The following is a 56,178-nucleotide window of genomic DNA, read 5'->3' on the forward strand; positions in this document are numbered from 1 at the left end:
CCGAACTCCGCGTGCAATGTGAGGACATCTTCGATGTCCGCGTCTCCGACGAGGACTTCGTACCCGAGAACTTCCGTACCATCGCCGCCCTCGCCGCGCTCATCCGGCGCCTGCAGGGCGGCGGGACGTGAACCACGCGGGCCTGACCGCCGCGTCGCCGTCCCACAGCCTGCACCTGGATCACTACGGTGGCAGCCGGCTTCCGTTCGTCTCGGTCGGCGGCCGGGGCGTGCGGCTGCGGCTGGCCGAGCGCGGCGGCGCCGGGGAGCCGTTCGAGGTCATCGACGCCTCCGGCGGGTACGCCAGCGCCTGCCTCGGGGCCGGGCACCCGGCCGTGCTGGGCGCGTTGACGCGCGCGGCGACGGATCTCGGGTACGCGACGGACGAGATCGAGGTCGCCGAACGCACCCGCCTCCTCGCCGCGACGCTCGGCCCCGGTGGGCTGTGGCGCGACCACTTCCCACCGGGCGAATACCACGCGGCCGGCCGCAACTCCGGCTCCGAGGGCATGGAACTGGCCGTGCGGCTGGTCCTGGAGTCGAGATACGACCATCGACGGACGCGGCCCGACCCGGAGCGGGGCGGCCGCGATCTCGTGCTCGCCTTCCAGGGCGCGTGGCACGGATGGACGGGCGCGCTCACGCCGCTGCTCAACCGGCGCCACTTCCGCGCCGGGCTCCCGGGGATGGCCGCCGACGGCCAGTACGGGCTGACGGTGGAGCACCTTCCGTTCGGTGTCCCGGAGCCGTTACGCGAGTTCTTCGACCGCCACGGAGAGCGCCTGCTGGCCGTGGTCGTCGAGCCGGTCCAGGGTGACGCGGGCCTGCTGGTCCCCCCGCCCGGCTACCTGCGGACCCTGGCCGGGCTCGCCGCCGAGCATGGGGTGTTGCTGGTGGCCGACGAGGTCCTCACGTTCGCCAAGACCGGCCGGTTCTTCGCCATGGCGGACGAGGACGGCCCGATTCCCACCGATATCACCGTCATCGGCAAGAGCCTCGGCATGGGCGTGCTGTCCACCTCGATGGTGATCGCCAGGCGGTCGCTGTCCGTACGGCCGTCCGGTGCCGTGGCCACCTCCGACCTGCGTCCGCTGACCTGCGCGGTGATCCACGACGGCCTGCGGCTGATCGAGGAGGAGAAGCTGCTCGAACGCTCGGCCGAGCTCGGCGCGCGGCTGACCGCGCTCCTCGGCCGGGAGGTGCTCGACCGCTTCCCCGAGACCTATCGCGGGCTGCGGGGTACGGGGCTGCTGCAAGGGCTGGAGCTCACGGAGGACGCCGCGGACCGGCTGCGCGAGCTGCGGTCGCATATCATCAGGGCGGGCTGCTACATCGAGTTCATGGCCGGGGCGGGGCGCCGCTCCCACGGCCTGCCGTACGTCTTCCCCACCATGCGCGTGGCGCCGCCCCTGGTCACCAGCCCAGCCGAGGTGGAGGAGCTGGTCGCCGCGATTCGGCGGGGAACGGCGACGTTCCTCGGTGCGGCGGCTCGGTGAGCGGGCCGACGAGCGGGCCGGTGAGTGGGCCGCGGCCGCTTCGCCGCCGTGTCGAGCACGTGGACACCGACGCCGCGGGGGTGGTCCACTTCACCCGCTACGCCTCGCTCATCGAGACCGCGCTGCTGGAGGACCTGGAGGCGATGGGCGTCGGCACCCGCCTGATGAGCGAGCACCAGCTGCAGCCGGCCGTGACCGAACTACGCATGCGCTACGGAGCCGCCGCCCGTTTCCCCGACCGGATCGAGGTACGCGCCGACGTCGACCATGTGGGCGGGGCCTCATGGCGGGTCTCCGGCACGGTACGCCGCCTGCCCGATCCTCCGGACGACGGGGCCGGGCCGCTGCTCGCCTCGGGCACGCTCGTGCTGTGCCTGGTCAACGCGGCCGACGGCAGTCCGGCACCGCTGCCCGCCGCCTTACGCGCCGCGCTGCGCGCCCAGCTGAGCGAAGAGAGGGCCGATGGCCGAGACGGGTGAGTCGACCCTGGGATTCACGGAGATCAAGCAGTGGCTGCGGCACCGCCACCCCATGATCTACATCGACCGGGTGCTCGACTACGCGCCGGGAGAGTACCTGCGCAGCATGCTGTCGGTGTCCGGCAGCATGGACGCCATCGCCGGGCACTTCCCCGAGCGGGGCATCTACCCCGGCAGCCACCTGGTCCAGGCCATCGCCCAGTCGGGCATCATCCTCTACCAGATGAGCACGTCGAAGCTGGCCGACGACGAACTCACGCTCATCGGCTCGGCGCACAGCCGCTTCCACCGCATCGTGGTGGTCGGAGACCAGGTGATCTTCGACGTGCGCAGCGACAGGATCATCGGCAACACCTTCCACTTCTCCTGCCGGGCGACCGTGGAGGGCGAACGGGTGGCGGCCTTCCGCGGCTCCCTCATCCGGGTCACGGTCGAGCAGCTCGGGCGGCGGCTGTGGTGAACGTCTGGGTCACCGGCATGGCCTGGTCCACCGCCCTGGGCGACAGCCTGGCCGGGGTGTGGCAGCGGCTGCTCGACGGGGACGACGGGTTCCGGGAGGTACCGTCGGAGCACCGGCTGCGCAACCCGCTCGCCGCGACCCTGGCCGACCCGTCGCCGGAGCTGAAGCCGTCATCACGGCAGCGGGCCCTGGCGGAGAGCACACTGTCGCGCGCACTCGCCGATGCCGGGCTCACGCCCCGCTCGTTGGACGTCGGCGGGCCGTCCGGGGTCGTCCCTGGCGCGGTGGTGGACCCGTACCCCGTGCTGGGCACCAGTTTCGGGGCGCACCTGGACGATGAGGACGGGGATCTGTACCAGTGGGCGGTCGACGTCGCCGCCGCCGTGGGGCTGCGGCTGCCGCCCGTCGCCGTCAGTACGGCCTGTTCGTCCGGGTCCGACGCGATCGCGGTGGGCGCCGAGGTGGTCCGGTCGGGAGCCGCCGAGGTGAGCGTGTGCGGCGCGGCCGACGTGGTCACCCCGGCCAAGCGGCTCGCGCACACCGTACTGGGCACGATGTCGCCCACTCGGCTGCGCGCGTTCGATCGCCGGGCCGACGGGACGCTGCTGGGGGAGGGCGCGGGATTCGTCGTACTCGAACGCGAGGAGTCCGCCCGCGCCCGAGGCGCCGACCCGTACGCGGTGCTGGCCGGAACAGGGGTGGCCAACGACGGAGCGGGCATGACGGCGCCCGACCCGGCCGGCAGCGGAGTCGGCCTCTCCGTGCGGCGCTGCCTGGCCGCCTCCGGGATCACCCCGGAAGACATCGCCGTGATCAACGCCCACGGGTCCGGTACACCCGTCAACGACGCCGCCGAGTCGGCCGCCTTGACCGGGCTGTTCGCGGGGTGCGCGGCGCCGCCTGTGGTGTTCGCGACCAAGGGGGCGCTGGGGCACACCCTCGGCGCCACCGGCGTGCTGGAGGCCATCGCGGTGGTGCTGGCGCTGCACTACGGCACGGTGCCGCCGGTCGCGGGCCTGGAAGAGGTGCTGGAGGGGTTCCCCCTTCCGGTCCCCGCCGGTCGGCCTGGCGGGCTGCGGCCCGGGGCGGGGCTCAGCCTGACGCTCGGCTTCGGCGGGTTCATCACGAGCCTGGCCTTCACCCGGGGAGCGCGGCATGTACGGTGATCGCCCGCCCGGGGAGTACGGGATGTACGGGGATCGCCCCGGCCTGGCCACCCTGGCACACGAGCTGTGCGAGACCGGCGACCTGGCGGCGGCCGGGCGCCGGACCGCCTCCTTCTACGCCGACCCGGCGGCCTGGCTCGTGGTGGCCGCGGTCGAGGCGGCGCTGGCCGGGGCACCGGAGGCGGTGCGTCGGCGGGTGGCCGAGATCGGCGCCCTGGCCGTCAGCGACCACGGGACCCGCCACACCATGCGCTCGGTCGCCGACACGGCCGCCCGGGGCCGCATCTCTCCGCTACGCTTCGCCGGCGCTAACCCCGGCTCGCTCGCCGGCTTGCTCTGCATCACGCTCGGCTTCCGCGGCCCCAGCCTGCTGGTGTGCATGCCGCCGGAGCGCGCGGGGCCCGTCGTGGCGCTGATCGCGGCCGGCTGGCTGGCGACGGGCCAGTGCCGCTACGTCGCCGTCGCCGAGCACAGCGAGAACAACGGTCACCACACCGTCGCCGCCCGCATCCTGGCCCCGGCAGCAGATCGCCGCAACGCCGCCGCGCGGGCGCGAGCAGCGAGGCGCGGCGATGCCGATGGCCAGATCCCAGGTCCGGGATGAGCGCCGACGACCTTGGCCCGACGCTCGGCGAGGTGGAGACCTACCTTGCCGAGCGAGCCGTTGACGTCGACGGCGGTGACGGTGACGGTCGCGACGGCGGTCGCGGCGCAGAGCCTGGCTCGGCGACGCCCGTCGCGGCCCTCGCCGAGGTGTTCGCCGAGCTGACCGATCGGCTGGGGAACGTGGTGGTTCTCGCTCTGCCGAGCGGGACGGCGCTGCTGCGGTATCTGTTCGGCGCGCTCCACGGCGGAGCGGTGCCCGTCGCCGTCCCGCCCGCCATGCCCGCAGGTCGCCTCGTGGAGGTCGCCCGTCGTCTCGGCGCGCGCCTGCTGGTCACCCCGTACGGCAGGGCTGTTCCCGGTACGGCGGTCAGGCGCTTCGGCCGTACCGCTGTCGCCACGCTCCCCGGTCCCTGGCAGTACCACGAGCCCGGCCACGTGATCATCCTGACCTCCGGGACCTCCGGTATCTTCAGCGGCTGCCTCCACCGGGCCTCGTCCCTGTTCCGGAACGCCGCCAGGCACGCCGGGGCGGTCGGGCTGCGGAGCGACGACACGATGCTGGTCACGCTGCCGCTGAACTTCTCCTACGCCCTGGTGGCCCAGGCGCTGGCGGGCCTGGTCACCGGTGCCCGCCTGGTGGTCACCGGGCCGCCGTTCAGCCCGCGGGGCTACCTCGACGCCGTACGCCGCCACGGCGTGACAAGCTCCTCGCTGACCCCCTTCCTCCTGCGGAACCTGGTGCCCGGTGCGCCGCCCCGGGGCCTGCGCATGCTCACCGTGGGCGGCGACGCCCTGCCGTCGGAGGAGGTCACCGCGCTGGTGCGGGCGCGGAGCGACCTGGAGGTGTACATCACGTACGGCCTGACGGAGGCGGGACCACGGGTCAGCACCCTGGCCGCGCATCTCGAACCCGCCCACCGGCACGGCTCGGTCGGCCGCCCACTGCCCGGCGTCGGGGTGTCCCTGCGGAACGTACGCGACGGGGTGGGGGAGTTGCTGGTGACCTCCGACACCGTGCTCGTGCGGCGGGTCGGCGCCACCGACGGCCGTACCGCTCCAGGGGAGGTCGCCACTGAGGGCCGCGCTCTCGACCGCCATACCGCTCCCGGGCAGATCGCCACTGAGGGCCGCGCTCCTGACCCCCATACCGCTTCGGCGCAGATCGCCACCGGGGATCTGTTCCGTCTCGACTCGGATGGCTATCTCTACTTCGGCGGCCGCATGGGGGACTCCTGCGTCGTGGACGGGGTCAAGGTGTCGCTGCCGTCGGTACGCCGCCTGGCCATGGGGCTGCCCGGAGTCGTGGCCGCGACCACCCGCCTGTGCCCCGGCCGCCGGACTGGGCACGCCAGTGACGATGGGCAGGGCACGCACGCGGGCGAGCACGGGCGCGGCACGTACGCGGGCGACGATCGGCGCAGCAGGTACGCGGGCGACGACGAGCACACCGAGCACGACGGGCAGCGGTTCGTCCTGGAGCTGTACATGCGCGACGCCACCGATGACGCGGTACGGCGCGTCCGGGCCGAGCTGCACCGCTTCCTGCTCCGCGCCGAACGCCCCTGCCGGATCCGGGGCATCCCCGCCCAGGAGGCCGCCTACAAGTGAGACAGCCGCCTACAAGGAAAACGGCCGCCTACCGTGAGACGGCTCCTCCTCGATGCAGGAGGACACCTACAGGTGAGACGGGTCCTCGTCGATGCAGGAGGACGCCTACAAGCGGGACGGATCATCGTCGATGTAGGCGGCCAGTTCGCGCACGGTGGGATGCTCGAAGACGGCCCGGACGGGTATCTCCACCCCGAACTCCCCGATCACCGCCGCCGCGATCCGGACGGCCATGAGCGAGTGGCCCTTCAGCTCGAAGAAGTCGTCATCGGCGCCCAGCTCCTCGCGCTCGAGCACCTCACGCCAGATCGCGGCCAGCCGCCGCTCGGTCTCGGTCTCGAACGCCCCCCGGGAGCCGGTTCCCGAGGTGAGCGTGTTCGGGTCCGGCAGCCGGTTCCGGTCGATCTTCCCGGTCGCGGTGAGGGGGAGCTTGTCGAGCATGACGTACGCGGCGGGCACCATGTACGCGGGCAGGACGGATGCCACATGGCGATGCAGGCCCCGCACATCCACCTTCGCCGCCGAGACCGGCTCCAGATAGGCGGCGGGATGCACGGTGCCCTGCTCGTCGCTGAAGACGCCGACGGCGGCCTGCGCCACGCCCGGCTCGGCCCGCAGCACGGCCTCGATCTCGGCCAGTTCGACACGGGCGCCCCGGATCTTGACCTGATGGTCGCGGCGGCCGAGGAACACCAGCGCGCCGTCGGGTCGCCTGCGCGCCAGGTCCCCGGTCCGGTACGTACGCAGGCCGGACTCGTCCATCGCCGAGAAGACCGCGGCGGTCTCCGCGGGCCGTCCCAGGTAACCGCGGGCCAGGAACCGGGTCCTGATCCAGACCTCACCCTCGTCATCGGAGGTATCCGAGGCATCGGACACATCTGACGCATCGGACACATCCGAAGCATTCCAAGCATCCGAAGCGTTGTCGGCTCCGCGCAGCAGGGTCTCCACCCCCGGGATGTCGCGGCCGATGGGGATGTCCCCGGCGCAGTCCGGTTCGACCAGGTGGAACGTCGCCACGGTCGTCTCGGCCGGGCCGTACATGTTGTAGACCGCCGTTCGCGGGAAATGGGCGCGTACCTGGTCCACGGTGGAGCTGTGCAACGGCTCCCCGTACAGGCTGACCGCCCGCATCCCGAGGTCGGGCGGCTCGCCCGCGCTCTCCCGGGCCAGCAGCAGGCGGCGGATGAGCGTGGGCACGCAGAACACGTGCGTCACCTCGCGTCCGTCCAGCCACGGCAGGAGCTCGGCGCCGTCGGGCTTCACCGTCGGCGGCGGGATGACGATCGCGGCGCCGGCGTCCAGGGCACTGAGGATCTCCAGGTAGGCGGCGTCATAGCTGAGGCGGGCCAGCTGCAGCATGTGGGATCCGCGACGCAGCCCCGTCTCCGAGGCGAGCCAGCGGGCGAAGTGCAGGAGGTTCCCGCTGCGCTGGACGATGCCCTTGGGCCGGCCCGTGGAGCCCGAGGTGTAGACCAGGCAGCTGGTGTCCTGTGGCACCGTCTCCGCTCGCGGCCCGGACGGCGCGGCCGAGACGACCGCCGCCTCGTCGCCCTGAACGGTCACCACCGCGGGAGGCGACCCTGCCGCTCGGTTGCCCTGGACGGTCACCCCTGCTGGAGGCGACCCTGCGGCCCCTTCCGCGCCGTTCGGCGTCGTCACCAGGCCCGTCGGGTGACAGTCCTCCAGGATCGCGCGGTGGCGGGCGGCGGGCTGGTCCTCGTCGAGCCAGACGAAGGCGACGCCGGCGGTGAACGCGGCCAGCATCGCGGCGATGCCGGTCGCGCCGTCGGGCAGCGCCATCGCCACCACGTCGCCCGGACGCAGGCCCGCCGCCACCAGCGCCTCGCGGTAGCGTTCCATCCGCGTGGACAAACCGTGGTAGGTCAGGACGCCCTCGGCGGACACGACCGCCGGGCTGCCGGGGGCCTGGGCGGCGTGCTCCGCGACCCGTCGGCCGATCTCCGCGTCGAACATCATTCTCCCTCGGCGATGAGTCCCGCGGCGGCGACGCGGGTGATCTCTTGGACGACGAAAGCCTCTCCTTGCCGTACGACGAAGTGGCCGGTGGGCACCGACCCGACCGAGCAGGCGCCAGTGGTGTAGCGGCGCCACGCGGTGACGTCGTCCGGCGACAATGCCGGGTCCTCGGCGCCCACCAGGACGCGGACCGGACAGGTGAGCCGCGGCTCCACGGATGCCGCGTACCCCTTCAAGAGCCGCAGATCCACCCGCAGATCCCGGAGCACGAGCGCCTCAGCCGCCGGATCGTCCAGCGCCGCGGCCACACCCCCATCGCCGTCACGCAGGTACGACAGCAGCGCCCGATCCGCGCCGTTCGCGGCGTAGAGGTCGAGCGTCTCCGCCCAGCGATGCGGTGGCGCCGACGAGATGAACAGGCAGGCCGTGGGGGGCGTACCCGGCGCCGCCCTGGCCGTCTCGAAGGCGAGCAGGGCGCCCAGGCTCTGGCCCACCATCATGTACGGCGGCGCCACGTCCGTGAGCGCGGCCGCGATCCGGGCGGTGAACGTCGCGAGATCGGCCACGGGGGGTCCGGACCGGTCGCCAGGCCGGGGCATCCGTACGGCCAGGACCTCGACGTCGTCGGGCAGCGCGCGGGCGAGGGAGGCGTACGACAGCGCGTCACCGCCGGCGTGCGGGAAGCAGACCGCGCGCAGTGCCGCGCCGGGTCTGCGGCGCGGCGTCCAGAAACAGGCCGCCGCCGCTGACGTGCTCACGAAGCCTCTCCCGGTGGTTCGGCGGCCACGAAGAACACCATCGGCTCGCCCGGAAGCGGCGCGACCGGGCCAGACACATTCGGGCCCGGTGCGGTCGGGTCGGGTGCGTCCAGGTCCGTTGCGGTCGAGCCGGGTGCGGTCGCGCCCGTTGAGGTCAGGTCCGGTGCGGTCAGCTCCGGTGCGTTCGGGGCCGGTGTGGTCAGATCCAGTACGTTCAGGGACGGGGCTTCGGCGGGGGAGGGCTCGCCGTTCCAGAGGAAGGTGCCGGGCACCAGGAAGCCGGGCAGCCGCCGGCGGAGCCGGGCGCGCAGTTCGGGCCGGGCCGGGCGGGTCGCACCGGGCACGGCGGTGAGGCGGGCTGTGAGCTCGCCGCCGTCTCCCATCGACACCTCGGCCGCCGCGACCGACGGTTCGTCGAGCAGCGCCCGCTCGATCACCTCGGCCGGCACCCGGCAGCCACGCACCACGAGTTCGGCGTCCGTACGCCCCAGAACATCCAACCCGCCGACGGCCCCCATGCGGCCGAGCAGCCCCGTGGGCGTCTCGTCGAGCCAGACCTCGCCCGGCACCCCGTACGGCAACGACACCCCATGCTCGTCGCGGACCGACACCCGAACCTGCCGCGCACCCCCGCCGAGCAGCGCGTACGCCCCGGACACCGGCTGCTCGGGGTCGCCGCACAGCAGTCGCAGCACCCGCACGTAGTCATCGGCCAGCCCCGTGACCGTCTCCTCGTCGAACAGGTCGGCGTTGAAGGAGACCTCCATGACCATGTCGTCGTCGGCCTGGTCCAGGAGGTGGACCTCCAGGTCGAAGCGGGTGGCGGGCTGCGAGACGTCCCGGCCCCAGAGCCGGGCGCCGAGGTCGCCCCAGCGCGTCTCGGTGCCGTACGCCGGAGTGACCAGCATCTGGAAGATCACCTGGACCAGCGGGATGTAGGAGGGGTCGCGCCGCAGGGACAGCCGGTCGACCAGGACGTCGAAGGGCAGCAGGTCGTTGTCGTAGGCGTCGAACAGCGCCTCGCGGGCCGCGGCGAGCACCGCGAGGAAGCTCGGATCCCCGGACAGATCCATCCGTACCGGCAGCGTGCCCACGAAGAAGCCCACCGTCCCGGCGAACTCCGGCCGCGAACGCCCGGCCACGACCACGCCGATCACCAGGTCGCTCGCGCGGGCGTAGCGGGCGAGCAGGACGGCGAAGGCGGCGTAGGCGACGGTGTACGGCGTGACCCGGTGCGCCGCGGCGAAAGACCGCAGCGTGGCGGTCACGTCCACCGGCACGGGCCTGACGAGCAGGCCGCCGCGGAAGTCCTGGATCCTCGGCCGCGGCCGGTCAGCGGGCAGCGTGACGAGTTCGGGCGCGCCCGCCAGCCGCCGCCGCCAGTACGCGAGCACCCGTTCGGCCGCGGGGGAGCCGGCCAGCTCCTCCTGCCGGCGGGCGTACTCGAGGTAGCCGGCCGGCGGCGGGCCGAGGGGCCGGCCCGCGTACAGCAGCCCGAGCTCTTCGTCGATGATCGGCACCGACCAGCCGTCGATCACGATGTGATGCACGCACAGCAGGAGCACGTGCAGCTCGGGCGTGACGCGCAGGAGGTGGGCCCGGATCAGGTCGTCCCGCGCGAGGTCGAACGGCCGCGCCGACCACAGCCGGGCGAACTCCGTCGCCGCCGCGTCCCAACCAGGCTCGCCCGCGAGATCGGCAGCCGTCGACTCCAAGCCGAGATCGGTGCTGGGCAGCTCGACGTCGAAGGGGGTGCCGCTCACCACCGCGCGGGCCACCCCGCCGTCGGCGGGGAACCTCATGCGTAACGCGACGTGCCGGTCGGCCAGCGCGCCGAGGGCTCGGCGCAGCGCCGCCACGTCCAGCGGCCCGCGCAGCTCGTAGCCCCGGAAGACGTTGTACTGCGGCGAATCCGGCGCGAGCTGCTGGAGAAACCACAGCCGTTGCTGTGCGGGCGACGGCATCGGCTCGTGTTCTTCCGGCATCGTCTCCTCACCTGTGAGAGAGGCGAAGTGGCTGGTGTACCGGAGATCTCTGCAAGAGAGGCTCTATCAGCCCTCCGGGCTTGTCAAGCGGCCGGTCGGCGCAGCCCCTCCAGGAAGATCTGGATGATCGGCTCGGCCAGCTCCGCCGCCGGTAGCCCGGGATCCACCAGGCACTGCAGCAGGCAGCCCTCGATGGTCCCCACGATGACGGTCGCGTGGCGCTCGTCCAGGCCCTCACGCAGCACGCCTTCCTTCGCGGCCTGGCGCAGGAGCTCGGTGATCACGGCCCGCGCGTCGCCGTAGACGGCCGCCATGTCCACCAGCGACCCCTCCGCGTCACGGGAGGCCGCCCACAGGTCGACCATGATCCGGGCGGGCTCGCGCCGCGCGGTCAGCACGCCGAGCACCTCGCGTACCATCTCGGCCAGCCGCTCCAGCGCCGGCCCGCGCCCGTTGAGCGCCCGGTCGAAGATGGCGGCCGACATGGTCCGGTAGCCTTCGAAGGCGGCTTCCAGCAGCGCGTCCCTGCTGTCGTAATAGAGATAGACGCTGCCCTTGGCGATGCCCGCCTCGGCGGCGATGTCGTCGATGCGGGTGGCGGCGAAGCCCTTGCGGGCGAACACCCGCACCGCCGCGGTGAGGATCTCTTTACGTCGCGCGGCCTTGTCGACCGTCCTGGGGGACATATGATCATTATGACTGACCAGTCAGTCAATATCCAAATCGGGATGCGGTCTGTCCGTTTCCCCATCTAGGGTGCTGACAGTGAGAGACGTACGGCTGCTGCCCAAAGCCCACCTGCACGTTCACCTGGAGAGCACGGTACGCCCCGAGACCTCGCGCGAGTTCGGCGGGCCGTCCGGGCGGGGCGGGCCGTTCGCCACGTTCCGGGAGTTCGCCGACCATCGGGCGCTGGTGCGCGGGCGGCTGCTCACGGCCGAGCACTTCCGGCGGGTCGCGCTGGAATTCTGCGAGGACGAGGCGGCCCAGGGCACCCGCTACGCGGAGGTGTCCTTCACCGCGGCCTCGCACGGCGAACGGCTCGGCGCGCCGGAGATGCCGCTGGAGGCGGTGCTGGACGGGCTGGCCGAGGGGTCGCGCCGCTACGGAATCGAGTGCCGGGTGCTGCTCGACCACTCCCGGCGGCGCTCCGTCGACCGGCTCTGGCAGACGTTGCGGCTGGCCACCCGTTACGAGGCGGTCGTCGGCATCGGGCTGGCGGGCGACGAGAGCCACCCGGTGGCGCCGTTCGCGGAGGTGCTCGACGCGGCGCGCGACGCCGGGGTGCGCCTGGTGCACCACGCGGGGGAGTTCGGCGGGCCGGACAGCATCCGCGAGGCGCTCGCCATCGGGCACGCCGAGCGGATCGGGCACGGCGTCCGCGTCCTGGAGGACGAGGCGGTGGTCGCCGAGGTGCGGGAGCGCGGGGTGCCGCTGGAGGTCTGTCCCACGTCGAACGTCCTGCTCGGCGTTGTCCCCAGCCTGGCCGAGCACCCGCTGCGGCGGCTGAGCGCGGCGGGGCTGGCAGTCACGCTCAACACCGACGGCGAAACCGACCTGGCCGGCGAGTACGCGCTGGCGCGGGAGGTCTTCGGGTACGACGACGCGGAACTGGCCGGGTTCGCCCGGGCCTCGATCGACGCCTCGTTCGCCGAGGAGGAGCTCAAGGCGGAGTTGCGGGCGGGGGTGGACGCCTGGCTGGCGGACCCGGACCCGGACCCGGACTCGGGCTCGGGCTCGGACTCGGGCTCGGCTTCGGCCTCGGGTCGATAACCCGCCGCGCTCGCTGACGCTGAGGAGGGGTGCGCTGACCGTCGGGGGTGCGGTCAGCGCTCGGCGTCCCCGATCAGTCCGAGTGGCTGTCCTTTGTCACCGCGCCGTCGGTCGCGTCAACCGTCATGTCCTGCTTGGACCCGTTGGGCGGAACCACGTCCACCTCCCAGACGATCTTGTCCCGGTGGCTGTCCAGGTTGATCTCGGTGATGCGGCCCCCCGGCACGGCCGCCAGGATCTTGGCCGCCGCCTGCGCGTAGTCGAGCTTGGCGGCCTTGACGCGGTCGAGGTATCGGGCCTTGTCGCCGGCGTTCTCGTCGTCCTCCGCCCGTGGGCCGCTGACGACCTTGGCCTTGTCCGATTCGACGTCCATCTGGTGTTCGACGCCCTTGTCGTCGACGACCTGCACCTCCCAGAGGCCGCCGTTCTCCTCGGTCTCCATCGAGACGAGCGTCGAGCCGGGTACGGCCTTCATCGCGGCCTGCCCCACCTCCTCCAGCTTCTTCTTCTGCGAGTCGGCTTGGGCGCCGTACTTGGGCGTCTCGGTGGCGGCGATGTACGGCGTGGGAGGAGCGCCGAACGGCTCGGTCATTTGACGGGCGTCGCCCCCGCAGGCGGTCGCCGCAAGCAGCGCCGCGCCGGCCAGAGCGCCCCCGATGATCGTTTTAGTCATATGGCGACACTTATCATTTCCGCAGGTCGAACGGTGCGAACGACATGACCGCCGCCGCGGCGCGGACTTGGCTGTCCGGCCCGCCGTATCCGATAGTGGGCGCCATGGCTCCTTCCTTGATCGTCGCCGTCGTGGGCGACTTCGACCCGACATTCCCTACGCACGCGGCCACGAACGACGCGCTACGTCACGCCTCGGCCGAGCTGGGGATCGAGATCGAGATCCAGTGGCAGGCGACCGAGCCGCTGGAACGGGATCTGTCGGCAGTACGCGCCGCCGACGCCTTGTTGTGCGCGCCCGGCAGCCCGTACCGCAGCCTGACCGGGGCCGTCGCCGCCCTGCGTCACGGCCGCGAGCAGGGCGTCCCGACGCTGGGCACCTGCGGCGGCTTCCAGCACATGGTGATCGAGTACGCCCGCGACGTGCTCGGGTTCGAGGACGCCCAGCACGGTGAGTACGACCCCTACGCCTCGGAGCTGTTCGTCTCCGCGCTGACCTGCTCGCTCGCCGGCAAGACCATGCCCGTCAGCCTCGTGGAGGGCTCGCGGGCAGCCGAGTTGTACGGCCTCACGGAGGTCGAGGAGCAGTACTACTGCGACTTCGGCCTGGAGCCCGGCCATCGGCGAACCCTGCACGACGGAGGATTCCGGGTGACAGGCGTCGATGAGGAGCAGGAGGCGCGGGTGCTGGAGCTTCCCGGACATCCCTTCTACGTGGCGACGCTGTTCGTGCCGCAGGCCCGATCGACACCGGAACAGCCGCATCCGCTGGTCACCGGGCTGCTGCGGGCGGTTCTTCAGAGCAGGGGCTGAGGGAGGACCTACCCGACCGTGTGATGTGCGAGCGGGTGCGGTCCGACCAGCATGGAGGAGATCGCGGGCCCGTACCCGGAGGGAAGGAACCGTCAGATGACCGAGGAGCGACCCGAGCTGCCGCGCGAGGAATGGCGCCAGTTCTTCGACAACCTGTCAAGGCAGTACGAAGGCTCGGACGTGACCGTCGAGGTGCTGAGCCGGACGTTCGGCGATCTCATGCAGGCCGAGAAGCTCCCGCTCGCCTATCTCGAGTACGACGACAAGGACGACATCTTCACCGTGGCGATAGGCGGGCGGGACGGGCGGTATCCGGTGGTGCTCGCTCACCTCATCCAGCGGCCGCAGACGATATTCGCCGATACCGTGGCGCCCGACATGCCCCGGGCCTTCGACATCGTGGACGCGGAAGGCACGCAGACGATCATCATGCTCCACGATCCCGCGGTGTGGAGCGGCGCGCCGACCTTGTGACCTCAGCTCAGCGCCCCGGCGGCGCGCCGCATGATCGAGGCGATGGCGGCCGGGTGCGTGAGGTGCGGGTGGTGACCGGTGCCGGGGATGGTCGTGACGGTGGCCGGGCCTGGGTCGGCGACCAGCGGATCCAGCTGCCCGGCAAGGAGGTGGACCGGGACCGACACCGTCTCGCTGAGCAGGGCTTGGAGAGCGGCGCGTTCGGCGGGCTGGTTCGCGTCCCGGAGCAGGCGGGCCGTACGGCGGGCGACGCCAGGCCGGTGCAGCTGGGCGGCGGCGCTCGCCACGGCCCGGCGGGCTTCGTCCGAGGAAGTGCCATCGCCGAGGAGCGAGGTCGCGAGACGGTCGGCGGAGATTCTCTTGAGGAGCGGCGTGGCGAGCGCCGGTGTGCGGAGCGGTCTCGGGGCCGCCTCCTGGAGGAAATAGGGGGAGACGAGGACCAGGGCACTGAGGCGATCGGGATGGGCGGCAGCGTAGCGGAGCGCCGGTGCGGCGGCCGCGGAGTGGGCGACGATCACGGGCCGGGTCCGTACGGGAGCCAGCAGATCGGTGAGCCAGGCCAGCGGGGTGGCCGAGGTGGGGGCCGAGCGGCCGAGTCCCGGCAGGTCGGCGACGAGGGCGGGTGCTCCGTCCAGTTCGCCGAGCACGCCCTGCCAGGACTCGCCGTCGAGGGGGAGTCCGTGCAGGAGTACGAAGCCGGGCGAGGTCCTGTCCCCGGCGACGTAGGTACGGGATCCGCCGACATCGTGGAAGCCGCCGGGAAGCACGGCCGGAGCCGTCCCGAACCGGTCCGCCACCAGCCGATCGGCCCAGCGGCGCAGCGCGGTCTCGACAGGCGGCTGCCGGAGCCCGGCCGCCTCGGCGACCCGCTCGGCTGAGGCGGTGTCGTAACGGTCCTCGGTCAGGAAGGCCAGAGTCTCGGGGTTGGCTCCGGTCAGCGCGGCCGGGAGGCGGCGAATCAGGGACACGGGCACGAGGGTTTTCGGCGCGCGTACGCCCAGGTGGGCCGCGAGCAGGCGCACCAGTTCGGGCAGGTTCGGGGTGTTCTCGTCGAGCACCCAGTGCAGGCCGCCGGGCTTCGGGTCGTGCTCGGGGATCGCGGCCATGTACGACGCGAAGTGATCCACGGTCTCCACGGGCACGAACGTGCGGGCGGTTCCCGGCAGCGCGGGAAGTCGGCCGTTCCACAGGTCGCGGACCACCTCGGCCAGGCCGATGTACTGCCCGGCCTCGCCCGTGGTCGAGTGACCGATCACGGTGCTTGGATTCACCACGGTCAGTGGGACCCCCAACTGCTCCGCGACGACCCGTACGGCGGCGTCCGCCTCGGTCTTGGAGCCTTCATAGGCCCCTTGGCCTCGGTAGAGCTCCGCCAGCTCGGCTTCCGGGAGCGGGTACCGCTCTCGCCGGCCCAGCCCGACCCGGTAGCCCGACACGTGGATCAGCCTGCGCAGTCCGGGCCGGGTCGCGGCCCAGCGCAGCACGTTGAGGGCGCCCTCGACGTTGACCGTCCTGGCCTCCTCGCGCCCCAGCCCGAACCGGTAGACGGCGGCGGCGTTGACGACATCCCGTACCCTGGCAAGCCGCTCGTCGTCCACCGCGCTCAACCCCAGACCCGGACCGCCCGTGAGATCACCGGCCACGACCATGAGCCGCTCGACGTCCGCGCCATGACCTTGCAGCCAGGCTGGCAACTCGCCTCCGCCACCCGCACCCGTACGGTCCCGAGTCGGTTCGCGGATGACGGCCGCGACCGTGCGGCCTTGTTCCAGCAGCCGCAGCACCGTCCACCGGCCGATGAAGCCGGTCGCCCCGAACACCACCGCGTCCGGCCCGCCCCCCGAAGTCTCGCCCATCTTGCATTCCTCTCTAGACCGATCTACATAATGTGTGGACAGCAAAAAACGCCCGACCTCCAGCGAAAAGGATCAGGCGGTGTCGAGCAGTTTGGCGATACGTCGGCTGGTCTGCTCGATGGGGGTCCGGCTGCGACCGGCGCGGGCCAGCACGAGCGCGCCCTCGATCAGGGCGAGCACCGTAGCCGCGAGCTCATCCGCCTCGGCCGTGTCATGACCATCGGCCCGGAGGGCGTCGGCCAGCGCCCGCTGCCAGCCCGCGTAGATGTCCCCGCAGATCGGCTGCAGGACGTCGTTGGTCGCGGCGACCTCCAGAGCCACCGTCGCCACCGGGCACCCCTTGGCGTAGTCGGCGGCCACCATCCTGTCGGCCAGCGCCGCCATCAGCGCCCTGACAAGATCGCGGGAGCTGGGCGCCGTCGAGGCCAGCTCGACCACGATGCCGTCGACCTCGCGCCCGGCGGCGGCCAGGGCCTCGCTGACCAGCTGGTCCTTGCCGCCGGGAAAGTGGTGATAGAGCGACCCCCGAGGAGCTCCCGCCACCGCGAGCACCTCATTGAGCCCGGTGCCGTGGTAGCCCTTGGCCTCCACCAGCGTCCGAGCCGCCTCGATCAGCCGCGCCCGCGTCTCATCACCCTTGACCGCCACGCCACCGAGAATAGACCGATCTGCATAATTCGCAAATCATCCCATGCCGACGATGGTCTTCACGATGTCGCGCGGCGGGTCGGCCAGCCCGCGTGCCACGGCCTGGGACAACGGAACGGTCTGCGTCGGCAGCCGATCGACCCGGATCTGCCCGCCGTGCAGCAGAGCGACCGCGGCCCGCAGGTCGGTGTCCCACCGGTGGGAGGCCGACCCCACGACCCGCTTCTCGCCCAGCACCACGTCCAGGGTGGGAAAGGCGGCCGGGTCCGGCGACACGCCGAGCAGGACCACGCTCCCGCCGCGCCGGCAGAGTGACAACGCGCTCTCCACCGCGGCCGCCGGCCCCGCGCTCTCCACCACCGCGTCGGCGCCGCGCCCATCGGTCAGCTCCCGTACGGCTTCGAGGGCGGCCTCCGGCGCCACGCCGACCAGGCCGAACGACCGGGCCAGCGCGCGGCGGCCCGCATCCGGGTCGACCGCGACGACCGTCGCCGCGCCCCGGCACCTGGCCACCTCGGCGACCAGCAGGCCGACGGCCCCGGCGCCGACGACCGCGACCACGGCCCCGGACACGTCGCCGGCCTTGTCGAGCGCGCGGACGGCGACCGCCGCCGGCTCGGCGAAGACCGCGACGGCGGGGGGCAGGCCATCGGGCAGCGGGACACAGCGCGCGGCCGGCGCCACCAGGTATTCGGCCAGGCCGCCGTCGTCCTGCAACCCGAGCGCCGCGCCACGCTCGCACAGCGGGTACTCGCCGCGGGTACACCACCAGCAGTGGCCGCAGCCCAGCACGACGTCCGGCACGACCGCGGTGCCGGGGGCGAGGCTCACGCCGGGGCCGGCCTCCGCCACCACGCCGACGACCTCGTGCCCCAGGGTGAGCGGCGCGGTCCGGCCGGTCAGCGGGTGCGGTTCGACCGGCACCACGACCGGCCCGAACCGGTATTCCTCGATGTCACTGCCGCACAGGCCGCACAGCGTGACCGCGATCAGGACCTGGCCGGGACCCGGCGCGGGCATCTCGGTCTCGACCAGCCGCACGTCGCCGCGCCCGTACCAGCGCAGCGCCGCCATCCGCCCCCTGCTCGCGGCCGGTTCGCCGACCACGCTCACGGCCGGGTCCCGGACAGGCGGGTGGTGACGTCGGCGCGTTCGGTGAGACCGGGGGCGAGCTCCACCCCCAGCCCCGGTCGTCCCTCCAGGCTCACCCAGCCATCCTCCACCAGCGGCAGCCCGGTCGCCAGCTCTTGGTACCAGGTGCGCTGGAACGCCCGCACGCTCTCCTGGATCAGCGTGTTGGGCTGGCTCAGGGCGAGATGGACGCACGCCGCGAAGGAGATCGGGCCGGTGCAGTCGTGCGGCGCGAAGGGGATGTCGTACGAGTCGGCCAGCGCGGCGATCTTGCGAGCCTCCGTGAGCCCGCCCGCCCAGCCCATGTCGATGATCGCGACCCGGATCGCCGATCGCTCCAGTAGCGCGCGGAAGGACCGCTGCCCGGTCAGCGTCTCGCCGGTGGCCAGCGGCGCGGACGTCGACGCCTGCAGCGTCGCGTAGGAGTCGTGGCTGTCGGCTCGCAACGGGTCCTCCACCCAAAACGGATCGAACCGCTCCAGCTCGCGCACCAGCCCGACGGCCGCGTACAGGCTCCACAGCCCGTGCAACTCGACCATGACCTCCATCTCGGGCACGGCGTTCTTGATCTCGTCGAGCACCCGCAGACCGGCGCGCAGGTCCGCCCGGTCCAGCCGCATGCCGCCGGTACGCTCGGCCGCCTGGTCGAAGGGCCACACCTTCATGGCGCGGAAACCCTCCTCCCACAGGGACTTGGCCAGCTCCGCCGGCCGCTCCAGGAAGCCCCGCAGATCGTCGTACGCCGACGCCGCCGCCAGCCCCCAGTTGGACACGGCCTGGCGCGGCTCGTTCTTGATGTAAGAGGAGCCGGCGCAGGTGTTGTAGGCGGGGAGGCGTTCGTGGAAAGGCCCGCCGAGCAGGCCGGACACCGGCTGCCCCGTGGTCTTGCCCAGCAGGTCCCACACGGCGAGGTCGACCGCGCCGTTGCCGCGCGTCTCCACGCCGCTGCCCTGGAAGCCGACATGGCCGGTGAGCAGCCGGCGCAGCCGCTCCGGGCCGGGCACCGGCGCGCCGACGAGGAGGGGCGCGACGGTCTCGTGCAGGTAGGCCTCGACCGCCTCGGCCCCGAAGAACGACTCGCCGAGGCCGGCGTGCCCGTCGTCGGTGTGCAGCCGCACCAGCAGCACGTTGGGCTGAATCGAACAGCGGATGGTCTCCAGTCCGCTCACGACGGCTCGGGTACTCATGATTCCAGGACCGTATCTGGTAAGACCAGTAATCCGCAAGAAACAAATCACTCCCTTGACAGTGGCGCTACTGCCAGCAAAGCTCTAGCAATCTGGTAAGACCACAGTCCGGACGGATGTTGAGAACTATGACGTTGACCGGCAGACCTCTGGCGATCACCATGTGGGACTTCTCCTGGCTCGAACGGCGCTGGGACGGCGCCGGGTACGAGGACTGGGACCGCGCGCTGGACGAGCTCGTCGAGCGCGGCTACGACGCGGTGCGCATCGACGCCTTCCCCCACCTGGTGGCGGCCGATCCGCGGCGGACCTGGCGCCTGCTGCCCGTCTGGCACTTCGAGCAGTGGGGCGCGACCGAGCCGGTGTCCGTGCGGGTGCTGCCCGAGCTGCTGGAGTTCATCCAGGCGTGCGCGAGCAGGGGTCTGCGGGTGGCGCTGTCCTCCTGGTTCCGCCGGGACGAGCTCGACACCCGGTCCCGGATTCGGACGGCCGCCGACCTGGCCGCCGTCTGGGACGTCACGCTCACGGCCATCGAGGACGCCGGTCTGGCCGACGCGATCTACTTCGTCGACCTGGTGAACGAGTGGCCGCTGGCGATGTGGGCGCCCTTTCTGTACGGCAACGACGCGGACGCCGCCGCGCTGTCCCGAGCGGACGAGCGGGTACGAAGCTGGACGCGCGAGGCGATCGGCACCCTGCGCGCCAAGCATCCGCGCCACCGCTACACGCTGTCCTTCGCCACCGAGACCACCGGCGCCGACGGTGAGGACCTCACCGAGCTGGACCTGCTCGAACCACACGTGTGGATGACGCCGCAGGCCACCGGCTTCTACGACGAGATCGGCTACGACCTGGAGCACTCCCAGTTCGACCCGCGCGCCTACGAGCCGCTGTCCGGCCCGGCCGAACGCCTGTACCGAGCCGACCCGGGGCGGTGGGCCGGCGGCCTCACCGACCACATCCAGCGCGTCGCCGAGTGGTCGCGGTCGGCCGGCAAGCCGCTGGTGACGACCGAGTGCTGGGCCATCGTCAACTACAAGGACGGGCCGGGCCGGGACTGGGGCTGGATCAAGGAGCTGTGCGAGGTCGGGCTACGCGCCGCGCTGGCCACCGGCCGCTGGGAGGCGCTGTCGACCAGCAACTTCTGCGGGCCGCAGTTCGCCGGAATGTGGCGTGACGTGGCCTGGCACCGCGGCATGACCGACGCCATACACGCGGGGGCAACCGAATTCACCGCCGCTCCGTGAGCGGCCTTCTCCGTGAGCGGCCCTCTCTCTCTGAGCGGCCCCTTCCCTGAGCGGTCTCACCCCACAACGGCTCGTGTCCTGAGAGGAACGAACACATGAGTGCCATCCCCCGTCGAGACCTCCTGCGCGGCGCCGCCCTGCTCACGCTCGGTGGCGCGGCGAGCCAGCTCACCCTGACCGGGTGCGGGTCGTCCGAGGAGCAGGCCGGCTCCAGCAAGACCGGGCCACAGGGCCAGGTCGTCGTCTGGATGCACGAGGAGCCCGCCAACACCAAGTACTTCAACGCCAAGATCGCCGAGTACCAGAAGCAGTTCCCGAAGGTGTCGATCAAGCCGCTGTACGTCCCGATCGCCAACCTCGACACCAAGCTCTCCACGGCGTTCACCACGGGCGCGCCGCCCGACCTGATCAAGGTCGGCGCCTGGACCCTCGCCGAGCGGGCCTCGAAGCAGCAGCTCGCGCCGTTGCCGCCGGCGGAGTTCGGCGCCGCGTCCATCGACGCGCTCAAGGGGAAGTTCGAGGCCAACGCGTTCGCCGCGCTGACCTACGAGGAGCAGGTCTACGGCACGCCGATCGACTTCAACTCGGTCCACCTGTGGTATCGGCGCGACCGCTTCGAGAAGGCGGGGCTCGACCCCGACAAGCCCCCCACCACTTGGGAGCAGGTCGCCGAGTTCAGTCAGAAGCTCACCAACGCCGACGCCTCCCAGGTCGGGCTCCAGTGGCAGCTCGCCGACAACATCTGGGCGATGCTGAACTTCATCCCGCTGATCCGCGGACTGGGCGGGCAGATCATCGACGAGAGCTCCCGGCGCGGCACGCTGAACACGCCGGAGGGCATCAAGGCGCTCGAATACTACGGCAGCCTCGGCAACCCGAAGCTGAGCGACCCGGTCGGCGCGTTCGGCCTGTTCGCCAAGGGCACCTCGGCCATGCTGATGTCCGGCCGGTTCACCTCGAGCCTCATCCCGGCCATCAACCCCAACGCCAAGCTCGGCCAGACCTTCGACAGCGCCCTCGTGCCCAGCTGGGAGGGGAAGGAGAAAGTGGCCGCCGGCTACTCCTGGGGATGGTTCGTCGCCAAAAAGGCGAAAAATCCGTACACGGCGTGGCATTTCATTAACTGGCTGCTCAACGGGGACAACGTCAACCAGCAGCTAGCCGCCACCGGCCTGGTCACGCCGACGGCAGGCTGGCAGAAGCTGCCCGCCGCGAGTGACAAGGCCAGCCAGCAGCTGGAGCAGCAGATCCCGTACACCGACTTCGGCCCGGTGCTCCCGCAATGGACCGAGACGATCAAGGCGCTGCTCGACGCGCTCGAATCGGTGATCCACAAGCAGGCGCCCGCCCAGCAGGCCGCGACCGCCTTCGACGCCGCGGTGGGACGGATCCTCAAGTGATCGGCAGCAAGGCCCGCACCATGAGCGCGGTCGAGGCCCGCGCCGGCGCGGGCCTCGCCGCCCCGGCGATCGTGTACTTCGTGCTGTTCTGGGCGTTGCCCGCGCTCGCCGCCCTGTACCTGAGCTTCACCTCGTACGACCTCTCCGGCACCCCGCAGTGGGTCGGGCTCGACAACTACCGCGAGATGGTGACGAGCGACGAGTTCTGGAGCAGCGTGTGGGTGACGCTGCTGTACACGGTCTTCGCGGTGGGCCCGACGATCGTGATCGCGCTGGTCGTGGCCGTGCCGCTGGCCAAACCCGGCAGGTTCCGTGCCTGGCTGCGCGGGCTGGTCTTCATTCCCGCGGTGATGCCGCTGGTCGGCGCCACCGTACTGTGGCAGGTGATCTACTCGACCGGCGGCCTGGCCGACGCGCTCGCCGGCGCGGCCGGGGTCGGCCCCCGTCCCTGGCTCACCGACTCCGACTACGCCATCTGGGCGCTGCTCGTGATGGTCATCTGGAAGTACGTCGGCCTGTACGTGATCATCTTCGTGGCCGGGCTGCAGGCCCTGCCCGCCAACGTCTTCGAGGCCGCGGCCATCGACGGCGCCCGCACGCTGCGTACCTTCTTCCTGGTCACCGTGCCGCTGCTGCGCCGGACCTTCACCTTCGTGATCGTCGTGGCGGTCACGGGGGCCATGCAGTCCTTCGTGCCCGCCTACCTGCTCACCAAGGGCGGACCGGTCAACGCCACCCAGGTGCTGCCCCTGTACCTCTACAACAACGCGTTCTCCTTCTCCCGCTTCGGCTACGCCTCCGCGATCGCGATCGTGCTGCTGGTCGTGCTGCTGGTGTTCGCCTTCACCCAGTTCACGTTGGTCAGGAGTGACGAGGAATGAGCGGACGAATGAGAATCGGCCGGTCGCTCAGCGCCGTGGCCCTCATCGGCTTCGTGGCGCTGATGCTGCTCCCGCTCTACTCCATGATCGTGCTCGCGTCGGCGCCGGACGACACCGACCTGTCCGGGCTGCGGTTCACCGGTTTCGCGCTGTTCGGCAACATCGGCGAGATCATGTCCGACGGCCGGTTCCCGCGCTACCTGATGAACAGCGTCCTGATCGCGTCGGCCGTCTCCGTGCTCGACGTGGCGATCTCGGCCGCCGCCGGGTACGCGCTGGCCCGGCTGCGCTTCCCCGGCCGGGCCGCCCTGCTCAACCTGGTGGTCGTCGCGCTGTCCCTGACCCCGGCGGTCGTCATGATCCCGGTGTTCGTCATGCTCAGCGAGATCGGCTGGCTCAACAGTTACCAAGGGCTGATCGCGCCGTTCGCCGCCAGCGCGCTGGGCGTCTTCCTGGTGCGGCAGTTCGCGCTGGGCATTCCCGTGCAGATGCTGCACGCCGCGCGGGTGGACGGCGCCAGTGAGCTGCGCATCTTCCTCCGCATCGCCGTACCGCTGCTGCGGCCGGCGCTGCTCACCGTGCTGCTGCTGCAGTTCCTCGCCCAGTGGGACAACCTGATCTGGCCCTTGATCGCGGCCAGTGAGCAGGACCTGTGGACGCTGCCGCTGGCGCTGTCGTCCTTCGAGGGGGAACACGGGATCGTCTACCACCTCCAGACCGCGGCGGCGCTCATCTCGATCCTGCCCCCGCTCGTCCTGTTCTCCTTCCTGCAGCGTTACTACGTCTCAGGTCTCACCCTCGGAGGGGTCAAACGATGACCGACGGCATCCGCGTCGAGCGGGTCACCAAGCGCTACGGCAACCAGGTGCTGTTCGCCGACATCGACCTGCACGTACGGGACGGGGAGTTCCTGGTGATCGTCGGCCCGTCCGGCTGCGGGAAGTCCACGCTCATGCGCATCGTCGCCGGCATCGAGCCGGTCAGCGCCGGCCGGGTGACGGTGGGCGGGCGGGACGTCACCCACGCTCACCCCGGCGACCGCGGGATCGGCATGGTCTTCCAGGACTACGCCCTGTACCCGCATCTGAGCGTCGAGGGCAACCTGGCGTTCGGGCTGCGCGCCCACCACGTGCCGAAGGAGGTCATCCGTCAGCGGGTGGCCGACACCGGCCAGGCCCTCGGGCTCACCGACCAGCTCAAGAAGAAGCCCGGTCAGCTCTCCGGCGGCCAGCGGCAGCGGGTCGCGCTCGGCCGCGCCATGATCAGGGAGCCGGCCGCGTACCTGATGGACGAGCCGCTGTCCAACCTGGACGCCGCGTTGCGCGTGCAGATGCGGGCCGAGCTGATCGAGTTCCACCGCCGCACCCGGGGCACCGTCCTGTACGTGACGCACGACCAGGTCGAGGCCATGACCATGGGAGATCGGGTCGCGGTGCTCAACGAGGGCGAGTTCGCGCAGATCGGCACCCCGGCCGAGATCTACGAGAAGCCGGCCAGCGTGTTCGTCGCCACGTTCCTCGGCAGCCCCCGGATGAACCTGCTCGACGCCACCGTACGCCCGGCCGACGCGCACATGGAGCTGACCAGCGGCGAGCTGAGCTGGCGGCTGCCGCGCGAGGGATTGCCCGCGGACCTGCCCGAGTCGGTGCGGATCGGCTTCCGGCCCGAGTCGGTACGGCTGCCCGTCAGCACCGGTACTCCCGCCTATGAGCTGGCGGCGACCGTCTCGTACCGGGAGAACCTCGGCAACGAGAGCATCTTCCACCTCCGCGACAGCACCGGACGGACCATCATCGCCCGCCTCCCGCCCCGCAGCGGGCCGCGCGACGGCGAACACGCGACCTTCCAGGTGCCGCTCGCCGATCTTCATCTCTTCGGCCCTGATGGGCGGGCGTGCTGGCACGGCACCGAACTCGCTGACGACGGCCAGCCGCTACCGTGGTCGGCATGACCGCTGGGCGGGGGAAAAAACCGTCGACGACGAACCTCGGCACACTCATCGCCGTACTCGAGAACCGGATCCTGACCGGACAGTGGGCACCCGGTGCCCGGCTGCCGTCCGAACGCGACCTGGCGGCCGAGTTCACCGTCAGCCGCCCCGTCATCAGGGAGACGCTGAAGGCCCTGCAGGAGCGCGGGCTGGTCGAGGTCTCGCCGCAGCGCGGCAGCTTCGTCCGCCAGTACACGGCCGAGAACCTGATGCGGCCGATGAACCTCGCGGCCCGCGCGGCGGGCGTCACGGCCCGGCAGCTCATGCGGGCCCGCGTCATGCTGGAGACCGAGGCCGCCGGCCTGGCCGCGACCAACGCCACCAAGCAGGACCGGACCGACCTGCTGCGGATCCACCAGCTGTTCGCCCAGCCGGGCAACGTGCACGCCAGGGCACGCGTCGACCTCACCTTCCACGAGACCATCGCGCGGGCCTCCGGCAACCCGGTGATTCACATGATGTTCACCGCGATCCAGGACCTCACCTACGGCCTGATGCTGCGCAGCCTCAGCGACCGCGAGGTACGCGCCGCCGGTGAGCCCCTGCACACCGTGATCCTGGAACACATCCTCGACCGCGATCCCGACGGGGCCCGCGAGGCGATGCGACGGCACCTCGACATCGCCGGAGACCTCTATGGGCCGGACATGGACACCAGCCTGGCCGAGGTCATCGAACACCAGCTCGCGGCGCCCTCGGCCGAGCTTTTGGCCGACGACAACGTGACGGCGGACTCCACACCCGCCTGACACGTCACCATGGCACCGCCGTGTGGAGATGATGCAGGAGACCAGTGCCAGGGCTGCGCGCCGCGCTGGAGCATGCCTGCGCCGAAGCGGGCCTGGCCCCCGACGTACGCGCCGAGACCGACGACCTGGCCCTGCTGGCCGAATTGGTCGAGCACGGCTTCGGCATCGCCGTCATGCCGCGCTCGGCCGCCCGGCGTCTGGGCCCGCGTCTGGTCACGCTCCCCCTGCGCCACCCCGCCCCGGGCCGCCCTCTGACGCTGATCTGGCGCCGGGACCACGTCACCGCCCAAGCCTCCCGTCACCGGCCATCGGTAGGGCAGACCGGCCGCCGCGCGGCCCAGCACGCCCCGGTGCCTGTACGGGCTTGTACGGATGATTCGGCCAGGGCTTCACCGGCCACCGCGTTCTCGTCAGCGTGGTTCCGGCAACCACCCGTCGCGGAGCGCATGGGCTTCGCGCGAGCAGAGAGGGGAACCCCGTTGTCCAGACTCGTCAAGGTCGCGTCCGCCGCGGCGGCGCTGTCCGGAGTTCTCGCGCTGACGGTCACGGCGGCCCAGGCCGTGGCCAGCTCCCAAACAGGCACACAGACCAGCGCGCAGTATTTCACCGGCGAGAGCGGCCCCTGGACCGCCCAGACCATCGGCGCCTGGGGGAACATCCCGACGGCGTCCGTCAACATCACCGTGCCCACGGGGACGACGCGGTTCGTCGACGCCCGCTTCACCGCCGAGTCCGTCTGCGTCGGCACAGCCGGCGCATGGTGTTCCGCGCGCATCGTCGTGGTCAACTCCGCCGGGACGACCACCGAGCTGCAGCCGGTCGCGGGCACGGACTACAAGTTCGACAGCCCCGACGGCGCCGAGGAGGCGCATGCCCTCGAGCGTTTCTCCCCCTCTCTGGGCCCCGGCACCTACACGGTCCGGGTGCAGGCCCTGCGCATGTCGGGCATCAGTCAGTTCATCCTCGACGACTACGCGTTCACGGTCGGTCTCGTCGAGCCCTGAGGCGGGCTGGGAAGCTGCCGGGACATGACCCCGTTCGTCCCGGTCACGGGCAGGGGGGACGGTAGGGCAGACCGGGCATCCGGCGGGCCCATTCCGCCGGGCTGATCACAGGGTAGGCGAGCGCGCATGCCTGCCGGGCGGCGCGGCCGGCGTCGGTCTCCCAGAGCCGGACGGTCGCGTCGACGCCGCCGGTGGCCAGCGTGCGGCCGTCCGGGCTGAACGCGGCGGCGTACACCCGGTCGGTGTGGCCGCTCAGCGTGACCGTGGCGTCCGGCTGGCCGGCACGCGTGAGGTCCCACAGGTGCACGGTGCCGTCGAAGCCGGCGGAGGCCAGCAGTTGGCCCCCCGGGTGGAAGGTCACGGCGGCGACGGCGCTGGTGTGGCCGATCAACGGCACGGGCGGCCGCCGGGCGGGCCGGGCGGCGATGTCGTGGAGCAGGACCACGCCGTCGGCGCCCGCCGAGGCCAGCCGGCGGCCGTCCGGGCTGAACGCCACGTCGTTGACGGCGTTGCGGTGGCCGGTCAGAGTGGCGGTGACGGCCGGGTGGCGGGTGTCGGTGACGTCCCACAGCCGTACGGTGCGGTCGGCGCCTCCGGTGGCCAGGGTGCGGCCGTCGGGCGAGAAGGCCACCGCGAGGACCGTGTCGCCGTGCCCGGTGACCGTCGCCAGCGGCCGCGGGTGTCGCGGATCGGCGACGTCCCACGTGCGCAGGGTGCGGTCAGCGCCCACGGTGGCCAGGGTCCGCCCGGACGGATCGAAGGCGGCCGAGTACACGTTGTCGGTGTGGGCCTTGATGGTGGAGAGTGGGCTGGCGCGCCGGCCGTCGCGCACCTGCCAGAGCCGGACGGTGAAGTCGAGGCCGGCGGTGGCGAGTACCTTGCCGTCCGGTCGCCACACCGCCCGGACGATGCCATCGGTGTGGCCGACCAGGACGGCCCGTGGCGTGGGCGGGCGCCCGGGGGCCAGGCTCCACAGCCGCGCTGTCCGGCCGGCCCCCGTGACCAGGGTGCGGCCGTCGGGGCTGATGGCGACCGTGTAGACGGTGCCGTCTTGCCCGCCGATCAGCGGCGCCCGCAGGTCCCACAGCCGGATGCTTCCGTCTCTGGAGGTGGTGGCGAGCGTTTCACCGGAGGGCTGGAATTCTGCGGCGAGGACCGTGTCGGCGTGCCCGGTCAGGGTCAGGGGGATGCTCGCGGGCCGCTGGAGGTCCCACAGCCGTACGGTCATGTCGTAGCCGCCGCTGGCGAGGCGCCGGCCGTCCGGGCTGAACGCCAGCGCCGCGACGCCGTTGGTGTGTCCGGTGAGGGTGCCGATCGGCTTCGGCGCCCGCGGGTGGGCGACGTCCCACAGCCGTACCGTGTTGTCGAAGCCGGCGGTGGCGAGCGTGCGGCCGTCCGGGCTGAACCGCGCGGCCAGGATCGCGGCGGTGTGGCCTTCGAGGTCGGCCAGGCGCCGGGGACGGCGCGGGTCGGCGACGTCCCACAGACGCGCGGTGTTCCCGGGCCCGGCGGTGGCCAGGACGTCCGCGGCGGGGGCGAAGACCGCCGTGGTCATCGTGCCGGGCTCGACGGGCAACTCGGCGGCCAGGTGCGGACGCGAGGGGTCGGACACATCCCACAACCTCGGAACGCCGTCATGGCCCGCCGTCGCCAGGGTGCGGCCGCTCGGGCTGAACGACACGTGCCGGATGCCCTGGGCGTGGCCGGTCAGCACGGCCAGCGGGCGCGGCGCGCGCGGGTCGGCCACGTCCCACAGCCGGGCCGTGCGATCGTCACCGGCCGTGGCCAGCACGCGGCCGCCGGGGGCGAACGCCACCGCCAGCACCGCCCCGAGGTGGCCGCGGAGCACCGCCAGAGCCCGCGGACGATGCGGACGGCGCACGTCCCACAGGCGCGTTGTCTGGTCGGTGCTCGCCGTGGCCAGCAGGCGCCCGCCGGGCTGGAACGCGGCCCCGTAGACGGCGTTCTCGTGGCCGGTCAGCAGGGTCGCCGGCATTCCGGCCACCGCGCTGAGCAGGCCGCCTCTGGCCTCGGCGGTGGGGAGCAGCCGGTAGGCGGCCAGGGCGAGCTGCGCGGCCAGGCCCGGGTCGGCGACGCGCAGTGCGCCGGTGTCCGTCGCCGTCTTCCGCGAGAGCGCCTGGTCGCGCTGGTACGTGGCGGTGCGCTCCGCGTCGGCGGCGGCACGCTGCGCGCGTACCGCCACACCGGACGCGACCAGGGCCAGAACCAGCAGGGCCGCGAGCGTGGCGACGGCCTGGTGCAACCGGCGGGTCCGGCGCCGGGACTGGCGAACGCCCGCCTCCAGGAACTCCCGCGCGTCCGCCGGGAGCCGCCCGCCATAGCCGGCGGCCCACTCCTGCGCCGCGACCAGGCGCCCGCCGCGATACAGCGCGTCGGGGTCGCGATGGAGGCGTGCCCAGGCCGCGGCGTCGGCGGCAAGCCGGCGCGCGACGACCAGCCCGGCACGGTCGGCGTCCACCCAGGACCGCAGCAGGGGCCAGGCGCGCAGCAGGGCCTCATGGCTGATCTCGACAGTGTCCTCGCCCGCGGTAATGAGCCGCCGCGCGACGAACCGGTCGAGTACCTCCTCCATCTCGGCCGCCTCCTCGCCGTCGCAGCCGTCGAGCAGCTCGGCCACGGTGGCCCTGCGCCGGGTGTCGGCGGCATCGGGCGCGACATGCACCAGGTGCAGGAAGAGGCGGCGGGCCAGTTCGCGGCGGCGGCCGATGAGCCCGTCGTGGACGGCGTCCGCGCTGGCCGCCACCGCACCCTCGATGCCGCCCACCGCGTGGTAGGCGGCAACGGTCAGGCTCCGGCCCTGACCCTGGCGCCAGGTGGTGTACAGGGCGTGCGACAGCAGCGGGAGTACGCCGACCTCGTGCGCCCCGCCGTCCGCGGCGACACCCCCGGACGGGGCGACCTGCCGCAGCAGCAGCTCGACCAGGCCGTCCTCGATCTCGACGCCGGCACGCCTGGCCGGCTCCACGATGGCCTCGCGCAGTTCGGCCTCCTCCATCGGGCCGACGGCGAGCTGGCCGTCCTGCGCGAGCGCGACCAACTCCGGATGCCGCAACGCCGCCGCGTAGAAGTCGGCACGCAGCCCCAGCAGCACGAGCGCGCCGCCGGGCGGCGCGGCCGCGGCACGCACGGCGGCGATGAAACCGCGCCGCTCCGCCTCGTCCCCGCACTCGGTGAACACCTCCTCGAACTGGTCCACCACCAGCACCAGCGGCCGGTCGCCGGCCCCGGCCCGGCCGGCGTACCGGGCGGCGGCCCCGGGATCCTCGCGGACGACCGCGGCGATCTCGCCCGCCGGCACGTCGGCCAGGGCCGCCAGCCGGGCGGCCAACTCGGCCACCGGCCGCGCACCGGGGACGGTCACGACCATCGGCCAGTGCGCGGAATCGGGCAGGGCGCCATCGCGGAGGGCCGCGACCACGCCGGCCCGCAGCAGGGAGGACTTGCCCGACCCGGAGGGCCCCACTACCAGCCGCACGCCTCCGCCCGCCGCCCTCATCCCGGCCACCTGCTCGAGCAGCCGGCCGGTCAGCGCGCGCCGCCCGAAGAACCAGCCCGCGTCCTCCGGCTGGAAGGCGGCCAGCCCCCGATACGGCTCGGGACCGGCGACGCGGCGGCCGGGAGCCCGCCGTACCCGCCGCCAGGCGGCCAGCCACGCGCCGGCCTCCGCTGGATCGGCCACCCCGCACACGTCCAGCACCCGTACCAGCAGGTCACGCGACGACGTGGCCGGTAGTCCGCGGCCCGCGAACCAGTCGCCGAGGGTGCTGTGCGCGCCGTACGCGCCGGCCTTGGTCGCCACTTGCCGTACGGTCAGACCAGCCCGCTCGCGCAGCGACGAGAGCTCGCGCGCGAACTCCTGGCGGGTGGCGATCCTGCCCGGATCAGGACGGCCCGGATCGGCGTCGGCGGACTCGGACACACGGCCTCCTCTGCAGTCATGCGGCTACGCGCCATAGGCCGGCGCCACCTTTATGTCGCTGACTGATCACAACTGGTTACAGCCGCCCTGTACGGGCTTGTACGGATGATTCGGCGGCCATTGCGGAGCGGGGGCATGACGCCTCACGGTCGGCATATCGGCGGCCGGTATCCGGAGCCGACCACCCTCACTCCTGGTCCCGGACAAGTCAGTCGAACATTCACGGAGGGTCCACGCCAATGACAGCATCGACTTCCGCTCACGGCCGGCTCGACGTGCGGCGAATACGGCGGATACGGCGGCGAGCGGCATCGTTCATCGCATCCGCGCTGATCGTCGCGGCCGTTCTCCCCGCCGACGCGGCCCGCGCCTTCGCGGACGTCGCCGTGAACCTGCAACTGCGCGGCGCCTACGGCTCTGTGAGCATCCGCGTCAACGGATCACCGACCGGCACCTGCTCCGTCTCGAACTGCCTGTACATGGTGCCCGTCGGATCAACCGTGCGATTGACCCCCGACGGAGACATCACTTCCTGGGGTCCCGGGCCCTGCCAGTACGTGTTCGGCACCCAGCCCTGCAGCTTCGCGGCGCTGTCGAACACCAGCTTCCAGGTGGTCTTCCTCGGCTAGGACGTTCCCTTCCCGGCCTTTTCGCAGTCCACCTTTCGATGGATCCTCACGCGAGCAGCCGGCTGTCGGCCTCAGCGTGACACCGACGGCGATGAGATCGGTCAACGTCAAGCGTGGCCGCCCACGGTGATCGGGCCGAGCGTCAGCTGCGGCTCGCCCTCCAGGATCTGTCCGGTGAGCGCCACCTGCTCGTCGAGTTCGCGCAGCTGGGCGGGGGTGAGCTCGCGCAGCGACTCCACCGTGACGGCCAACCGGCGGCCGGACCGCCGCTGGTGCCACACCCCCGCCACCTGCCCGTCCACGAGCAGCACCGGGAAGTTGCCCGCCTGGCCGCCGTTCAGCGCCCGCGCGGCGGCCGGGCCCGGGTACAGCAGCTCGCGCGGCCTCCCGGCCACGACATAGGCATCGAAGTACGGCAGGAGCCGTACACCCCTCGGCGGCTCGTCCGGTACCTCGGTGTCACCGGCCGCCACCCAGGCCGGAACACCATCGAACAGCACCTGCTCCGGCTCGGCCGCCGCGAAGCCCGCGGCCGCCCACTTGACCGGCGCCCCGATCCACTTGGCGAACTGCTCGGGCGTGGCGGGACCGTACGCCCTCAGATAGGCGTTGACCAGCTCAACCAGACAGTCGTCGACCGGCTTGACTGTGTGGCAATCCGTGGGCGGGGCGATATAGGTGACCTTGCGCCCCCTCGCCGGGCCGAACACGAACGACCCCCGGTGCGCCGCCGTCGCCATGGCCTGCCGCCAGCGCGGCCACATGGTCTGGAAGGCCGGCATGACGAGGTCTCCGGCCCACGGTCCCGTGGTGGCCACGACCGCGTCGCTCAGCTCGTCGATCGTCAGGGCCGCTCCGGTCATCAGCACCTCGCGGATCGCCTCCACGACCTGGTCGGTCTGCGCGGAGGTCAGGCGTACGTCGTGGGCGAATACCGAGTGCGCGACCGGTAGCGTCGACAGGGCTCCCACCCACATCGGCAGGTCGCGGGCGGGCAGCAGGTGTACGGTGCCGCGCGGGCCGTGCGTCTTGACCAGAGTGCGCTCGCCCCACAGCGCCTCGCGCACCCCGGCGCGCGTGACGCCCTCCAGGCGAAGGCCGATCGACAGCTCGGCCGCCGACATCACCTGGGCATGGGCGCCGCACATGGCGGCGACCACGTTTGCCGGAGTGGCGTCCTTCGCGGGGGCGGCCAGGCCGTGCCGTTCCAACCGCCTGGCGCTGACCTGGGACCACGACATCTTCATCATGAGACCGACCCTATGGAGTAATGCGGCAAGATTCGTTCCGCGTTTCGAGCGGTGTCGCAGGGGGACACACTCGATACGTACATGTGTTCAGCGCCTCTACGACGCTCGTTCTCCCGGGTCGGGAAGGCTGAGCAGGGATGGAGCCGAATGTGCGGGCCGTGTGTCACATCCGGCGCACGACGATCACGGGAGTTCTCTTCCTTGCGGACATCGCGGCGGTCGTGTCGTTCCGTCACATGCATGAGCTCTGTCTCCGGCACGGTGAGGATCGCCTGGCGGTGGTGCTCATCCCGCTCGCGGTGGACGGCACGATCGTTGTCGCTTCGATGTCCATCCTCTTGGCCAACCGGTACGGTTCGTGCGGTGGCGTGCTGGCGTGGATCATGCTCGGGGTCGGCAGCCTCGCCAGCCTCGCCGCTAACGTCGCGGTCGCGGAGCCCAGCCTGATCGGCCGGATTATCGCTGCATGGCCAAGTGCGGCTCTCATCGGTAGCTACAAACTCTTGATGTCTCAGATCCGTCGGTTCTCAGCCGCGTCGAAGCGCGTGGCGGACGCTGTGGAAGACCTATCGGCCGCAGAATCAAGCTGTTCGTGAATGTGCAGGCGAAGCCATCGGTGATCTGCCTGTGCGCGGAGTGGGTCGCAGTGATATCGAGGCTCTAGGTCTTCACCGTTCTGCCTGGCGGTGGGCGCAGGAGAACCGACGCCCGGACGGAGGTCTACCATCCGGAAAGGACATCGCTATGGCGTTATTGATGCCCTGCTGTGCGAGCCTTGACCTGGGACTTTACCCTAGGGTCACTCATCACCCTGGAGGGATCGCAACGTGCATTCATGGCCGCTTACATGACCAGCAGCCTAGCCACCCCAAAGCTCAGCCGAGACCCCGCGCTCCAGCCTCGGCTGCTCGATCTCGCCGTAACGCGCGACCGACGCGCTGAAGTGCGCAGCCCAGATCTGGTTGCCGAAATCGAAGTGCCACCATTCATCGGCGTCGCACCGGAAGCCGGCGCCCGTCATCGCGTCCCGGAGAATCCGCCGGTTGCTCCGCGCGATCGTGTTCCAGGCGTTGTCTTCGAAGTAGAGCGCGGCCGACTCCGGCCCGAAATGGTCATACGGCGTGCCCATGTCGAGCTCGCGCCTGTATGCGTCCACCAGGGTCAGATCCACGGCTCCCCCGGTGGCGGAATGCGGCACCCTCCCAGACGTCGGCGCTACGACTGCTGTCGCTCGGCGCAGGAGCGCAGTGGACCACGCTCCTCCTGCTTGCTATTAACGGAGCGATCCCCCGAGTAGATGCGCCTGGACCAGGCGATCACCGAAGTTCCTAAAAGACTCACCGAGAAGGAGATCGCTGCGATGGTCACGAAGCTCGGCGACCTTCGAAAACTGCTCCACAGCGCCGATCCGCAGGACAAGGCTGATGTGTACGAGCAGCTCGGCCTACGTATGACCTACGACCCAGGCCAGAAAACAGTGATCGCCAGAGCTCAGCTCAGGCGATCATGTACCAAATTGTGTCCGAGGGCCGTTTCGTTCCGCTTTACGAGCGGGCTCAGGGCCGGTGGGCGCGGACGATGAGGTCGGCGGCTTCGGCGGCGATGGCGTGCCGTCGTGCGGGTGGCAGGGGCAGCATGCCGTACGCCGTCTCGACCCGCGCGTCGGTGATCACCAGGTGCAGGAACTGGCGGGCCGCCCTGGCCGGATCCGGCACCCGCAGCCTGCCGTCACCGTCGCAGGCGCGCAGGTAGTCCCCGACGTCGCTGTCCAGCGACGAGGAACTCGCCCGCCAGGTGCGCTGCAGCTCCGGGTGGTGACCCACCTCCGCGATGGTCAGCCGGTGCAGCGCCGCCACTCGCGGCGACAGAGCGATGTCCAGCGTCCGCTCCCCGAGCGCGGTCAGGTCCGCACCCGGATCGCCGGTGAGGGCTACGGCCTGGCCCGGTGTGCCTCCCATCGCTGACCTTGCCTCCTGGATGGTGGCGAGGAAGAGCTGTTCCTTGTCGCCGAAGTGGCCGTAGACGGTCTGTTTGCCCACGCCCGCCGCCGCGGCGATCGCGTCGACGCTCGCACGGGCGTAACCCAGGTCGGTGAAGACCTGGATGGCGGCGTCGAGGATGGCCCGGCGCTTGGCCGGTGAGCGTCGCGGGCCGTGGTCGGCCATGGCTTGTCCCCACTTTCGTCGAATAGGTACTAGTCTACGAGACTAGACGGTCTAGTCTAGTTTGGAGGGCGCATGGACGCCGATGTTGTGGTGGTCGGAGCCGGACCTGTGGGTTTGCTGCTCGCCGCCGAGTTACGGCTGGCCGGGGTAACGCCGCTGGTGCTCGACCGGCTCGCCCGGCCGACGAGCGAGCCGAAGGCACGCGGAATCGGGCCGCTGGCCGCGGAGGCGCTGCGCCGCCGCGGGCTGGGGGACGACCTGGCGAAGTTCCAGGAACAGGGGCTCGCCGACAAGGCACGCGACCACGGAAGTGAGAAAGGGCACTTCGCCCAGATCCACAAGATCGACCCCGACCTCCAGGAGGAACCCGAGCGGATCGGCGCGCTGATCTGGCAGCCGGACCTGGAACGGATCCTGACCGAGCACCTGGCCTCGCTCGGCGTCACGGTCCGGCGCGAACACGAGGCGACGGACCTGGACCAGGACGACTCCGGCGTCACCTTGACCGTACGGACGCCGGAGGGGGAGCGGCGCGTCCGCGCGGCGTACGTGGCGGGCTGCGACGGCGGCCGATCGACCGTACGGAAGCTGACCGGGTTCGACTTCCCCGGCACCGCCCCCACGAGCGTCGTACGGCGGCTGATCGGCGACATCTCGGGCATGGAGCGGCTGCCCGCGCCGGGCTGGCAGCCGGCGGGGATGTTCATGAGCGCGCCCGGCATGGTGGCGACGGTCGAGCACGACGGCTTCCCCGAGGACCGCGACGTGCCGCTGACCGGGGAGGAGATGCGCGACAGCCTGCTCAGGGTGACGGGCGTGGAGGTTGAGGTGACAGCGGTCCGCGACACCCTGCGCTTCACCGACGTCGCCCGTCAGGCGGCCACCTACCGGCTCGGCCGCGTCCTGCTCGCGGGCGACGCCGCCCACGTCCACTCTCCCAACGGCGGCCAGGGACTGAACCTGGGGCTGATGGACGCGGTCAACCTGGGCTGGAAGCTGGCCGCCACGGTCACCGGGCGCGCACCGGACGGCCTGCTCGACACCTACACCGCCGAACGTCACCCCGTAGGCGCCGCCGTCCTGCACAACACCCGCGCCCAGTCGGCGCTGCTGCGACCCGGAGCGCACGCGGCGGCCATGCGCGACATCGTGTCGGACCTGCTCGACCTGCCGGAGGTCAACCGCTACTTCGGGCGGCTGCTGAACGGGCTCGGCACCCGCTACGACCTCCCGTACCCGGCAACCCATCCCCTGGCCGGCCGCCCCTGCCCCGACCTGCGGCTCACGCTGCCTTCCGGCGGCACGCGGGCCCTCGCCGAGCTCGCCACGTCGGGCCGGCCGCTGCTCGTCCACGCGCCGTCGCAGCCCGAGATCGCGCAGGCGGCGGCCGCTTGGCGAGGCGCGCTGGATATCGTCGAGGCGACCGTCGAGGACCGTGACGGCCTGTCGGCCGCCTTCGTCCGCCCCGACGGCACGGTCGCCTGGGCGTCCGGCCCCGGCCCGGCCGACACCACCACCCTGATGGCGGCCTTCCACGCTTGGCTGCCGCCTGCCTGACGCCTCCAGCGGCGGGTCGCTATGGGGCATGGTCGGTGGTCCGTATGGCGTGACGCCTTCTGCCCGGCGGTCGGCGAGGCATGGCCGATCGCCGAGCATCCAGAATTTCTTGACAACAACTTTTTTCGGTGCCATCGTTTCACCATGTACGAAGTGGCGGTGATCGAAGACCCCGCGGCAGCCGAGGCGTCGCTCGACCCGATGCGGTCGAAGCTGCTGGCCGAGCTGGTCGAGCCCGGCTCGGCCACGTCGCTGGCGGCCAGGGTCGGCCTGGCCAGGCAGAAGGTCAACTACCATCTGCGCACGCTGGAGCGGCACGGGCTGGTCGAGCTGGTGGAGGAGCGCAAGAAGGGTAACGTCACCGAGCGGGTGATGCAGGCCACGGCCGCCTCCTTCGTGATCTCCCCGGTCGCGCTGGCCGCGGTGCAGCCCGATCCCGAGAAGGCGCCCGATCGGCTGTCGGCCCGCTGGCTGCTCGCCGTCGCCGCTCAGCTGGTCCGCGACGTCGGGACGCTCATCACCGGCGCCACCGAGGCTCGCAAGCGGGTGGCGACGTTCGCGATCGACGGCGAGGTACGGTTCGCCTCGGCGGCCGACCGCGCGGCCTTCGCCGAGGAACTGGCCGACGCCGTGACCGCGTTGGTGAGCAAATACCACGACGAGACGGCCGAGGGCGGTCGCGACCATCGGTTGGTCGTCGCCGTGCACCCGTCGCTGAAGGAGCGCTGAGGTGGGACATTCCTTCGAGCTTCCCCAGGAGGCCGAGGTCGGGGCGACCCCCGAGGAGGTGTGGGCGGCCATCGCGACCGGCCCCGGCATCGACTCGTGGTTCATGGGCCGCAACGAGGTGGCCGACGGCGTCGTGCGTACCGCCTTCGGCCAGTACATCCCCGAATCGACCGTGACCGCCGAGGAGCCGCCCGCCCGGTTCGCGCACACCAGCGCGACGGCGGAGGACGGCCGGTTCGTCGCCTACGAGTTCCTCGTCGAGGGGCGCGATCAGGGCAGCACCACGCTGCGCATGGTGACCAGCGGCTTCCTGCCGGGCGACGACTGGGAGGCCGAGTTCGAGGCCATGTCCAGAGGGCTGGAGATGTTCTTCGCCACCCTGGTCGCCTACCTGACACATTTCCGCGGCCGGACCGCCACGCCCGTCACCGAGTTCGGGCCGCCCGTCGCCGACTGGCCGCGCGCCTGGGAGATCCTGTACGACGCGCTCGGCACCCCGGGCCACGCCAAGCCGGGCGACACCGTACGGTTCGCGCCCGCCGGGCTCCCCCCGATCGAAGGCGTCGTCTACTACGCCAACGCCCAGACGCTCGGTGTTCGGACCCCGGACGCGCTCTACCGGTTCCTGCAGGGGTTCGGCGGCTCGATGGTCGCCGCGCACCACCTTTTCGCCGGCCCCGGCGACCAAGGACCGGCCTGGCACGCCTGGCTCGATCATCTTTTCGCCGAGCGAAAAGCCTGAACAAGGTCACAGCCCACGTAGAGGACCTGTCGTCGGGCGCCGCCCTGGCCCTGCGCGGCGGGGGAGGCGGTGCCCGGCGAGCGGAGTTCATTCCACCTACGGCGGTCGCGTGACGCTCAGTCCAGTGCGGCCACGTGCTCGGCCAGCGCGGCCGCCAGGGTCCGCTCGCAGGTGGCGGCGTCGTCGGCGGCCCAGCACACGTAGCCGTCGGGCCGCAGCAGCAGGGCGGCCGCGCCCAGGTCGTCCGCGCACTTGGCCCGTACGAGATCGACCCGCGCGGGCAGCCGGAACTCGGCGGGGACGATCCCGGCCAGGTCGAGCAGGACCGCGTGCCCGGCGCCGAACAGCCCGGACAGCCGGGTCGACGCCGAGCCGACGAGCAGGTCGGCGTCCGGCACCCGCTGCCCGGCCAGCGGATGCTCGCCGCCGAGGTCGTAGCCCAGCGACAGGCCGGACATCAGGCCCGCCATGTGGCGGTTGGCGTCCGGCAGCCGCAGCAGGTCGCTGAAGATCTCGCGCAGCGCGGCCACGTCCGCGCTGGGCCGAGGCATGCTCAGTACGCGCTGAGCGGACGTGTGGTGCAGCACCTGGGCGGCCACCGGATGCCGTTCGGCCTGGTAGCGGTCCAGGAGGCCTTCGGGCGCCCGGCCCTGGAGGGTCGCGGCCAGCCGCCAGCCGAGGTTGATCGCGTCCTGCACGCCGAGGTTCAGGCCCTGCCCGCCGAACGGCGGGTGGATGTGCGCGGCGTCGCCCGCGAACAGCACGCGCCCCGCCCGGTAGTCCGCCAGCTGCCGCGTCGCGTCGGTGAAGCGCGAGGAGTTGTCCACCGCGCGCAGCACGGTCTCCTCGCCGTAGACGGCCCGTAGCGCGGTGGCGACCTCCTCCTCCGTGACCGGCGCGTCGCGGTCGTAGTGTCCCTGCTCCTCGCTGCCGAACGTCAGCCGGTAACGCTCGCCACCGATGGGAACCAGCATCGCCCAGTAGCCGCCGCCCTCGCGGACCAGGCTGCTCATGTGGCCCAGCGCCGTGGGGACCGACGCCGACGTGGCGGACAGCCGGACGTCGGCCAGCACCGCCACGAACGTCCCGTCCCGGCCGGGGAAGGGCAGGCCCAGCAGCTTGCGTACGGTGCTCCGCCCGCCGTCGCACGCCACCAGGTAGTCGGCCCTGAACCGCCGCTCACCGGTGCTCACCGTCACCCCGTCGCCGTCCTGCTCGACCGCGGTGACCCCCGCGTCGCGCAGGACGCGCGCGCCCCGGGCGGTCGCGGCCTCCTCCAGGACCTCCTCGATCTCCCACTGAGGAACCGCGATCGGGTACGGATGCCGGGTCCGCCACGGCTCGCAGTCCAGCGGCACCGGCAGGGCCGCGAAATGGCCACCGATCGGTTCGCGTACCAGAGCCCGGCTCAGCAGCGGCTCCACCAGCCCGCGCAGCTCCAGCAGCTCCAGTGTGCGGGGCTGGACGGCGCCGCCCTTCATCTGCTCGATGCGCTGGGGCAGCTTCTCCAGCACGAGCGTGTCGACCCCGGCCAGCGCCAGCTCGTACGCCAGCATCAGGCCGGTCGGCCCGGCACCCGCGATGACCACCTCGAAGTCCTTCATGACCCGCCCTCTTCCCGTGGTTTGATCGTCTGAGTGCGAATATATACCCAGTGCAGAAAAAGTCCAAGTGCAGATTTCTGGTAAGGTGACGAGCGTGACGAACGAGCCCGGACTGCGCGAGCGTAAGAAGCAGCGGACACACGCCGCGATCTCCGAGGCGGCGATCGAGCTGTTCCTGCGGCACGGGTACGACCAGGTGTCGGTGGCCCAGGTGGCGGAGGCGGCCGAGGTGTCCAGGCGCACGCTGTTCGCCTACTTTCCGGCCAAGGAAGATCTCGTGGTGCAGCGGTTCGCCGACCACGAGACGGAGAGCGCCCGGGTGGTCGAGTCCCGCGCGGCGGACGTCACACCGCTGGAGGCGCTGCGGGTGCACTACCTCGACGCGCTGGCCAGGCGTGATCCGGCCAGCGGGCTCAACGACATACCCGCGATCGTGGCGCTCTACCGGATGGTCTTCGAGACCTCGTCGCTGGCGGCCCGGATGCACCGGTTCCAGGCGGCGGCCGAGCAGGCACTCGCCAATGCGCTGCGGGAGACGGCGGGCGTCGATGAGCTCAGCGCCCGCGTGGCGGCCGTCCAGATCCAGGCGGTCCACTGGACGCTGACGATTGACAACGCCATGCGGCTGGCGGGCGGCGAGAGCGCGGACGAGCGCTACCCGGGCGCGGTGAGCGACGCCGAGCGGGCATACGCCCTGCTGGCCAACGGGCTGGGCCACCTGGGCGCGCCAGACCGGGCCTGAGCCCCCTGGGCGCCGCCGTTCGGCGAATCGGGGAGCGGCGTGGAGAGCGGTCGCCGGTCGGTGAATCGAGGAGCGACGTACCGGGTGAACCGGGTCATGGGTGGCTGCCGTTCGGTAACGGCAGCCACCGTTGTTCGTTACGCCGCGAGGGCGTTCTCCAGGAGTGGCCGGTGGCGCAGCATCCACGCCGCCGCCCGCGCCTGCCAGGCCAGGGCCCACAGCGGGTCCGGGTCCGTACTCTCGGGCGTGATCCGCGACTTGACCGCCACGAACGCGCAGTCACGGATGGCGAACTCGATCATCCGCGTGACGAAGCCGTCGCGTTCGGCGGCGGGCAGCCCGTAGCCGTCGAGGAAGCGGCGCAGCTGGCCCGCGCGCGCCGCCGCGCCGGGCAGGCCCTGCCGTTCGGCGACGTCGTCGTCGTGCAACTGGGCGTTCCACCACGCGGCACCCGCCACGTCGTCCAGCCGGTCGATCGGACCGGCGCTGGTCCAGTCGATGTACGCGACCGGCAGGCCGTCGCGGGCCACCGTGTGCCACGGTCCCGTGTTCCGATGGCTGATGATCGCATCGGGCGCGGAGCTGTGGAACGGCCACCGTTGCCACACCGCGTCCGGCGGCGGCCGGAACCCGGCCGTCGCGTCGTGGAGCTCGCGCAGCAGGCAGCCCGCCTGCCACACGCCCTCGTCGGACCAGGCGTGCGGGTGGACGAAGTCGCCGTCGATGTAGGTCACGGCGTCTCGTCCCTCCTCGTCGTAACCGTCGCCGACCAGGCGGGGGCTCCCGCTGAAGCCCGCGTTCTCCAGGTGCAGCAGCAGCGCGTGGACGCTGTCCGTCCACGGCCCGGCCGGGCGCAGCACGACGTCGCCGTGCCGGACCACCGGCGTGGGATTGCCCTCGGCGCCCAGCAGGGGCTCGAAGGATGATTGGGAAGACACTCTTGCTCCTCGTGATCGTGATGGGAGATCACTCCAACGCGAGGAGCCCGGTACGCCTCAGGCGACCTCTCGCGTCGGAGTGTGAGCCGAGACTTCGCCGAGGACCTTGGTGGCCATGTGCCACACCTCCTGCCGGATCGCGGGGCACCGTCCTGGCCGACGCTGCCACAGCCGGGGAAGGCTGAGCAACGCATTTGTCCGCCGGTGCGGAGAAGCCCGGTGGGCGGGGCAATTCGGGTCGTGACCGCTTTCGGGTCGTGACCGCTTTCGGTCGGCATCAGGTTTTGGACCGGCATCAGGTTTTGGACCGGTATCGGGTTTTGGACCGGTATCGGGTTTAGGCCGGTATCGTCGTCAGGCGTCGGGCCGATGATCTAGGGGGATCCGTGACCGAGCCGAGCCTGCTGTGCGTGCACGCGCATCCTGACGACGAGGCGTTGTGGACCGGTGGAACGCTTGCCCGGTTCGCCGACGCGGGCGCCAGGACGGGCGTCGTCACCTGCACGTGGACCGAGGGCACGCGCCGGGTCGCCGAGCTGGCGCGCTCGCTGGAGATCCTCGGCGCGGGCGAGCCGCGACTGCTCGGGTACGCCGATGGCAACGCCGGGCTGTCGGCGCCGGGCGCCGCCCGCTTCGTCGACGCGCCGCTGGACGAGGCGGTCGGGCGGCTGGTCGGGCACATCCGAGACTTCCGGCCCGATGTGGTGATCACCTATGACGGGTACGGCGGTTACGGCCATCCGGATCATGTCCACACGCACCGGGTGACCCTGGCGGCCGTCGAAGCCGCCGGGTACGACCAGCTCTATCCCACCGCCGGCCCAGCGTGGCGGCCGGGTGCGCTCTATCTGGTGACCCTGCCCCGGTCGATCGTACGGTCCGCCTGGGAGGATCTCTTCGGAGCCGCGCCCGGCGGCGACCAGACGCTTCCCGGGATACCCGACGACGAGATCACCGCCACCGTGGACGTCCAGCCATGGGTGGAGCGCAAGTGGGCGGCGGTGCGGGCGCACGAGTCGGAGATCGAGCGCGGCGCGTCGATGGGGCTGCTGACCGCGCTGCCCGAGGCGACACGCGACCGGCTGCTCGCCACCGAGTGGTACACCGGCGGCGACCCGAAGCTCAGCCTGCTGGTCTGACGCCCGCGCGAGCGATGGCCGCCTCGATCCCGTCGAGGACCACGGTGAGTCCGGCGGCGAAGGCCGGTCGTGCCTTGTCTTCCAGGTATGTCGTGGCCTGCCCGGAGCGCGGGGTTTCACGGGACGGTGGGGGAGGCGGGTCGTCGGTCTCGATCCAGGCGACCATCGGGAATCGTTCGGCGAAACCGGGGGCGACCTCTTCGAGCAGGGCCGATCGGGCGTACCACCACTCCTCGTCGGACACCCCGGTCGCCGCCGGCGCCTGCCGTGACTCCGCGACCGTCCTGGCCGCGCCCCGGACGAAGTCGGTCAGCAGCGAGACGACGCCCCGCAGCGGTCCGGCGCGCAGCCCGGTCGCGCGCAGGACGCCCACCATCGTCTCCATCATCACGAACTCGTTGGGCCCCAGCACCGGCCGCGCCTGCGACACCTGCAGCACCCACGGATGACGTACGTAGAACGCCCGGACGTCCTCGGCCCACGACGTCACGGCCGCCCGCCAGCCCGGTCCGAGGTCGTAGCCGGTGGGCAGCTCGGCCAGGGCGCGGTCGTGCATCAGGTCGATCAGCTCGCTCTTGCTGGGCACGTACGTGTAGAGGGCCATCGCCGTACGGCCGAGGCGTTCGCCCACCGCGCGCATGGACAGGGCCGCCATGCCCTGCTCGTCGGCGACCGCGATCGCGGCGTCCACGATCATGTCCACGCTCAGCCCCGGCTTGGGGCCGGGACCGGTGCGCGGCTCCGGCCCCGTCGCCCGCCACAGCAGGGCCATTGAGCGGCGCGCGTCTCCCTGGCCGGCGAAGACCACCACCTGACAACCCCCTGCGGACGCGATAATCCCTAACGCCATAATCTCCTTACGCCATAAGGATATCAGCGGTGATCACCGAAGCGCGGAACGGTGCGCGGTGGCTGCCGGGGCAGGCTGATCAGGCGCAGGCCGGCCGACACCATGGTCCAGCCGAGCGCCGTCACGCCGGCCGCCCACCTGGGCGGGAGCTCACGCCGGCAGTCTCGGAGCAGGCGCCACCTGGTGGCCTCGGCCCGTAACTCGGTGGCTCTGTGGCGTTCGGTGTAGAGGTGCATGTCGGGGTGCATGTGCCGACCTCCTGGAAGTCTCGGGGGCCATGACGCTCAGGCCCGGAACGGGAATCCGAAGAACTGCAGGGCGACGTGCTCGCGCCCCTCGGTGTCGCCCGCCGCCTCGGCGGCTTTGCCGCGCGCCCACCACTTCTCGGCGACCGCGTCCATCTCCTGGCCGAGCAGTCGCAGCTCCTCGGCGGTGAGCGAGGCCAGGTATTCGCTGGCGAACGCGGCGCCGCGCCACTCGGCGGGCCAGGCGGGCTGCTCGTCGAGGTAGCGCTGGTACATCTCGTCCTGGAGCCGGGAGGCCACGCGGGACAGGGCGGTGCGGGCGGCGACGATCTCCGGGCCCTCCTCCGGGGCCGGGGCCCGGGCGCTGACGTGCTGCGCGGCGATTTGCCACCAGCGCTCCCTGCCGTCGCCGGTCTGCGGCGCGGCCTCTTCGATGAGGCCGTGCGCGGCGAGTTTGCGCAGGTGGTAGCTGACCAGGGAGACGGCCTCGTCGACCTGGTCGGCCAACTGGGAGGCGGTCGCCGTGTCCGCCACGATCAGAGCCCGGTAGAGCTTCAACCGCAGTGGGTGCGTGAACGCCTTGAGCTCGTCGAGATCGCTGAGGCGGCGGGTCTCGTGCTTGGCCATGGCTCCACCCTAGAAGCGAAAGAAAAATTGCGCAAATAAAGTTGCGCATAACAAGCCATCGCCCAGAGGGCCGTGGGTGGTTCGGGGGCCCACTGCACCGTGGTGGGTTCGGGGGCCGACTATCGCGGGCCCAGTCGCGGGCCGGCATGGCCAATCGCCTCGACCGGCTGGAGGCGGCGGGGCTGGTCGAGCGGCGTCTCGACCCGGCCGACCGGCGCAGCTTCCGCATCGTGCTCACCGAGGAGGGGCGGCGGGTCATCGACGCCCCGCTCACCGAGCACGCCGCCAACCTGGCCCGGCTGGCCGCCGGCCTGCCGCCGGACGACGCGACCGAGCTCACCCGCATCCTGCGCGGCCTGCTGACCCCACCCGGATAGAGCCGCCCGCCTGGAGTTCCTGTGTGGCCATTGACATAAAAACCCTCTTTTCCTACTGTTTATGTAGGCATTCAAGGGAGGCGCGATGTCCCACTCCACTCACCCGAACCTCCGCGACCAGTGACGCGCAAGCGGATCCATCTCGCGGCCCACTTCCCCGGCGTGAACAACACCACGGTCTGGGCCGACCCCCGCTCCGGCAGCCAGATCGACTTCGCCTCGTTCGCCCACCTGGCCAGGACGGCCGAGCGGGGCAAGTTCGACTTCTTCTTCCTGGCCGAAGGGTTGCGGCTGCGCGAGCTCAAAGGCCGCATCCACGACCTCGACGTGGTCGGCCGCCCCGAGGCGCTCACCGTGCTGAGCGCGCTCGCCGCCGTCACCGAGCGCCTCGGGCTCGCGGGCACCGTCAACGCCACCTTCAACGAGCCGTACGAACTGGCCAGGCGCCTGTCCACGCTGGACCACCTCAGCGACGGCCGGGCCGCCTGGAACGTGGTGACCACCTCCGACGCCTTCACCGGCGAGAACTTCCGGCGCGGCGGCTACCTCGACCGCGCCGACCGCTACACCCGCGCCGCCGAGTTCGTCCGCCTCTCGCGCGAGCTCTGGGACTCCTGGCAGCCGGGCGCGCACCTCGTCGACAAGAGCCAGGCCCAGTTCGTCCGCCCCGCCGCCATCGGAACCGTCCACCACGAGGGCCCGCACTTCACCGTCGAAGGGCAGTTCACCCTGCCGCGCGGCCCTCAGGGGCATCCCGTCATCATCCAGGCGGGGGACTCCGACGAGGGCAGGGAGTTCGCCGCCGCCACGGCCGACGTGATCTTCAGCCGCCACGGCACGCTGGAGGACGGCCGGGCCTTCTACGCCGACGTCAAAGGCCGCCTGGCGCGCTATCACCGGGAGCCGGACCAGCTGAAGATCATGCCCGCGGCCACGTACGCGCTGGGCGACACCGAGGAGGAGGCCGCCGAGAACGCGGCCGCCATCCGCCGCCAGCAGGTCGGCCCGCAGACCGCGACCGCCTTCATCGAGCAGGTGTGGGGTCGTGACATGTCGGCCTACGACCCGGACGGGCCGCTGCCGGACGTCGAGCCCGACCTGTCGGAGGGCGTCTCGCAGGGGCGGGTGCCGTTCGGCGACCGGGCGGCGGTGGCCGCCAAATGGCGGGCGCTGGCCGAGGAGAAGAAGCTGACGATCCGCGAGCTGGTGATCGAGGTGACCGGGCGGCAGACGTTCGTCGGGACTCCGGCGGGCGTGGCCCGGCAGATCGACGAGCATGTGCAGGCGGACGCGGCGGACGGGTTCATCCTGGTGCCGCATCTGACGCCCGGCGGGCTCGACGAGTTCGTGGACCGCGTGGTGCCGCTGCTGCAGGAACGCGGCGCCTTCCGTACCGACTACACCGGCACCACGCTGCGCGAGCACCTGGAGCTGCCGTGACAGCGAGCACCGTGACAGCGAGCACCGTGACCATGCCCACCAGAAGGATGGTGCCCCAGTGACCCTGCATCTCGCCGTCGCGCTGGACGGCGCCGGCTGGCATCCCGCCGCCTGGCGCGAGGCGTCCGCGCGGCCTGAGGCGATCTTCTCGGCCCGCTACTGGGCGGCGCTCGTGGCCGAGGCCGAGCGGGGGCTGCTCGACTTCGTCACGATCGAGGACTCGCTCAGCCTCCAGTCGACCCTGCCGGACGGGCCCGACGCGCGGGCCGACCAGGTGCGCGGACGCTTCGACGCGGTACTGCTGGCCGCCCGGCTGGCGCCGCTCACCAGCCGGATCGGGCTGGTGCCGACGGCCACGACCACGCACACCGAGCCGTTCCACGTGGCGATCGGCATCGCCACGCTCGACCACATCAGCGGCGGCCGAGCCGGGTGGCGGCCGCAGATCTCGGTCAGAAGCACCGAGGCGGCGCATTTCGGGCGCCGCCCGTTCCCCCGGCTGGACGGGCCCGTCTCGATCGATGACGAGCACGTCCGGGCGCTGTTCGAGGAGGCCGCCGACGCGGTCGAGGTCGTACGGCGGCTCTGGGACAGCTGGGAGGACGACGCGGAGATCCGCGACCTGCCGACCGGCCGTTTCATCGACCGGGACAAGCTTCACTACATCGACTTCGCCGGGCGGTTCTTCTCGGTGCGCGGGCCGTCGATCACGCCTCGGCCGCCGCAGGGCCAGCCGGTGGTCACGGCGCTCGCCCATGCCCGCCTGCCGTATGAGTTCGCCGCGGGCGGCGCCGACGTCGTGTACGTCACGCCGCACTCCGCCGACCAGGCACGCGCCATCGTCGAGGAGGTCAGGGAGCTGTCGGCGGAGCTGCGGGTCTTCGCCGACCTGGTGGTGTTCCTGGGCGACGACGCGGCGGAGCGCAAGGCCCGTCTCGACGGGCTCGACGGGGCCGAGCTGCGCTCCGACGCCGCGATCTTCACCGGCACCCCGGAGGAGCTGGCGGAGCTGCTGCTCCAGTGGCGGCGGGCCGGGATCGAGGGGTTCCGGCTGCGTCCTGGCGCGCTGCCGTACGACCTGGAGGCGATCACTCGGGGGCTGACGGCGGAGCTGCGCGGGCGCGGGGCGTTCAGGCGCTCGTACGAGGCCACGACGCTGCGCGGGCTGCTCGGCCTGCCGCGCCCGGCCAGCCGCTACGCGGAGGTGTCATGAAATTTCTGGCCATCACGTTAATCGTCCATAACGACCAGCGGTCGCACACCGAGCGGTTCCGCGAGGTCGTCGACAACGCGGTGCTGGCCGAGGAACTGGGCTTCGACGGGTTCGGGGTGGGGGAGCGGCACGAGCGGCCGTTCATCTCCTCCTCGCCGCCGGTGGTGCTGAGCCACATCGCGGCCAAGACGTCCAGGATCCGGCTGTTCACCGCGGTCACCACGCTGAGCCTGCTCGATCCCGTACGAGCCTTCGAGGACTACGCCACGCTCGACCACCTCTCCGACGGCAGGCTGGAGCTGATCATCGGCAAGGGGAACGGGGCGGCGCAGGCGCAACTCTTCCACGTCACCGCCGAGGACCAGTGGGACCGCAACCGCGAGGGGTACGACCTGTTCCGCCGCCTCTGGCGGGAGGACAAGGTCACCTGGGCGGGCCGGTTCCGTCCCGCGCTGACCGAGGCCGAGACCTGGCCCCGGCCGCTCCAGCGGGCGATCAGGGTCTGGCACGGCAGCGCCACCAGCAAGGAGTCGGTGGACCTGGCCGCCTACTACGGCGACCCGCTGTTCTCCGCGAACGTCACCAACCCCATCGAGCCGTACGCCGACCTGATCGACTACTACCGCAAGCAGTGGGTCCGCTACGGGCACGACCCGGCCGACGCGCTGGTCGGGGCGGGGACGGCGGGCTACTACGCGGCCCGCACCTCGCAGGAGGCGATCGAGACCTACCGGCCGATCTTCGACGCCCGGCTGGCGCTGTTCGCCAAGCTCGGGATCGAGCCGGTCTTCGCCACGCTGGAGGACGCCATCGAACGCAGCTCGATCCTGGTCGGCAGCCCGCAGCAGATCATCGACAAGGTGCTGCGCTATCACCAGCGGTTCGGGCACGAGGTCATGCACCTGCACGCCGACGCCGACGGGCTCACGCCCAAGCAGCACCGGGACGCGCTGGAGCTGTTCCAGGCGGAGATCGCGCCCGTACTGCGCCAGGAGATCCCCAGCAGGCCGTTCCCCGGAGGTGCCGCGTGACGCTGTCCATCCTCGACCTCGCCCCCATCCCCTCCGGCGGCACCGCGCGTGACGCGCTGCTCAACACCCTCGACCTGGCCCGGCGGGCCGAGACGTTCGGTTATCGCCGCTACTGGCTGGCCGAGCACCATTTCGCCCCCGGCGTGGCCAGCTCGGCCCCGGCCGTGCTCATCGGCCTGGTGGCGGCGGCCACCGAGCGGATCAGGGTCGGATCGGGAGCCGTGCAGCTCGGGCATCAGACGCCGTTGTCGGTGGTGGAGCAGTTCGGGCTGATCGACGCGCTGTATCCGGGCCGGATCGACCTCGGCATCGGCCGCTCCGGCCAACGCCGGGCCGAACTCGCCGCCGAGGCCGCACCGGCCAAGCCCGCGCCCGCCACCCTGGCGAAGCCCCCACCTCACGGGGAGGCGGGGCGGGTCGTCGATGGGCTGCTCATTCCGCCGCCGTTCGACTGGTCCAGGCTCGCCGCCCACCCGCAGCTGGCCTTCCACGCCTCGCTGCTCCAGCAGCCCGGCGCTCAGACGCCCGACTTCGCCGAGCAGATCGACGACGTCATCGCGTTCCTGAACGGCGACCACCAAGCGCACGCCGTCCCCGGCGAGGGGGCGGAGGTGGAGCTGTGGATCCTCGGCAGTAGCGGCGGCCAGAGCGCCCAGGTGGCGGGCGAACGCGGGCTGCCGTTCGCGGCCAACTACCACGTCAGCCCGTCCAGCGTGCTCGAAGCCGTCGAGGGCTACCGGAAGGCGTTCAAGCCGTCGAAGGCCCTGGCCGAGCCGTATGTGATCGTGTCGGCCGACGTCGTCGTGGCCGACGATGACGCGACCGCGCGCGAGCTGGCCAAGCCGTACGGGCTGTGGGTACGCAGCATCAGGACCGGGGCGGGCGCCAGGACGTACCCGACACCCGAGGAAGCCGACGCGCACGTCTGGAGCGCCGAGGACCTGGCGCTGGTGAAGGACCGGATCGACACGCGGTTCGTCGGCACGCCCGACGCCGTCGCCGAGCGGCTGCGCGTGCTGCGGCGGGTGACGGGCGCCGACGAGCTGCTGGTCACGACCATCACCCACGACCACGCCGCCCGCGTACGCTCCTACGAGCTGCTGGCCGACGCCTGGGACGGCCGCGCATGAAGCGGATTCTGGTCGTCCTCATGCTCGCCCTGGCCGCCTGCGGTTCCCAGCCGTCCGCCCAGCAGGCCCAGAGCACCACCCTGACCTGGGCGATCGAGACGCAGCCCATCACCCTGAACCCGCAGCAGTGGGCGCAGAACAAGGTCAGGCTGCTGGTGTTCAACCAGTTCGACGCGCTGCTGTCCCGCGGTCGCGACGGTTCGTTCCAGCCGTGGCTGGCGAAGTCATGGAAGGTCTCGGCCGACGGGCTGACCTACACCTTCGAGCTGCGCGACGACGTGACCTTCCACGACGGCACGAAGTTCGACGCGGCGGCGGTCAAGGCCAACCTGGAGCAGTTCCTGGTACCGGGCTACAACGCGGCGGTCGCGGCGATCCAGCTGGCCGCCTTGGACAAGGCCGAGGTGGTCTCGCCCACCACGGTGAAGGTCACGCTCAAGAAGCCCGACGGGCTGTTCCTCGACTTCCTGTCCTCGCCGTACGGCGGGCAGGTCTCGCCCAAGTCGCTGAAGACGGCCAAGAACCTCAAGTTCGGCGGCACCGACCTGGTGGGCACCGGGCCGTTCATCCTCGACCGGTACGTACAGGGCCAGGAGCTCCACTACCACCGCAACCCCGCCTACAAGTGGGCGCCGCCGAGTGCCGGGCACCAGGGGCCCGCCTACCTCTCCGAGATCACCTACCGCTTCCTGCCCGAGGCCGCGGTCCGCGTCGGCGCGCTCACCTCCGGCCAGGTGCAGGTCATCGAGGGCGTCCCCGCGACCGACGTGAACCTGATCAAGAAGGAGCACGCCTTCCAGACCGCGCTCAACTCGGGCACCTCCTTCATCTACTACTTCAACCTCTCGCACGCCCCGTTCGACGACCAGCGCGTACGGCAGGCCTTCCGCGAGGCCGTGGACGTCGACGCCGTCCTCGCCTCCGTCTACCAGGGCACCGCCACCAGGGCGTGGAGCATCGTCGGCAAGGCGAGCCCGTTCTACGACCCGTCGCTCGAGCACACCTTCGGCGGTGACACCGCCAAGGCCAACGCGCTGCTCGACGAGGCCGGCTGGCGGCAGCGCGACAGCGAGGGCTTCAGGGTCAAGGACGGCAAGCGGCTCACCGTACGCAGCGTTTCCGCGGCGCCGTACGTCAGGGACCGCCGTGACATCCTCGCCCAGGCCATCCAGGCCCAGGTCAAGCAGAGCGCGGGCATCGACTTCCAGGTGAAGATCGTCGACCAGGGCACAGCGCAGAAGGCCGTGGACGAGAACCAGTACGAGATCTTCGAGAACTCCCGCGGCGACTCCGACGTCGGCGCCGCGCTCAACCTCATCCTGCCGAGCAAGGGGGCCATCAACCGCACCCACTTCTCCGACCCCCAGGTGGACAAGTGGCTGACCCAGGCGTCCACCACCGCCGACCAGGCACTCCGCAAGGACCTCTACACCCGGGTGCAGCGCGCCGTGGTGACCGAGAAGGCCGTCGCCTTCCCGATCTACGTGCCCGCCGACCAGCTGGCCGCCCAGAACGGTGTGCGCGGCCTCGGCTTCGACCCGGGCTCGGGGACGCCGCGCAACGCCTACGACGTCCAGGTCGGCACATGATCAAACGTCTGGGCACCGGGCTGGCCGTGCTCTGGGCCGCCGCCACCTCCTCCTACGTCGCGCTGCTCCTCGCCCCGGGCGACACCATCGACATCCTGATCGGCGACGGCGCCGACACCCCGGAGATCCGGGCCAGGATCGTCGCCGAATGGGGGCTCGACCGTCCCGAGGTGGTCCAATACCTGTCCTACCTGTGGCGGCTGCTGCACGGCGACCTCGGCCGTTCGTACCAGCTCCAGCGCGGTGTCGGCGAGATCCTCGCCACCCAGGTGGGCCCGACGCTCCAGCTCACGCTCGCCGCCGCGGCGACCGGGGTGACACTCGCCGGGGTCATCGCCCTGGCCACCGCGGGCCGGGGCCGCTGGTCGCGCGGCACGGCCTCGGCCGTCGAGCTGGTGTCGGTCTCGGTGCCGCCGTTCCTCATCGGGATCGTGCTGCTGTCGGTGTTCTCGTTCACGTTCGGCTGGTTCCCGGTCTCCGGCGCCTCGGGGCCGCAGGCGCTCGTCCTGCCCGCGCTGGCGCTCGGCCTGCCGATCGCCGGCGTGCTCGGGCAGGTGCTGCGCGGCGGGCTCGAACGCGCGCTGGAGCAGCCGTTCGCGGTCACGGCCAGGGCACGCGGGCTGACCGAGCGGGCCCTGGTCGCCAGGCACGCGCTCAGGCACGCGCTGATCCCGGCCGTGACGCTGGCCGGGTGGTTCACCGGCACGCTGCTCGGCGGGACGGTGATCACCGAGGTGCTGTTCGGCCGCCCGGGGCTCGGCCAGGTCGCGATGCAAGCGGTCACCGGCCGGGACATGCCGGTCGTGATGGCCGTGGTGCTGCTGTCGGCGATCGCGTACGTGACCATCAGCACGCTGCTCGACCTGGCCTACCGCGCCATCGACCCCAGGATCGGGGGCTGAGCGTGCCGGCCAGGATCCTCGTACCCGTTGTCTTCCTGATCCTGCTGGCGCTGGCCGTCGCCGTGCCCGGCCTGCTCACCGGCGTGGACCCGCTGTCGGCCGACCCGCTGCGCGCGCTGACCCCGCCCGGCGGGGCGCACTGGTTCGGCAGCGACCACCTCGGCAGGGACGTGCTGTCCAGGGTGGTGTACGGCGCCCGGCACTCGCTCAGCATCGGCGTCTCGGCCACCGCCGTGGCCGTGACCTCCGGCATCCTGCTCGGCCTGGCCGCCGGGCTGTCGCCCAAATGGCTGGACGAGGCGCTGGCCCGCTCGTTCGACGTGCTGTCGACCCTGCCCGAGCTGCTGCTGGCGCTGCTCGTCATCGCGATCACCGGGCCCGGCACCGGGAGCGTGATCTTCGCGATCGCCGTCGCGCAGATCCCCAACTACGCCCGGGTGATCCGGGCCCAGGCCTTCGTGGTCCGCCACGCCGGGTACGTCGAGCAGGCCGTGACCTTCGGCCGCTCCCGCGCGGTCATCACCGCCCAGCACGTGCTGCCGAACGTGCTGGGCCCGATCCCGGTGCTGGCCACCATCGGGCTCGGTCAGGCCGTCATCGGCGCGTCGGGGCTCAGCTTCCTCGGCATGGGACCCCAGCCGCCGGCCGCAGAGTGGGGCGCCATGCTCGCCGAGGCCCGCAACTACCTGCGCGTCGCCTGGTGGGAGGCGCTGTTCCCGGGCGTCGCGATCACCTTGACCGTCGTCTGCCTGACCGTGCTGGGCCGGCGGCTGCAGCGCCGCTTCGAGGGAAGGACGCCATGACCACGTTCCAGGAAGAGCACGCGGAGACCGGCCGCGCGCCCGTCTCGGACATCCCACTGGTGTCCGTGGCGGATCTGCGGGTGAGCTTCGGCGGGACCGAGGTGGTGCGCGGCGTCTCGTTGTCGGTCGCTGCGGGGGAGTGCGTGGCGATCGTCGGCGAGTCCGGCTCCGGCAAGAGCGTCACTGCCCGGTCGCTGCTCGGCCTGGCCGGGCCGGGCTCCCGGGTCGAGGCCCGTACGTTCGACCTGTCCGGCAGAGACGCCCGGAACTTCCGCCCGGCCGACTGGCGGCGGCTGCGCGGCGGGTTCGCCGGGCTGGTGCTGCAGGACGCGCTGGTGTCGCTCGATCCGCTGCGTACCGTGGCCGCCGAGATCGGCGAGGTGCTGGCCGTACACGAGGTCGTTCCCCGCGCCCGGCGCCCGGAACGGGTGCTGGAGCTGCTCGACGCGGTCGGCGTCCCCGACCCGCCCGCCCGTGCCCGCCAGCACCCGCACCAGCTGTCCGGCGGGCTGCGGCAGCGGGTGCTGATCGCCTCGGCCATCGCCGCCGAGCCCAAACTGATCATCGCGGACGAGCCCACCACCGCGCTCGACGTCACCGTGCAGGCCCAGATCCTGCGGCTGCTCGCCGAGCGCAAGGCCGCCGGGACGGCACTGCTGCTGATCAGCCACGACCTCGCCGTGGTCGCCTCGATCGCCGACCGGATCCTGGTCATGAAGGACGGCCGGGTGGTCGAGGAGGGGCCCGTCCGGAGCGTGCTGTCGGCGCCCGCGCACGACTACACCCGCTCGCTGCTCGCCGCCGTCCCCTCCGCCGCCTCCAGGGGCACCCGCCTGTCGGGCGGCCCGCCGCTCCCGCGCCGCGCCCCGAACCCGTCCGCCCAGGTCCTCGCCGCCACCGCCCTGACCAGGTCGTACGGACCGCGCCGGGTCGTGGACGACGTCTTTTTCACCCTGCACGAAGGCGAAACGCTCGGCATCGTCGGCGAGTCCGGCTCCGGCAAGACCACGCTCGCCAGGCTCGTCCTCGGCCTGCTCGAACCCGAGACGGGACGGGTGAGCCTGCACCAGCGGCAGTGGAGCGGGCTGCCGGAACGCAAGCGGCGCCCGATGCGGCAGCGCGTCCAGCTCATCTCCCAGAACCCGCTCGACTCCTTCGATCCCCGCCACACCGTCGGCCGCCTGGTCGCCGAGCCGCTCGCCCTGCCCCGCCGTGAACGCCGGGCGCGGGCGCTGGACCTGCTGGAGCGCGTCGGCCTGCCCGCCGCGTACGCCGACCGCCACCCCAGAGAGCTGTCCGGCGGCCAGCGCCAGCGCGTCGCCATCGCCAGGGCCCTCGCCCCCCGCCCCGACGTGCTGGTCTGCGACGAACCCGTCTCGGCGCTCGACGTCTCCATCCAGGCCCAGGTGCTCGACCTGCTCGCCGAGATCCAGGCCGAGTACGGCACCGCCCTGCTGTTCATCTCCCACGACCTGGGCGTCGTCCACCACGTGAGCGACCGGGTGCTGGTCATGAAGGACGGCCGGGTGGTGGAGGAGGGCTCGGTCGAGCAGGTGTTCCAGCGGCCCCGGCACCCCTACACCCGCGCCCTGGTGGACGCCGTGCCCCGCCTCGGTTAGTGGAAGGTGGAGTGTGCTGGCTCGGCCTGCCTCAGGCCGACGGTGGTCATCGCCGGGTGCCGGCCGTACTGGCATACTCGAACGGTTCGTGAGCTCAGTCCAGCTGGATCACCGACAGCCAGTTGCCCGCCGGGTCCTTGAACCAGGCGATCAGCGGGCCGCTCACCCGGTTGACGCCCTTGTCGTCGGTGCCCTCCAGCCGCTCGAAGACCACGCCGCGCGCCACCAGCTCGTCCACGGCTTTGTCGATGTCACTGACCGGGAAGTTGAGTATCGTGAACGTCGCCGGCGTGTGATCCTTTTTCGGGTAGACGATCGTGTCGCGGTCGCCCGCGATGTGCAGTGTGAGGATCCCGTGGTCCTCGGAGACGCGCAGGCCGAGCGTTTCGCCGTAGAACCGCTTGGCGGCCGGGATGTCGTCGGTGGAGAAGCCGCTGAAGGCTCTGGTGTTCTCGAACATGATGGTTTCCTTCCGTCACAGGGGACGTAGAACCCGGGCCGCCGAATTCGACACGTTTCGAGGGGGAAATTTTGGACGGGCTGCTGCGAGAGCTGGCGCCGCAGGTCCTCGGCGCGGTCGTCCGGCGCTACGGCGACTTCGACCTGTGCGAGGACGCCGTGCAGGAGGCTCTGCTCGCGGCCGCCGTCCAGTGGCCCGACGAGGGTGTGCCCGCCAATCCCAAGGGCTGGCTGATCACCGTCGCCGCCCGCAGGCGGATCGAGCTGTGGCGCAGCGAGTCCGCCCGGCGGCGCAGGGAGGAGTCCGCCGCCGCCCTGGCACCGCCGGAGCCGGACCCCTCGCCCGCCGTGGACGACACGCTCACACTCCTGCTGCTCTGCTGCCATCCCGCGCTCACCACGGTCTCCCAGGTGGCGCTGACACTGCGCGCCGTCGGCGGGCTGACCACCGCCGAGATCGCCCGCGCGCTGCTGGTGCCCGAGCCGACCGTGGCGCAGCGCATCAGCCGCGCCAAGCAGCGCATCAAGAGCAGCGGCGCCGAGTTCACGCTGCCCCCGGAGGACGAGCAGGCCGAGCGGCTGGCCGCGGTGCTGCACGTGCTGTACCTGATCTTCAACGAGGGCTACACCGCCAGCTCCGGCGGTACGTTGCACCGCGTGGAGCTGTCCAGCGAGGCCATCCGCCTGACCCGGCAGCTCCACGACCGCCTGCCCGGCGACGGCGAGGTGGCCGCGCTGCTCGCCCTGATGCTGCTCACCGACGCCCGCCGCCCGGCCCGCACCCGGCCCGACGGCGGGCTGGTGCCGCTGGCCGAACAGGACCGCGGCGAATGGGACGCCGAGGCCATCGCCGAAGGAGTCCAGCTGATCACCAAGACGCTGGCCGCCGCGCCGCTCGGCCCCTACCAGGTGCAGGCGGCCATCGCGGCCGTGCACGACGAGGCGCCGCGGGCCGAGGACACCGACTGGCGGCAGATCCTCGCCCTGTACGACCTGCTCGACGGCATCGCGCCCGGGCCCATGGTCACGCTCAACCGGATCGTCGCCGTCGCCATGGTCCACGGGCCGCAGGCTGGGTTGGAGGGGCTGGCGAAGGCGGAGACCGATCCGGCGCTCGCCGGGCATCACCGGGTGCCGGCCGTACGCGCGCATCTGCTGGACCTCGTGGGCGACCGGGAGGCGGCGCGCACCCAGTACGAGCTGGCCGCCCGCCGCACGCTCAGCCTCCCCGAACAGCGCTATCTGGAGTCACGCGCCGCCCGGCTCTGACCGGCCTCGCCTCAGCCGTCGAGGTGGCGCAGGATGGCCAGCACCCGTCTGCTGTAGGCGGGGGTCACCGGCAGGTGGAGCTTGTCGAAGATGGCGTTGACGTGCTTCTCCACCGTGCTCAGGGAGACGTGGAGGTTCGTGGCGATCGCGGCGTTGGTGAAGCCCTCGGCGAGCTGCCGCAGCACCTGCGACTCGCGTTCGCTGAGCGTACGCAGCGGGTCCACGCGGGTGGTGCGGGCGAGGAGCTGCCTGACCACTTCGGGGTCGATGACGGTGCCGCCCGCGCGGATCCGCTCCAGGGAACCCAGGAAGTCCGCCACCTCCGACACGCGGTCCTTCAGCAGGTAGCCCATGCCCTCGGTGGCCTCGGCGAGCAGCTTGGCCGCGTACGTCTTCTCCACGTACTGCGACAGGACCAGCACGCCCACCGAGGGCCAGCGCGCGCGGATCTCCAGCGCCGCGCGCAGGCCCTCGTCGGAATGGGTGGGCGGCATCCGCACGTCCACCACCGCGACCTCCGGCCGGTGCTCGGCCACCGCCTCGATCAGGGACTCCGCGTCGCCGATCGCGGCCACGACCTCGTGCCCGGCCTCCTCCAGCAGCCTGATCAGGCCCTCACGCAGCAGTACGGCGTCGTCGGCGAGGATCAGCCGCACGATGCCGCCTTCGGGAGGGTCGCGCAGATCCTGGTGCCGCCGCCGGGCGGGCTGTCGACCTCGAACCGGCCGTCGAGCGCCATCACCCGCCTGGCCAGCCCCGACAGTCCGCCGCCCGCCGGGTCGGCGCCGCCGCGGCCGTCGTCGGAGATCACCACGCGGACCGCCCGC

At 71.8% G+C, this 56,178-nt stretch carries 55 protein-coding genes (2 of these 55 cut by a window edge); 34 read left to right on the top strand and 21 right to left on the bottom strand.

Going from position 1 to position 56,178, the window contains the following annotated elements:
* The 7 genes in view from AB0B64_RS44115 to AB0B64_RS44145 are tightly spaced (at most 20 nt apart) and all read left to right on the top strand, a layout consistent with a single transcriptional unit that may run on beyond the window.
* Positions 1-131, top strand: the 3' portion of a protein-coding gene (locus AB0B64_RS44115; RefSeq protein ID WP_358186265.1) for an acyl carrier protein. The gene continues 124 nt to the left of window position 1, outside the view; only the last 131 of its 255 coding nucleotides appear in the window; its start codon lies off the left edge, out of view; the stop codon is at positions 129-131.
* Positions 128-1,495 (top strand): aminotransferase class III-fold pyridoxal phosphate-dependent enzyme, encoded by a 1,368-nt coding sequence (locus AB0B64_RS44120; protein ID WP_358186270.1) that lies wholly within the window; start codon positions 128-130, stop codon positions 1,493-1,495. Before AB0B64_RS44115 ends, AB0B64_RS44120 begins: the two co-directional genes overlap by 4 nt.
* Positions 1,496-1,515: 20 nt before the next feature.
* Positions 1,516-1,974: an acyl-CoA thioesterase gene (locus tag AB0B64_RS44125; protein ID WP_358186275.1), complete on the top strand. Its 459-nt coding sequence runs from the start codon at positions 1,516-1,518 to the stop codon at positions 1,972-1,974.
* Positions 1,958-2,434: a hypothetical protein gene (locus AB0B64_RS44130; protein WP_358186282.1), complete on the top strand. Its 477-nt coding sequence runs from the start codon at positions 1,958-1,960 to the stop codon at positions 2,432-2,434. The genes AB0B64_RS44125 and AB0B64_RS44130 overlap by 17 nt, the downstream gene beginning before the upstream one ends.
* Positions 2,431-3,600: a beta-ketoacyl-[acyl-carrier-protein] synthase family protein gene (locus AB0B64_RS44135; RefSeq protein ID WP_358186291.1), complete on the top strand. Its 1,170-nt coding sequence runs from the start codon at positions 2,431-2,433 to the stop codon at positions 3,598-3,600. Before AB0B64_RS44130 ends, AB0B64_RS44135 begins: the two co-directional genes overlap by 4 nt.
* Complete coding sequence (locus AB0B64_RS44140; protein ID WP_358186295.1) at positions 3,590-4,204, top strand: hypothetical protein; 615 nt, start codon at positions 3,590-3,592, stop codon at positions 4,202-4,204. The genes AB0B64_RS44135 and AB0B64_RS44140 overlap by 11 nt, the downstream gene beginning before the upstream one ends.
* A complete protein-coding gene (locus AB0B64_RS44145) occupies positions 4,201-5,814 on the top strand; it encodes an AMP-binding protein (RefSeq protein WP_358186299.1) in 1,614 nt (537 codons plus the stop codon). The genes AB0B64_RS44140 and AB0B64_RS44145 overlap by 4 nt, the downstream gene beginning before the upstream one ends.
* Before the next feature lie 105 nt (positions 5,815-5,919).
* Here the strand turns inward: AB0B64_RS44145 and AB0B64_RS44150 are convergent, their stop codons facing one another.
* From AB0B64_RS44150 to AB0B64_RS44165, 4 genes are all read right to left on the bottom strand, one after another.
* Positions 5,920-7,794 carry an AMP-binding protein gene (locus AB0B64_RS44150; protein ID WP_358186304.1) on the bottom strand — a complete coding sequence of 625 codons (1,875 nt, stop codon included), beginning with the start codon at positions 7,792-7,794 and terminating at the stop codon, positions 5,920-5,922.
* Entirely contained in the window at positions 7,791-8,552 is a 762-nt protein-coding gene (locus AB0B64_RS44155) for an alpha/beta fold hydrolase (RefSeq protein WP_358186310.1), read from the bottom strand. Before AB0B64_RS44155 ends, AB0B64_RS44150 begins: the two co-directional genes overlap by 4 nt.
* Complete coding sequence (locus AB0B64_RS44160) at positions 8,549-10,537, bottom strand: condensation domain-containing protein (protein ID WP_358186315.1); 1,989 nt, start codon at positions 10,535-10,537, stop codon at positions 8,549-8,551. Before AB0B64_RS44160 ends, AB0B64_RS44155 begins: the two co-directional genes overlap by 4 nt.
* Positions 10,538-10,620: 83 nt before the next feature.
* On the bottom strand, positions 10,621-11,223 hold the full coding sequence (locus AB0B64_RS44165) for a TetR/AcrR family transcriptional regulator (RefSeq protein ID WP_358186319.1): 603 nt from the start codon (positions 11,221-11,223) through the stop codon (positions 10,621-10,623).
* 79 nt (positions 11,224-11,302) lie between these two features.
* On the opposite strand from AB0B64_RS44165, the gene add reads away from it, so the two are divergent.
* The gene (gene add / locus AB0B64_RS44170; protein ID WP_358186324.1) at positions 11,303-12,310 is read left to right on the top strand and encodes an adenosine deaminase; all 1,008 of its coding nucleotides are present in this window, start codon (positions 11,303-11,305) and stop codon (positions 12,308-12,310) included.
* A 73-nt stretch (positions 12,311-12,383) separates the two neighbouring features.
* On the opposite strand, the gene AB0B64_RS44175 is transcribed toward add, so the two are convergent.
* Positions 12,384-12,983: a PepSY domain-containing protein gene (locus AB0B64_RS44175; RefSeq protein WP_358186333.1), complete on the bottom strand. Its 600-nt coding sequence runs from the start codon at positions 12,981-12,983 to the stop codon at positions 12,384-12,386.
* 104 nt (positions 12,984-13,087) lie between these two features.
* On the opposite strand from AB0B64_RS44175, the gene AB0B64_RS44180 reads away from it, so the two are divergent.
* Positions 13,088-13,795 (top strand): hypothetical protein, encoded by a 708-nt coding sequence (locus AB0B64_RS44180; RefSeq protein WP_357951917.1) that lies wholly within the window; start codon positions 13,088-13,090, stop codon positions 13,793-13,795.
* Positions 13,796-13,891: 96 nt separating this feature from the next.
* Positions 13,892-14,269, top strand: a complete 378-nt coding sequence (locus tag AB0B64_RS44185; protein WP_357951919.1) for a DUF5335 family protein — start codon at positions 13,892-13,894, stop codon at positions 14,267-14,269.
* A gap of 2 nt (positions 14,270-14,271) precedes the next feature.
* On the opposite strand, the gene AB0B64_RS44190 is transcribed toward AB0B64_RS44185, so the two are convergent.
* From AB0B64_RS44190 to AB0B64_RS44205, 4 genes are all read right to left on the bottom strand, one after another.
* A complete protein-coding gene (locus AB0B64_RS44190) occupies positions 14,272-16,125 on the bottom strand; it encodes an alpha/beta fold hydrolase (RefSeq protein ID WP_358186340.1) in 1,854 nt (617 codons plus the stop codon).
* A gap of 72 nt (positions 16,126-16,197) precedes the next feature.
* Complete coding sequence (locus tag AB0B64_RS44195) at positions 16,198-16,773, bottom strand: TetR/AcrR family transcriptional regulator (protein WP_357951923.1); 576 nt, start codon at positions 16,771-16,773, stop codon at positions 16,198-16,200.
* 36 nt (positions 16,774-16,809) lie between these two features.
* Positions 16,810-17,886 carry an alcohol dehydrogenase catalytic domain-containing protein gene (locus AB0B64_RS44200; protein ID WP_358186347.1) on the bottom strand — a complete coding sequence of 359 codons (1,077 nt, stop codon included), beginning with the start codon at positions 17,884-17,886 and terminating at the stop codon, positions 16,810-16,812.
* Entirely contained in the window at positions 17,883-19,091 is a 1,209-nt protein-coding gene (locus AB0B64_RS44205; protein ID WP_358186353.1) for a mandelate racemase/muconate lactonizing enzyme family protein, read from the bottom strand. Before AB0B64_RS44205 ends, AB0B64_RS44200 begins: the two co-directional genes overlap by 4 nt.
* Before the next feature lie 134 nt (positions 19,092-19,225).
* Between AB0B64_RS44205 and AB0B64_RS44210 the strand changes: the two genes are divergently transcribed.
* From AB0B64_RS44210 to AB0B64_RS44240, 7 genes are all read left to right on the top strand, one after another.
* Positions 19,226-20,338, top strand: coding sequence for a cellulase-like family protein (locus tag AB0B64_RS44210; RefSeq protein ID WP_358186360.1), 1,113 nt, complete (start codon positions 19,226-19,228; stop codon positions 20,336-20,338).
* A 95-nt stretch (positions 20,339-20,433) separates the two neighbouring features.
* Positions 20,434-21,738, top strand: coding sequence for an extracellular solute-binding protein (locus AB0B64_RS44215; RefSeq protein ID WP_358186386.1), 1,305 nt, complete (start codon positions 20,434-20,436; stop codon positions 21,736-21,738).
* Positions 21,735-22,619, top strand: a complete 885-nt coding sequence (locus AB0B64_RS44220) for a sugar ABC transporter permease (protein WP_357951931.1) — start codon at positions 21,735-21,737, stop codon at positions 22,617-22,619. Before AB0B64_RS44215 ends, AB0B64_RS44220 begins: the two co-directional genes overlap by 4 nt.
* Before the next feature lie 8 nt (positions 22,620-22,627).
* The gene (locus AB0B64_RS44225) at positions 22,628-23,437 is read left to right on the top strand and encodes a carbohydrate ABC transporter permease (protein WP_358186401.1); all 810 of its coding nucleotides are present in this window, start codon (positions 22,628-22,630) and stop codon (positions 23,435-23,437) included.
* On the top strand, positions 23,434-24,570 hold the full coding sequence (locus AB0B64_RS44230) for an ABC transporter ATP-binding protein (RefSeq protein ID WP_358186407.1): 1,137 nt from the start codon (positions 23,434-23,436) through the stop codon (positions 24,568-24,570). The genes AB0B64_RS44225 and AB0B64_RS44230 overlap by 4 nt, the downstream gene beginning before the upstream one ends.
* Positions 24,567-25,358: a FadR/GntR family transcriptional regulator gene (locus AB0B64_RS44235; RefSeq protein WP_358186412.1), complete on the top strand. Its 792-nt coding sequence runs from the start codon at positions 24,567-24,569 to the stop codon at positions 25,356-25,358. The genes AB0B64_RS44230 and AB0B64_RS44235 overlap by 4 nt, the downstream gene beginning before the upstream one ends.
* Before the next feature lie 44 nt (positions 25,359-25,402).
* Positions 25,403-26,362, top strand: a complete 960-nt coding sequence (locus tag AB0B64_RS44240; RefSeq protein WP_358186416.1) for a LysR family transcriptional regulator substrate-binding protein — start codon at positions 25,403-25,405, stop codon at positions 26,360-26,362.
* Positions 26,363-26,405: 43 nt separating this feature from the next.
* On the opposite strand, the gene AB0B64_RS44245 is transcribed toward AB0B64_RS44240, so the two are convergent.
* Positions 26,406-30,302, bottom strand: a complete 3,897-nt coding sequence (locus tag AB0B64_RS44245; RefSeq protein WP_358186422.1) for a helix-turn-helix domain-containing protein — start codon at positions 30,300-30,302, stop codon at positions 26,406-26,408.
* Between the two features lie 239 nt (positions 30,303-30,541).
* Here AB0B64_RS44245 and AB0B64_RS44250 point away from each other — a divergent pair, with 239 nt between their 5' ends.
* The gene (locus AB0B64_RS44250; protein WP_358186429.1) at positions 30,542-30,931 is read left to right on the top strand and encodes a hypothetical protein; all 390 of its coding nucleotides are present in this window, start codon (positions 30,542-30,544) and stop codon (positions 30,929-30,931) included.
* Positions 30,932-31,038: 107 nt separating this feature from the next.
* On the opposite strand, the gene AB0B64_RS44255 is transcribed toward AB0B64_RS44250, so the two are convergent.
* On the bottom strand, positions 31,039-32,181 hold the full coding sequence (locus AB0B64_RS44255) for a winged helix DNA-binding domain-containing protein (protein ID WP_358186435.1): 1,143 nt from the start codon (positions 32,179-32,181) through the stop codon (positions 31,039-31,041).
* A gap of 137 nt (positions 32,182-32,318) precedes the next feature.
* On the opposite strand from AB0B64_RS44255, the gene AB0B64_RS44260 reads away from it, so the two are divergent.
* On the top strand, positions 32,319-32,777 hold the full coding sequence (locus AB0B64_RS44260) for a DUF2637 domain-containing protein (RefSeq protein ID WP_358186442.1): 459 nt from the start codon (positions 32,319-32,321) through the stop codon (positions 32,775-32,777).
* A 263-nt stretch (positions 32,778-33,040) separates the two neighbouring features.
* Here AB0B64_RS44260 and AB0B64_RS44265 read toward each other — a convergent pair whose 3' ends face one another.
* Together AB0B64_RS44265 and AB0B64_RS44270 are read right to left on the bottom strand one after the other, a co-directional pair.
* Positions 33,041-33,379 (bottom strand): M15 family metallopeptidase, encoded by a 339-nt coding sequence (locus tag AB0B64_RS44265; RefSeq protein WP_358186448.1) that lies wholly within the window; start codon positions 33,377-33,379, stop codon positions 33,041-33,043.
* Positions 33,380-33,737: 358 nt separating this feature from the next.
* A complete protein-coding gene (locus tag AB0B64_RS44270; protein ID WP_357951958.1) occupies positions 33,738-34,346 on the bottom strand; it encodes a TetR/AcrR family transcriptional regulator in 609 nt (202 codons plus the stop codon).
* Positions 34,347-34,418: 72 nt separating this feature from the next.
* Here AB0B64_RS44270 and AB0B64_RS44275 point away from each other — a divergent pair, with 72 nt between their 5' ends.
* The 3 genes from AB0B64_RS44275 to AB0B64_RS44285 all read left to right on the top strand — a co-directional run bounded on the left by AB0B64_RS44275 (position 34,419) and on the right by AB0B64_RS44285 (position 37,374).
* Positions 34,419-35,903: an FAD-dependent monooxygenase gene (locus AB0B64_RS44275; protein ID WP_358186456.1), complete on the top strand. Its 1,485-nt coding sequence runs from the start codon at positions 34,419-34,421 to the stop codon at positions 35,901-35,903.
* A 144-nt stretch (positions 35,904-36,047) separates the two neighbouring features.
* Positions 36,048-36,632: a helix-turn-helix domain-containing protein gene (locus AB0B64_RS44280; protein WP_357649752.1), complete on the top strand. Its 585-nt coding sequence runs from the start codon at positions 36,048-36,050 to the stop codon at positions 36,630-36,632.
* 1 nt (position 36,633) lies between these two features.
* Positions 36,634-37,374 (top strand): SRPBCC domain-containing protein, encoded by a 741-nt coding sequence (locus AB0B64_RS44285; protein ID WP_357951961.1) that lies wholly within the window; start codon positions 36,634-36,636, stop codon positions 37,372-37,374.
* A 116-nt stretch (positions 37,375-37,490) separates the two neighbouring features.
* Here AB0B64_RS44285 and AB0B64_RS44290 read toward each other — a convergent pair whose 3' ends face one another.
* The gene (locus tag AB0B64_RS44290; protein ID WP_358186467.1) at positions 37,491-38,978 is read right to left on the bottom strand and encodes an FAD-dependent monooxygenase; all 1,488 of its coding nucleotides are present in this window, start codon (positions 38,976-38,978) and stop codon (positions 37,491-37,493) included.
* A 94-nt stretch (positions 38,979-39,072) separates the two neighbouring features.
* Between AB0B64_RS44290 and AB0B64_RS44295 the strand changes: the two genes are divergently transcribed.
* On the top strand, positions 39,073-39,720 hold the full coding sequence (locus AB0B64_RS44295) for a TetR family transcriptional regulator (RefSeq protein ID WP_357951964.1): 648 nt from the start codon (positions 39,073-39,075) through the stop codon (positions 39,718-39,720).
* A gap of 137 nt (positions 39,721-39,857) precedes the next feature.
* Here AB0B64_RS44295 and AB0B64_RS44300 read toward each other — a convergent pair whose 3' ends face one another.
* Complete coding sequence (locus tag AB0B64_RS44300; RefSeq protein ID WP_358186474.1) at positions 39,858-40,658, bottom strand: aminoglycoside phosphotransferase family protein; 801 nt, start codon at positions 40,656-40,658, stop codon at positions 39,858-39,860.
* Between the two features lie 386 nt (positions 40,659-41,044).
* Between AB0B64_RS44300 and AB0B64_RS44305 the strand changes: the two genes are divergently transcribed.
* On the top strand, positions 41,045-41,797 hold the full coding sequence (locus tag AB0B64_RS44305; RefSeq protein ID WP_357951968.1) for a PIG-L family deacetylase: 753 nt from the start codon (positions 41,045-41,047) through the stop codon (positions 41,795-41,797).
* On the opposite strand, the gene AB0B64_RS44310 is transcribed toward AB0B64_RS44305, so the two are convergent.
* The 3 genes from AB0B64_RS44310 to AB0B64_RS44320 all read right to left on the bottom strand — a co-directional run bounded on the left by AB0B64_RS44310 (position 41,781) and on the right by AB0B64_RS44320 (position 43,519).
* Positions 41,781-42,608, bottom strand: coding sequence for a TetR/AcrR family transcriptional regulator (locus tag AB0B64_RS44310; RefSeq protein WP_357951970.1), 828 nt, complete (start codon positions 42,606-42,608; stop codon positions 41,781-41,783). The genes AB0B64_RS44305 and AB0B64_RS44310 overlap by 17 nt on opposite strands.
* 62 nt (positions 42,609-42,670) lie before the next feature.
* A complete protein-coding gene (locus AB0B64_RS44315; RefSeq protein WP_357951972.1) occupies positions 42,671-42,895 on the bottom strand; it encodes a hypothetical protein in 225 nt (74 codons plus the stop codon).
* Between the two features lie 36 nt (positions 42,896-42,931).
* Entirely contained in the window at positions 42,932-43,519 is a 588-nt protein-coding gene (locus AB0B64_RS44320) for a helix-turn-helix domain-containing protein (RefSeq protein ID WP_358186486.1), read from the bottom strand.
* Positions 43,520-43,665: 146 nt separating this feature from the next.
* Here AB0B64_RS44320 and AB0B64_RS44325 point away from each other — a divergent pair, with 146 nt between their 5' ends.
* From AB0B64_RS44325 to AB0B64_RS44365, 9 genes are all read left to right on the top strand, one after another.
* Entirely contained in the window at positions 43,666-43,896 is a 231-nt protein-coding gene (locus AB0B64_RS44325; protein ID WP_358186491.1) for a winged helix DNA-binding protein, read from the top strand.
* 120 nt (positions 43,897-44,016) lie between these two features.
* Entirely contained in the window at positions 44,017-45,336 is a 1,320-nt protein-coding gene (locus AB0B64_RS44330; RefSeq protein WP_358186496.1) for an NtaA/DmoA family FMN-dependent monooxygenase, read from the top strand.
* 58 nt (positions 45,337-45,394) lie between these two features.
* Positions 45,395-46,549: an LLM class flavin-dependent oxidoreductase gene (locus AB0B64_RS44335; RefSeq protein WP_358186500.1), complete on the top strand. Its 1,155-nt coding sequence runs from the start codon at positions 45,395-45,397 to the stop codon at positions 46,547-46,549.
* The gene (locus tag AB0B64_RS44340; RefSeq protein ID WP_357951980.1) at positions 46,546-47,580 is read left to right on the top strand and encodes an LLM class flavin-dependent oxidoreductase; all 1,035 of its coding nucleotides are present in this window, start codon (positions 46,546-46,548) and stop codon (positions 47,578-47,580) included. Before AB0B64_RS44335 ends, AB0B64_RS44340 begins: the two co-directional genes overlap by 4 nt.
* Entirely contained in the window at positions 47,577-48,710 is a 1,134-nt protein-coding gene (locus AB0B64_RS44345; RefSeq protein ID WP_358186508.1) for an MsnO8 family LLM class oxidoreductase, read from the top strand. Before AB0B64_RS44340 ends, AB0B64_RS44345 begins: the two co-directional genes overlap by 4 nt.
* Entirely contained in the window at positions 48,707-50,299 is a 1,593-nt protein-coding gene (locus AB0B64_RS44350) for an ABC transporter substrate-binding protein (RefSeq protein WP_358186513.1), read from the top strand. The genes AB0B64_RS44345 and AB0B64_RS44350 overlap by 4 nt, the downstream gene beginning before the upstream one ends.
* A complete protein-coding gene (locus AB0B64_RS44355; RefSeq protein ID WP_357951986.1) occupies positions 50,296-51,201 on the top strand; it encodes an ABC transporter permease in 906 nt (301 codons plus the stop codon). Before AB0B64_RS44350 ends, AB0B64_RS44355 begins: the two co-directional genes overlap by 4 nt.
* Positions 51,202-51,203: 2 nt before the next feature.
* Positions 51,204-52,004 (top strand): ABC transporter permease, encoded by an 801-nt coding sequence (locus AB0B64_RS44360; RefSeq protein WP_357951987.1) that lies wholly within the window; start codon positions 51,204-51,206, stop codon positions 52,002-52,004.
* Entirely contained in the window at positions 52,001-53,623 is a 1,623-nt protein-coding gene (locus AB0B64_RS44365) for an ABC transporter ATP-binding protein (RefSeq protein WP_358186527.1), read from the top strand. Before AB0B64_RS44360 ends, AB0B64_RS44365 begins: the two co-directional genes overlap by 4 nt.
* A gap of 94 nt (positions 53,624-53,717) precedes the next feature.
* Here the strand turns inward: AB0B64_RS44365 and AB0B64_RS44370 are convergent, their stop codons facing one another.
* A complete protein-coding gene (locus tag AB0B64_RS44370) occupies positions 53,718-54,083 on the bottom strand; it encodes a VOC family protein (protein ID WP_357951991.1) in 366 nt (121 codons plus the stop codon).
* Between the two features lie 68 nt (positions 54,084-54,151).
* Here AB0B64_RS44370 and AB0B64_RS44375 point away from each other — a divergent pair, with 68 nt between their 5' ends.
* Entirely contained in the window at positions 54,152-55,351 is a 1,200-nt protein-coding gene (locus AB0B64_RS44375; protein WP_358186695.1) for a DUF6596 domain-containing protein, read from the top strand.
* 11 nt (positions 55,352-55,362) lie between these two features.
* Here the strand turns inward: AB0B64_RS44375 and AB0B64_RS44380 are convergent, their stop codons facing one another.
* Together AB0B64_RS44380 and AB0B64_RS44385 are read right to left on the bottom strand one after the other, a co-directional pair.
* Positions 55,363-56,007 (bottom strand): response regulator transcription factor, encoded by a 645-nt coding sequence (locus AB0B64_RS44380; RefSeq protein WP_358186536.1) that lies wholly within the window; start codon positions 56,005-56,007, stop codon positions 55,363-55,365.
* On the bottom strand, positions 55,998-56,178 hold the 3' end of the coding sequence (locus tag AB0B64_RS44385; RefSeq protein ID WP_357951994.1) for a histidine kinase. The gene runs 932 nt beyond the window's last position; 181 of the gene's 1,113 nt are visible here — the last part of the coding sequence; the start codon falls outside the window, past its right edge — the gene reads right to left on this strand; the stop codon is at positions 55,998-56,000. Before AB0B64_RS44385 ends, AB0B64_RS44380 begins: the two co-directional genes overlap by 10 nt.

This window comes from Nonomuraea sp. NPDC049129 (assembly GCF_040648495.1).
Classification (GTDB): Bacteria; Actinomycetota; Actinomycetes; order Streptosporangiales; family Streptosporangiaceae; genus Nonomuraea.

What these genes read in the sequence shown, in the direction of transcription:
- AB0B64_RS44320 (WP_358186486.1), bottom strand. Translation starts at nt 43,519, where the DNA reads ATGGCCAAGCACGAGACCCGCCGCCTCAGCGATCTCGACGAGCTCAAG.
- AB0B64_RS44185 (WP_357951919.1), top strand. Translation starts at nt 13,892, where the DNA reads ATGACCGAGGAGCGACCCGAGCTGCCGCGCGAGGAATGGCGCCAGTTC.
- AB0B64_RS44270 (WP_357951958.1), bottom strand. Translation starts at nt 34,346, where the DNA reads ATGGCCGACCACGGCCCGCGACGCTCACCGGCCAAGCGCCGGGCCATC.
- AB0B64_RS44140 (WP_358186295.1), top strand. Translation starts at nt 3,590, where the DNA reads ATGTACGGTGATCGCCCGCCCGGGGAGTACGGGATGTACGGGGATCGC.
- AB0B64_RS44165 (WP_358186319.1), bottom strand. Translation starts at nt 11,223, where the DNA reads ATGTCCCCCAGGACGGTCGACAAGGCCGCGCGACGTAAAGAGATCCTC.
- AB0B64_RS44225 (WP_358186401.1), top strand. Translation starts at nt 22,628, where the DNA reads ATGAGAATCGGCCGGTCGCTCAGCGCCGTGGCCCTCATCGGCTTCGTG.
- AB0B64_RS44190 (WP_358186340.1), bottom strand. Translation starts at nt 16,125, where the DNA reads ATGGGCGAGACTTCGGGGGGCGGGCCGGACGCGGTGGTGTTCGGGGCG.
- AB0B64_RS44280 (WP_357649752.1), top strand. Translation starts at nt 36,048, where the DNA reads ATGTACGAAGTGGCGGTGATCGAAGACCCCGCGGCAGCCGAGGCGTCG.
- AB0B64_RS44275 (WP_358186456.1), top strand. Translation starts at nt 34,419, where the DNA reads ATGGACGCCGATGTTGTGGTGGTCGGAGCCGGACCTGTGGGTTTGCTG.
- AB0B64_RS44180 (WP_357951917.1), top strand. Translation starts at nt 13,088, where the DNA reads ATGGCTCCTTCCTTGATCGTCGCCGTCGTGGGCGACTTCGACCCGACA.
- AB0B64_RS44315 (WP_357951972.1), bottom strand. Translation starts at nt 42,895, where the DNA reads ATGCACCCCGACATGCACCTCTACACCGAACGCCACAGAGCCACCGAG.
- AB0B64_RS44175 (WP_358186333.1), bottom strand. Translation starts at nt 12,983, where the DNA reads ATGACTAAAACGATCATCGGGGGCGCTCTGGCCGGCGCGGCGCTGCTT.
- AB0B64_RS44130 (WP_358186282.1), top strand. Translation starts at nt 1,958, where the DNA reads ATGGCCGAGACGGGTGAGTCGACCCTGGGATTCACGGAGATCAAGCAG.
- AB0B64_RS44235 (WP_358186412.1), top strand. Translation starts at nt 24,567, where the DNA reads ATGACCGCTGGGCGGGGGAAAAAACCGTCGACGACGAACCTCGGCACA.
- AB0B64_RS44230 (WP_358186407.1), top strand. Translation starts at nt 23,434, where the DNA reads ATGACCGACGGCATCCGCGTCGAGCGGGTCACCAAGCGCTACGGCAAC.
- AB0B64_RS44325 (WP_358186491.1), top strand. Translation starts at nt 43,666, where the DNA reads ATGGCCAATCGCCTCGACCGGCTGGAGGCGGCGGGGCTGGTCGAGCGG.
- AB0B64_RS44340 (WP_357951980.1), top strand. Translation starts at nt 46,546, where the DNA reads ATGAAATTTCTGGCCATCACGTTAATCGTCCATAACGACCAGCGGTCG.
- AB0B64_RS44355 (WP_357951986.1), top strand. Translation starts at nt 50,296, where the DNA reads ATGATCAAACGTCTGGGCACCGGGCTGGCCGTGCTCTGGGCCGCCGCC.
- AB0B64_RS44250 (WP_358186429.1), top strand. Translation starts at nt 30,542, where the DNA reads ATGACAGCATCGACTTCCGCTCACGGCCGGCTCGACGTGCGGCGAATA.
- AB0B64_RS44255 (WP_358186435.1), bottom strand. Translation starts at nt 32,181, where the DNA reads ATGATGAAGATGTCGTGGTCCCAGGTCAGCGCCAGGCGGTTGGAACGG.
- AB0B64_RS44145 (WP_358186299.1), top strand. Translation starts at nt 4,201, where the DNA reads ATGAGCGCCGACGACCTTGGCCCGACGCTCGGCGAGGTGGAGACCTAC.
- AB0B64_RS44350 (WP_358186513.1), top strand. Translation starts at nt 48,707, where the DNA reads ATGAAGCGGATTCTGGTCGTCCTCATGCTCGCCCTGGCCGCCTGCGGT.
- AB0B64_RS44150 (WP_358186304.1), bottom strand. Translation starts at nt 7,794, where the DNA reads ATGATGTTCGACGCGGAGATCGGCCGACGGGTCGCGGAGCACGCCGCC.
- AB0B64_RS44260 (WP_358186442.1), top strand. Translation starts at nt 32,319, where the DNA reads ATGGAGCCGAATGTGCGGGCCGTGTGTCACATCCGGCGCACGACGATC.
- AB0B64_RS44215 (WP_358186386.1), top strand. Translation starts at nt 20,434, where the DNA reads ATGAGTGCCATCCCCCGTCGAGACCTCCTGCGCGGCGCCGCCCTGCTC.
- AB0B64_RS44370 (WP_357951991.1), bottom strand. Translation starts at nt 54,083, where the DNA reads ATGTTCGAGAACACCAGAGCCTTCAGCGGCTTCTCCACCGACGACATC.
- AB0B64_RS44160 (WP_358186315.1), bottom strand. Translation starts at nt 10,537, where the DNA reads ATGCCGGAAGAACACGAGCCGATGCCGTCGCCCGCACAGCAACGGCTG.
- AB0B64_RS44365 (WP_358186527.1), top strand. Translation starts at nt 52,001, where the DNA reads ATGACCACGTTCCAGGAAGAGCACGCGGAGACCGGCCGCGCGCCCGTC.
- AB0B64_RS44205 (WP_358186353.1), bottom strand. Translation starts at nt 19,091, where the DNA reads ATGAGTACCCGAGCCGTCGTGAGCGGACTGGAGACCATCCGCTGTTCG.
- AB0B64_RS44290 (WP_358186467.1), bottom strand. Translation starts at nt 38,978, where the DNA reads ATGAAGGACTTCGAGGTGGTCATCGCGGGTGCCGGGCCGACCGGCCTG.